The following is a 52,448-nucleotide window of genomic DNA, read 5'->3' as shown; positions in this document are numbered from 1 at the left end:
TAAAGCGCCCTCAGAAGATCTCAATCTATCTTGAAACCAGCCTTTTGCTAGATCAAGAATCTTATAGAGGTTATCTCTTCGTGAAAGTTTTTGTCGTAGACGTTCTTGCTGAGGTCCTTCTAAAGTCTCAATCGGTAATTGATATTTTCTAGCAAGACCTAAAACAACATCTATAAAACTTTCTCGCTGAAATTCCATTAGGAATTTAATGGAATTGCCTCCTGCCCCACAAGAAAAGCAATAATAAAATTGCTTCGCTGGAGAGACAGTCATAGAAGGCTTACTGTCATCATGAAAAGGGCAAATTCCAACAAACTCCTTCCCCTTTTTCTTTAAGACAACATGCTCTCCAACAACATCAACGATATCAGCCCTTTCTTTAACTGCCTCAATGGTATGTGGATGTATGCGAGGGTTGCCCATTAGATTATTTTGAAGGTCATCAAGAATTTGGTCTACTTAATAGTTCTAATTTCTAAAGAACAGTGATTTTATCGATGCAACCACTAAGCAATTGCAACCTTGGAAATCAAATTCAATGTGAACTAGCAATTAAGAGATGAGTATAAAAGAAAAGGAAATCCTTGGATTTCAGTCATTAATTGCAAGTGCTTTAGCATTTAGCCTGATGACAGTCTGCGTGAAGAAACTTGAAGGGAGAATACCTGTTGCAGAACTAATTTTCATTAGATCTGCAATAAGCCTTTTAATAACAAGGTTCTTAATGAAACAACTCAAGGTAAATCCCTGGGGTACAAACAAAAAATTACTATTGATAAGGGGGGTAATGGGAACAGGCGCCTTGTTTTGTATTTTTAAAGCCCTAATGTTATTACCCCTTTCTACAGCAACAGTTATTCAATACAGCTATCCAACTTTTACAGCAATTTCAGCCAAACTCTTCCTAGGAGAAAAGATAAGAAAAAGAATTCTTGTCGCAATAATGATGGGATGGGTTGGAATAACTCTCGTAGTACATCCTCTTAGGGGAGAAAGCATAGGAGGCGGCCAAAATCTATTCGCAATAGGTATAGCTTTGATGGGTGCAGTCCTGACAGCATTGGCTTATGTAAGTGTTCGCAAGCTCTCTAAAAAAGAGCATCCTTTAGTAATTGTGCATTATTTCCCTTTGGTATCAGCACCAATCTGCCTACCTTTTTTATTCAGCGAAGGGGTTATCCCATTGGGAATGGAATGGTTATGGCTTTTAGGTATTGGTCTATTTACTCAACTAGGCCAAGTATGGATCACCAAAGGATTAAGTCTTCTCCCTGCGGCTCAGGCAAGTTCAATAAATTACACCCAGGTGATTTTTGCAACCATCTGGGGAATGCTGTTTTTCTCAGAGTTTCTCAACATTTACGTTGTCACAGGTGCGATATGTGTATTTGGAGCAACATTAATTAGCCTATCTGCTAGGCCAGATTTAGAATTGGTAATAAAATAAAAATCATCTCTCCAAAAGTTATGAGAATTTTATTTGCCTTAATCTTTTCTTTGAGCTTTTGTTCAACCGCCTTAGGAAACGAATCTCAACGTGGCTATGCAAGGTCAAGAACCTGCACCAAACAAGAATATAGAGAAGAGTATTTCCCTGGAACTTCTCTTGAGAAACCTGGATATATAGAGAGCTGGACAGAAACAGTTGAAGTCCCATGCAACTCGAGAGGAGCCACTTCAGTCAGACAAGCAGTTCCACAAAAAGTCGATAACAATGACTGTAAAGAGGGTTCTCTTATAGGTGGTTTGCTTGGAGCTGGGCTGACAATGTCTGGGACCAGAGGGAAAGATAGATGGTGGGCCGTCCCAGCAGGAGGGGCAGCAGGTGCAATGATTGGCTGCCAAATAGATGGAGGTTGATCTCTACACTAATTAATTCTTGATTGTCCTAATGATTGGCTGGCTTAAAGGGGAAAAAATAGATCACTGGAATAATGGCAATAGAGCAGGTTTTGTATTGTCATGCAATGGAGTTGGATACGAAATTCAGCTATCTAGAAGAAATCTCATTGCTCTTAATAACTACAATGTTTTATCAATATGGATTCATCAAGTTCTAAAAGAAGATGGATCTAACTTATTTGGATTCATAGAAAAAAGTGAAAGAGACCTATTTAGAAAATTAATAACTGTTAGTGGAGTAGGCCCTCAACTTGCGATGTCCCTACTTGATGACAACTCATATGAGCAATTAATTGCAAATGTTCAGAATAAAGAGGTTACTAAATTAACCAGGTCTTCAGGCGTGGGAAAACGTACAGCAGAAAGACTAATCCTGGAATTGCAAAACAAGCTATCTGATTTCGACTTAAATAACGAGTTCTCCCCTCCAACAAAATTGCGCCCAGAGTCTGCTGAAGATCTCAATGAAGAGCTATTAACAGAAATAAAAAGTGCTCTAAGGAATCTTGACTATTCAGATTTTGAAATTTTGGAAGCCGTAAACACTGTCACAAGCAACTATCTCGACGATGCAGCTTCAGCCAATGAGCGGAAGCTGCTTCTAAAAAGTCTAAATTTTGAGAAGCTTTTCAAACAAGCTCTAATAACGCTAAACAAATAAAATAGGTATAAAGCAACATGAGGCGTTAGATTAAGAAGCCACTTCAAAACTCTTTCTATTCGCATTCGACTTCAAAATGACGCTAAATACCCAAGAAAAACAAAAACTTATCAACACCCATCAGAATCATGGCACTGACACGGGCTCAGCCGAGGTGCAAGTGGCAATGTTATCCGAGAGAATCTCAAAACTAAGTAATCACCTACAAAAAAATATTCATGACTTTTCATCTAGGCAAGGTCTTTTAAAAATGATTGGTCAGAGGAAAAGGTTGCTCAATTATCTACGTGACAAAAGTAATAAGCGCTATACTGACATAATTACAAAGCTAAAGCTCAGGGGCTAATCAATAAATAGAACATATAAAGATTTTTAAATGTCAAAAGATTTGGACCCAAAAAAAAATAAAAAAGTAATACCTAAGGGAGTTAATGAGGAGAAATCATTTCAGTATCCAGAGATAAAGAAAAACAAAAAGAAAAGTCGTGAATCTTTTATACCTAAAGCTGTTGCAAATAGGATGGCTAGAAGAGTTATTTTTACAACTGGTTTACCAACATTATCTGGCATGGGAGTTTTCATAATTAGTTATCTTCTAATAATTAAAGGAATTACAGATGTACCTCCGGCCATTACACTTGCCAGTTCAGCTCTATGCTTTCTAATTGGTCTTATAGGGTTAAGCTATGGGATACTTTCTGCTAGCTGGGATGACTCACCTGGAAGTCTTCTAGGGTTTGAAAATATCCAGCCAAACATTGAACGTATGAGAAATGCATTCAAGACTGTAAATACAAAGAAATAAATATATTTAGTTAACCAAACTCTCACTAAAACTGGCTTTAAAAGAACTATTCTGCAAAGACTTAACTGCCGCAGCTGCATCCTTAACACAAAATTGATGACCCAAACGAATATATTTAATATTGCTACCATCTCTAATTACAGCAACTACAGGAACTCTTACGCCCAGCTCATCTCTTGCAGGACGATGATTATTTAAACATTCTCTAAGCCGATATTGATAATCAATATTAGAAATTTGATCAGGCAATAAGTCAACTAAAACAAATCTCATGTCATCTATTGAGCGGCAATCATCAACAATTAATTGAGTATTATCATCCCTTCTATCAACTGATGCCCAAACTAATAAACGTGTCTCAGAAATCAGATGATCTGAAAGTCTGTGATAACTCTTAGGGAAAACAACAGCTTCGCATGAGCCTGTTAAATCCTCAATTTGAAGGATAGCCATTTTATCTCCCTTGCGAGTAGTTACTACTCTCATATCGTTAATCATGGCAATGACACTTACTTTTGACTTATCCCGTTGATCTTCTAATGTCCCTAAGCTTATTGGAGCAATAAGCTTGGCTGGCTCAGAGAGTTGCTTAAGTGGATGATCAGAAAGATAAAAGCCAATGAGTTCCTTCTCAAGGCGAAGCTTTTCTGTAGGAGAATAGTCGCTTACAGGAGCTGCTTTAGGAGCAGTGTGAAGGCTGTTTGATGTTTGATTCTCGGAAGAAGAAGATGCCAGATCAAACAAGTTTCCCTGACCACTAATACGATCTCGCGCTCTAGAAGTCGCCCACTCAATAATCAGATCAAGGTCTGCTAACAACTGAGCCCTATTTGCCTTCTTATCAAAGGAATCAAGCGCACCAGAATGAATTAAAGACTCTAATCCTCTTCTGTTAAGGGTATTTGGTGGAATTCGATCACAAAGATCTGCCAAGGAAATAAAAGAGCCATCTTCTTCACGAGATTTTATTAATTCACGAATAGCACCATCACCAAGGTTTTTCACGGCAGACATTCCAAACAGAATGTGATTTTCATTGGGAGTAAAATCTATTCCCGAAGAGTTAACATCTGGCGGCATAACTTCTATGCCCATGGAATTACAGTTAGATATATAGCGTTGAACTTTGTCACTAGACCCAGCATTTACAGTAAGCAGAGCAGCCATATATGCAACTGGGTAATGAGCTTTTAAGTAAGCTGTTTGGAAAGTAACTGCTCCATAAGCAGTGGAGTGACTCTTGTTAAAGCAGTACTCCGCAAAAAGGAGCATTTGCTCAAATAATTCATTGGCTATATTCGAATTAATTCCATTTTTACTAGCGCCTTCAAGAAAAAAGTTTCTATGTTTTTCCATCTCCGCAACCTTTTTCTTACCCATAGCCCTTCTTAAAAGATCTGCCTGGCCTAACGAATAACCAGCCAGTTCTTGGGCAATTTTCATTATTTGCTCTTGATAAAGCATTATGCCGTATGTCTCTCCAAGTATTGGTGCTAAAGAAGCATGGGGAAAATCAATCTGCTCTTTCCCATGCTTTCGATTAATAAATTTTGGAATTAATCCTGCATCAAGTGGACCTGGTCTATACAACGCAAGAATTGAAGAAATATCTTCCAAAGAAGATGGCCTAAGATCTTTAACTATTTGTCTCATTCCAGTTGACTCAAGTTGAAAAATTCCCTCTAAATCGCCTTTTGATAAGAGCTCATAAGTTTTAGTATCGTCCATATTTAATTGATCTAAATCAAGCTTTTCCCCCAAAGAATCTTCGACTAAAGTTACTGCCTTTTCAATCATAGTAAGATTCTTAAGACCTAAAAAATCCATTTTAAGTAATCCTAATGATTCAATATCTTCCATAAAATATTGAGTAATTATTTGGCCATCATTATTCCTTTGAAGAGGAACTAAATTATCCAAGGGGTCCGAGGCAATAACAACACCTGCTGCATGAACTCCAAAAGTCTTATTAGTACCTTCTATTCTGATTGCCATATCCAACCACTTCTTTACCAAAGGATCATTTTGGTATTTTTCTCTAAAATCTTTACTGGGAGTATTATCCCCAATCATTTGAGAAAGTTTAGCTGGCTTACCTCTGACTACAGGAATTAACTTTGCTAATCTATCTGCGTCACTATATGGAATATCCAAAACTCTTGCAACATCTTTAAGAACAGCTTTAGATGTCATTCGGTTGAAAGTAATAATTTGCGCAACCTTATCTTCTCCATAGCGCTTCGTAACATAATCAATAACTTCACCCCTACGTTCAATACAAAAGTCAGTATCTATATCAGGCATAGATTTCCTTTCAGGGTTTAAAAATCTTTCAAATAAAAGACCATTTGTTACAGGATCAATATTTGTAATACCCAAAGAATATGCAACGAGGGATCCTGCTGCAGAGCCCCTCCCTGGACCAACTGGTATATGATTTTCTCTTGCAAAACGAATATAATCCCATACAACAAGGAAGTAGTCTGGGAAACCCATCTGTTCTATTATTTTTATTTCACTATTAAGGCGATTTATATATTTATTTTCAATCATCTCTAGTGATTCAAGCTTAAGTCTAGTCATCAATCCATCTTGAGATACCTTCCTTAAATAATCAGTTGACTGACCACCATCAGGCACAGGGAACTGAGGCATTTTATAAGTTCCTAAAATATTGTATTCTTCTACTTTTTCGGAGACAGTAACAGTATTATTTATTGCTTCTTGTATAATATTACTCTCGATATGGTCTGAGAAAAGCTTTCCCATCTCTTCTTCAGATTTGAGATATTCTGTTCCTGTATATCTCAAACGTTTTTCTTCACTTATCAATTTCCCTGTAAGTACACATAACAACGCATCATGTGCTTCCACATCATCTTTAGTAAGGTAGTGAGCATCATTTGTTGCAATCAGTTCAATATTTAATTCTTTAGCAATACGACATATCCCTGTATTGACTATTCGATCTTCTACAGATCCATGGTCCTGAATCTCTAAATAAAAATCATCCCCAAAAACTTTTTTATACCAACTAGCAACATCCTTTGCCACATCAATACGGTCTCGCAAAATAGCCTGAGGAATCTCGCCACCAAGACATGCAGTCGAAATTATCAAGCCTTCTTTATAAGTTTCAAGTAATTGTTTATCAATACATGCTCTTGAAAAAATTCCTCGTCCTCTCATCCCATTTAAATGGCTAATAGTAGTTAGCTTGACTAAATTCCTATATCCAACGTCATTCTTAGCAAGTACAACAAGGTGATATCTTCGTTCTTTTTTCGGCTGAGGGTCTTCTATTGATCCATTAACAACATACATTTCATTCCCAATGATTGGTTTTATACCTTCTGACTTACAAAGCTTTAAAAGTTCAATAGCGCCATACATCACTCCATGATCAGTTAGCGCAATAGCTGGAAATCCAAGCGCCTTGGCTCTGGAAACCATTGCTGGCAGCTGACTAGCTCCATCAAGAAGACTGTAATCGCTGTGATTATGAAGAGGTACAAAGCCCATTTCTGCATTCTATGGGGAATACTCAATATCAAGCGTACTCAATCAAACAAAACGCTACATAAGGTGTATCGAGTTGTATTTAGGCTGGTATCAAATCCCCCTTAGGGCAATTTCCCATTACATTGGCTGCTTGTTCATAGTGATGTGCCACTTGAAGCAATCGCTGTTCTCCCAAAACATCCCCAATTAGTTGGAGTCCTATTGGGAGGCCTTCTTTATCAAAACCACATGGAACGGAAATAGCAGGGAGGCCCGCCAGATTTACTGGAATTGTCAATAAATCCGATAGGTACATTGCCAATGGATCGTTGTCATGTGAACCAGCTTTAAAAGCAGTTGATGGAGATGTTGGTGTCAAAAGTAAATCCACTTTTTCAAACGAATTAGCAAAATCTCTACTTATAAGTGTCCTTACTTTTTGAGCTTTCTTGTAATAAGCATCGAAATAACCAGCTGAAAGAGCATAGGTCCCAATCAAAATTCTCCTTTGGACCTCACTCCCAAACCCCTTAGCCCGGCTTAATGAGGTCATTGCCGACAAATTTTCTTCTCCATGTTGGCGATACCCATATTTAACTCCGTCGTAACGAGCAAGGTTTGCTGATGCTTCAGAAGGAGCAATTACGTAATAAGTTGCTATACCATCATTAAATCGCGGGCAAGAGACATCTATTAATTCTGCTCCAAGAGATTGAAGTTGATTTGCTGCTTTAAGGACCGATTCTTTAACCTCTAAGGAAATACCTTCTTGTTCAAAACATTCTTTAATTAACCCAATACGTAAGCCCTTAATAGAGTCAGAGAAATATTCAGAAAAGTTGGGAACTGGCTTATCTAAGCAAGTTGAATCTAATGGATCTTTCCCAGCTATAACCTGCAAAACTTCTGCCGCATCTTCAACACTTGTAGTAAAAGGCCCCACCTGATCCAAAGAACTAGCAAAAGCGACTAGCCCCCAACGGCTTACTCGGCCATATGTAGGTTTTAGTCCCACTACGCCACAAAAAGAGGCTGGTTGTCTAATAGAGCCCCCAGTATCAGAGCCCAAAGCAGCAAGACAAAGTCCTGAGGCGACTGCTGCTGCACTGCCTCCAGAACTCCCACCTGGAACGCGTGACAGATCCCATGGGTTTGAGGTCGCCCCGAATGCTGAAGTCTCTGTTGAGCTTCCCATGGCAAACTCATCAAGATTTGTTTTCCCCAGCAAAATTGCTCCAGCTTCCCACAGCCTTTGGGTAACTGTTGACTCGTAAGGAGGGACAAAACTTTCGAGCATTTTGCTTGAACAAGTTGTCTTTACTCCTTTAGTGCAAAGATTATCTTTAATTGCAAAAGGTATTCCTGCAAGAGGTGGGAGCTCTTTACCAGATAACCGGGCTTCATCAATCCTTTTTGCATTTTCTCTAGCACTATCTTCTTCTAGCTTTAAAAAAGCATGTAGCTTATTGTCTACATCTTTTATCCGTGCAAATTGTTCATTGACTAATTCAAGAGAGGAAATTTCTCGATTGTTCAATCTTTGGCGCCATTCGGCGATAGTCATTATGAAGTCCTGGTTATTTACTTAAGACGCTATCAGTTGCCTGTACCAAAATTCCTAAATGGTTAGAGGCTCAATTCGTCTACAGCGAACAAAACTGTGCGCAATTGACTCAGTTCCCTCTGAAGCCAAGTCTTCTATAAATACCGAGAGTTTTCCCTTTAAACTTCTTCTTGTCACAAATGGTCCAAACCAATATGTCGCATTAGGGTCATTAGTCTCTACTCTGGCCCACCAAGCCAGACCAAAACTGTTAACTAAACTGCGAATCGCCCTGACTGGGCCCATAACAATTTTATCTATCTACAATTACTTTAATAGTTAACTAATAAAAAGAAAGGTTCTTTGGAATCCCGACTAATACATTTTCGAATCATAAAACTCCAGCAAATTTACATAAGTCAATAGCCTCATCAATGGATGTCTTCAAATGATTTATACAAAATTCCCTTTAGTGAGCAATCTTAATGACAACTGTTTTCTTAAGAATGCTTTTAAATATAAGAGTGCACTTCGTGTTTTAGTTCAAAGCATCACTGGCTTATTAGATAGTTTTGGCCGAACTTGCTTGGGAGATGGAGCCTGACCAGAGAGGCCCTTCATCCAACCTTTGCTTGCAATTTCATATAAAGAAATAGATGCAGCAACAGATGCATTCAAGCTTGAAGTAACCCCTCTTAAAGGGACTCGGACTAATTGATCACAATTTCGCCTGGTTAAAACAGATAAACCTTTATCTTCTGAACCAATTACCAAAACCAAAGGTCCTAACAAATCAACTTCATTAAGGACAAAATCACCATCTCCAGCCAAGCCAATTACCGAATAACCAGCATCCTTAAGTTCTATCAAGGATCTATTTAAATTAACAACTCTTGCCACGGGGAAATGCTCTAAAGCGCCAGCTGCGACTTTGGCTACAGAGCCTGTTAAACCAGCGCTTCTTCTTTGTGGTAACACAAGGCCATGCGCTCCTAATGCTTCAGCAGACCTAATTATTGCTCCAACATTATGAGGGTCTGTAAGGCCATCAAGAGCTATTAAGACAGAAGACTCTCCCAATTGACTGCAACCATCAATCAATGTCTGCAAATCAAGTGTCTTAGATGCCGCTGTTTGGAGAGCAATTCCTTGATGAACCCCTCCATGAGTTATATAGCCTAATCTTGCCCAAGAGACCTCCTCAACTAGAACTCCTAAAGACTTTGAGTCTTTAAGAAGTTGAAGGAATTTTGGAGAGCTTCTCAGTTCTGCAGTACACCAGATGCGATGAACAGGTCTTCCTGATTCAAGTATTGCTTGCGTAGCATGCCTTCCCCAAAATATGTCATCCAAATGATTCTCATTATTCCTAATTTCTCCTGAGTTTTGTACTAAAACCTCTTCTTCTCTATTTAAGTCATTGCGACGTATTTCTCTAGGGGAAATTCTTGCATTTAAGCTCCTTCTAGGCTTATCCGTTTTCTGGGAGTACCTAATTGAATTATTTTTCCTTTCGGAACGCCTAAAAGAGTTTTCAGAAGTGGCTAGTGATTTATTAGATTTTCTAGAATTAGCTTTATCTCTAGATGGGCGTGTTTTTTTGTTGCTTTGTAGAGATGTTCTTCTGAAATCACCTTCATCATCCTTTGACTTATAACTTCTTTTTGAACCTGAAATACCATCTTCTCTTATTCTTCGTGAAGTATGTGGACGGCCTCTTCCTCTATTCTGCCCAGAAGATGAGGATGACGAAAAATTGCGGATACGGCGATTAGTAGGGCTCATTTTTATTAGTTGCTATGGGCCTTGTAGGGTGAGTTTCCTCAAGTCGATCTAGAAGCTGCGCAAGACGGGCTGGATCCTTCAAAAATAACCATCCAATTAATGTCTCGAATCCAGTGGCCTTAGCGTATGTAGCTATTTCTACTTTACGGGATCCACGGCCAACCCGATTACGGCCTCGCCTAACAAAATCTTTTTCCAAATCTGTCAAAAAAACATTGATCATCTGCAAAGCATCTGCTTGAGCTTCTGCTTTCACTCTTGAAACAACAGTTTTATGGAGTTCTTTTGACTTGGCAGGTTTCCTGCAAAGCAAAAGCCTTTGGTGCATTTCCCAAACGGCATCACCTAGCCAGGCTAATTGCAAAGGGCCTAACTCCTCAGGAGAACCTGATGGCTTTAGCAGACGGAGCCAGTCAGTCAAGCTGCAAGTTTAGTTAAAGCGGTATCTAAATCAGGAACTAAGTGTAGAAAGTCTTCTAGCCGAACAAGCTTGATTGTTTGGATCACTCTTGCATTCCCAACAACAACAAAAGACCTCTTTAATTTCTTACATTGTTTGACTGTATGCACCATTGCTCCTAAACCAGAGGAATCAATAAAATCAATTTTTGTAAGATCTATAACCATTGGCAATTGATTAGCACTGAAAACATCATTTACAAAATCTGTGAACTGTTTTTCAGAGTAAGCATCTAGCTGACCAGTGAAATAAAACACCAAACAGCCTTTACGCCGTTCAAACCCTCCCCGCAAAGAAACGGTCAATCGCTGTAAATCTTTTATGGGTTTAGCCCTCCTTGTACTTCTGAAAGGAAGTGTAGTTATCTAATAGCAAATCAACCATTCTTCAACGACGTTCTGACATTTGTGCAACAAAACGTTCGAAATGATAATCAGCATCATGGGGGCCTGGACTAGCTTCAGGATGATATTGGATTCCGAAAACAGGCTTGTTAAGCATTGCAAAACCCGCAACAGTTCTGTCATTAAGATTTAAATGGGTTATTTCAACCAAATTAGGATTTAAAGATGAGGCATCGATAGCAAAACCATGATTTTGACTTGTAATTTCTATTTGACCATTTGCACCACATGGGTGATTAAGTCCTCTATGGCCATAAGGGAGCTTGAAGGTTTTCGCACCAAGGGCTAAGCCTAAAATCTGATGCCCTAGACAAATACCAAAAAGAGGAATTTCTGTTTCTTCAATTAATTTTTTGGCCAAAGCAATGCCTTTAGTTACTGCCGCAGGGTCACCTGGCCCATTACTAAGAAAAACACCTTCAGGACACAGCTTTATTACTTCAGAAAAATTTATACTCGCTGGCAAGACATTCACCTCACATCCAAAAGCAACCAACCTGTTAAGTATTGATCTCTTAATTCCAAAATCTATTGCAGCCACCTTAAAAGATGCCGATGTCTGATTAATTTCTCTTTTATCAAAGCCAGCAGCTGTATTTTCTTTCCATTTATAAGCTTTTTGCGTTGTAACCTTTTCTGCCAAATTCAGTCCTTCCATAGAAGGAACATCTTGAAGTTTTTTCAATAACTGCAAAGGGGTGAATTTGCCATCTGTAGAGATAGCAGCATTCATGGTTCCATACTCTCTTAAGTGTCTAACTAATGATCTTGTATCTACACCATGTATACCTATAACCTTCTGTTTTTCGAGCCAATCCGCGAGATTGCTCTTAGCACGCCAGCTACTAGGTTTATTAATTATTTGCCTTGCTATTACTCCTTTGACAAAAGGAGAATCAGCTTCTTGATCCTCAGGATTAACGCCAGTATTTCCAAGCTCTGGATAAGTAAAGGTAACCAGCTGTCCATGATAACTAGGATCAGTCAAGACCTCTTGGTAACCAGTTAAACCAGTATTGAATACTATCTCTCCAAGAACAGTTCCCTTGAATCCAAAGGGCTTTCCTTCAAGCAAAGTGCCATCAGATAAAACCAAAATCGCATCATCTTTAGAAGAATAATTCATCGAAAAGTAATTGTCGTTTCTAATTCTTTGGTCCTAAAAACTCTTTTAATTCCAGTAATTTTTTCAAGCCATTTCCACTTTTTAGAGAGTTTAATGCCATCTCGACTCCTTGACTCAAATCTTCTTCTAGGCCAGAAGCCCATAAGACCAAAGCAGTGTTAAGAGCAACCACCTCCATCTGAGGCTTAGTGGCATTTCCTTTTAGAACTGACATAAAGATAGCCTCATTTTTAGAAAGATCTCCACCTTTTAATTGATTATTGGAGGCCGGGGTAAGACCTAAATCAGTTATATCAATTTCAGATGAGGAAATCTCGCCATCTTTTAGAAATCGTACTTGGTTACTGCCTTCAAGTGAGGCTTCATCTAAGCCTCCAGCACCATGAACTACAACTGCTCTTTTTAAGCCTAAATATTTTAAAGCTTGAGCGATTGGATCTAGTAATTCTGATGTTGCAACACCTAGGACTTGAGCACTCGGCCTAAAAGGGTTTACCAATGGTCCTAAAAGATTAAATACTGTTCTTACTCCCAAAGTCTTTCTTAAAGGGGCAAGGTTCACTAATGAAGAGTGCCAGATAGGTGCAAATAAAAAAGAAATGCCTGTTTTATCTAGGGCTGTCACTACATTTTCGATGGGAGTGTCTAATCTGATTCCTACTCCTTCAAGAACATCAGCCGATCCAACTTTTCCGCTAGCACTTCGATTGCCATGCTTGGCTATTTTCACACCCAAAGATGCAGACAGAAATGCTACTGCAGTTGAAATATTAAATGTATCCGCTCCATCCCCCCCAGTACCACATGTATCCACTAAATAAAGATCAGGAACAGGAAAAGGGAAAACACAGGCATCTCTTAAGACCTTAGCCATAGCTGCCAACTCCAATCCACTAACATTCTTAGATCTAAAAGCGGCTAGAAAAGCTCCGGTTTGAACAGGAGCAAGTTCTTGATTGAGCCAAGCATTCATCAAAGCATTTGTCTCTTCAGAGGTAAGTTCATTACCATTCAAAAGCTTGTCAAGAATTTTTGGCCAAGAGAAGTCAGACATAGGTATTAATTCAGAAAAAAGCCCGGGTGCTGTGCACTCCGGGCCAGAGGATGGGGACTTTTCTAATATCTACAAAAAACATAGGATAGAGAAAGTCCTGTAAGACTCTTTTGTCATTAAATTAAGTCCCATCATTCTCAGAAGTGTCGAAACCAGAACCAACAGCTTCATTAATATTTTTACCAGGCCGATAACCCTTTGACCACAGTTTTCGAGCACTTATATTCAGCTGATCTCTTGTCATACCCCAGAGTGTTAGAGCTTTTGCCATATCTATTTGTAAGTTTTCTGCCCCAGGAAACCCTTCATAGCGATTAAATAATCTTGCCAAATCAATAAGATCTTCTTCGTTGGGAGAATCTTTGGCCAAGAGACGATCTACTAGTTCACGATCAATAGGGTAAAGAGGGTGATTTTGATTTTGCATCTGCTGTTAAGCCAATATCAAATAAATGAAAATGATCACAACTGTACCCAATAGCTACTAAGTTTGATCACATGGTAAGCATGTTATGGCTTCATTTCGTCTTGATCTAATAAATAGGTATTTAAGGCCTCATCGCAAAGCCATTATTCTTGGCGCGATAACTCTAGTCATAGTCAATCTGTTAAGTGTCGCAATTCCAATGGAGGTTAAAGGAATTGTTGACGCCCTAAAAGAAGGCTTCAAATTTACCGATGTTCTAAAAAAATCTGGCTGGATCGTTATCTTGGCGACCTCGATGGGGGTCGCTCGTCTTATATCAAGGCAGCTTGTTTTTGGGGTAGGTCGTCAAGTGGAGGTCGAAATTAGGCAACGGTTATTTGACCACATGCTAATACAAGATCCAGGATGGGTGCAGCAGATTGGAAGTGGAGAAGTTATCAGCAGAGCTACTAGTGATGTTGAAAACATTAGAAGGTTACTTGGATTTACTATTTTAAGTCTTACGAACACATTGCTGGCATATTGCTTCACTATCCCAGCAATGCTTGCTATAGACCCTTGGTTAACAATAGTAGCTATTTCTTTATACCCTTTAATGCTTGGGACTGTGGGTCTCTTTGGCGGGAGGATGGTAAGACAAAGAAGACGCCAGCAAGAGGCACTCGCCACATTGAGTGAATTAATCCAAGAAGATTTATCTGGAATAAGTGCCATCAAAATATATGGCCAAGAAAACGCTGAGAGAAATGCCTTTTCAAAATTGAACGATAATTATAAAAACTCTGCCATTAATCTTGCTAGAACAGCAAGTACTTTATTCCCTCTTCTTCAAGGAATTTCTTCAATATCTCTATTGTTATTAATAGCTCTAGGCAGCAATCTTCTTGAGAAAGGTTCTCTTTCTATTGGAGGTCTAATAGCTCTAATACTTTATGTAGAGAGATTAGTTTTCCCTACAGCATTACTTGGCTTTACTTTAAATACATTTCAAGTGGGTCAAGTAAGTCTTGAGCGTGTAGAGGAGTTATTAAATAAAAAACCAAATATAAGAAACAAATCCAAAAGTAAAAAGATCAATCAACCTATACTAGGGAGATTAGAAGCCAAAGAATTATCTATTAAATATGAAAAGAGTGATAGGGAAATTCTTCGCAAACTTAGCTTTGTTATCAATCCAGGCGAATTAGTAGCGATAGTAGGACCAGTTGGATGCGGTAAAACTACTTTAGCAAGAGCAATTGGGCGAATGGTTGACGTACCGAAAGGGCAACTTTTTATAGATGAACATGATGTAGTAGATCTAAGGCTCGAAGATTTACGTAAAAACATTGCCTTAGTTCCTCAGGAAGGGTATCTATTTACAAGTACTCTTGCTGAAAATCTTAAATATGGAGATCCTTTTGCAAATAAAGAAGAAATGGAAAATTCGGCTATACAGGCTCGTTTAATTGATGATATTAAGGGCTTCCCCGAAGGTTTTAATACGCTAGTGGGTGAACGAGGTATCACTTTAAGTGGCGGTCAACGTCAAAGAACTGCCCTTGGTAGAGCACTATTAATAAGCTCGCCAATAATAGTTCTTGATGACGCACTCGCTAGTGTGGACAATAAAACTGCTTCTGCAATACTTTCTTCAATTAGAAGCAAAACGAACAGAACAATATTAATGATCAGTCACCAACTTTCTGCAGCTGCTGCATGTGATCGAATCCTTGTTTTAAATGAAGGGAAGTTAGAACAAGAAGGAACTCATATTGACCTAATCAAATTAGATGGTCTATATAAAAATCTTTGGGAAAGAGAAAAAGCTGCAGAAAGTCTCCAGGAAGAAGCGTGAAAGGAACCCATTAACGTTCATCACTAAAAATGTCTACTAATTACTTCTGTGGACCAACTCTTTTAGTTTGCTAAAGGTAATTAGAAATTATCTAAACCATGACACCTACTAAGTACTCCATCAGATGTAACCTCACGTTTGGTGATATATACATTCAGGTCCTGGCTTGGATGGCAGTTATTTTTGTCAGCTTAGCTGGTGGCCTAAGCCTCATGGGTGCTTCAAAGCCTTTGTTCGCGCTTGTGGGAGTTGGCTTAATTCTTGTAATAAGCTTGCCCTTCCTCCTGTTTGCTTTTGTCACAACACTACTGAATCATATTGAACTTGAGCCAGATATTCTTAACCAGGGGTTATGATCTAATGCTTAAAAACTTATTAAATCTAATATTTTTTAAAAAAAGTGAAATGGCTAGTAGCGATTTGACCCACTACGTTTTAGGAAGTTCCTTAAATGAACCTATAGGTAACGATGAAGAAGAAATATTTTTTGGATGCGGATGCTTCTGGGGGGCAGAGAAAGGTTTCTGGAAATTACCAGGTGTAAAAACTACTGCAGTGGGGTATGCAGGAGGTGAAATTGCAAATCCAACCTATAGAGAAGTTTGCTCAGGAAGGACAGGACATTCAGAGGTAGTCAAAGTAGTTTGGAAGAAAAGCCTAATAGATCTAAGCGATCTTCTGAAACTATTTTGGGAGTGTCATGATCCCACCCAGAAGAATAGACAAGGAAATGACCAAGGGTCTCAATATCGCTCTGCAATCTTTACTACTAACGAAAAGCAAACCAAAATGGCTCTTTCCAGTCGTAATTCATACCAAAAGCTTTTAACAAAAGAAGGTTATGGAGTTATTACTACTGAAATAAGAGAAGAGCACTTGTTCTACTATGCCGAAGAATATCATCAACAATACTTAGCTAAACCAGGCTCAAGGCCTTACTGTTCTGCAATGCCAACAAATATTAATCTGTCAGACTTTGATGGAGCAAACTATAAGCTGAGTAAAAAAATATGGTTAAATTATGATTGGTCTGTTAGTCATTGTATCCTTAGGAGTAATGTTAATCCTATCCCCAAAGATCTGTAGTCACAATAATGAATGATCCTTTACCTGATAGAACAGTAATTCTAATTATTTTAAGCACAATTCTTCTTATCTTCTGCTTTGTCTTTGCCTTTAGGCCTCCACAAACCCAACTAGACCCGGCAATACAATGGAAAAGCTCTACTCTTGATAATATTGAAAATCTAAGCACTTAGTTTATTTGAAAGATAGAAGTATTTATTTAATAGCCCTTATTATTTATCATCAAGAAAGTGAATCAGATCAGGAAAAAATCTAATAAAAATAATCCGATGGATCTTGATCCTGTCCCTATAGGTTTAGTGAGAATATATGCAATAATAGCAGTATTACTTATAGTAATACCTGAGTGGCTAGCCGAACTAATCATAGCTTTAAGGAATAGTACTAACACCAATAAATTAACTACTAGCAGTCATAGGTGGGAAACAATACCTGAGTTAAAAGTATCAACAATGCATTTAAGCGAACTTCGTTTATTAGCAATGAAGCTAAACATCCAAGGGTATTCCTCTGACGCTAAGAATGATTTAAGCAAAAGAGTTCTCCGGCGATTAAATCGAAAAATATCTAAAAACCGAAGAAGAGGATTATTTTTTGAATAGCTTGTGATACCTTCAAATTACGGGGCGTAGCGCAGTTTGGTAGCGCACCACTTTGGGGTAGTGGGGGTCGTGGGTTCAAATCCCGCCGTTCCGATTTAAATGATTAAATTCTCACCTGCTTTGTTTAGAGGTTTTTATTTGGAAGAAATGTGACCTAAAAATTAATTACTATTAATAAATTCTTTCTTCAATCTACACTCTTTTCCAAATAAATCTTCAAGTGTCATAGGTTATCTTATCAATCAATCTTAAATTAGTAAGACATATCTGAATAAAATAATTTCAATTTAAAGACTAACATTACAAGGGCTTGTATATAAATAAATGCTGATAAAAAACATTACAGGGTTTACTCTTAGTCAACTAATCCTTTGCTTTTTCTACTGTTATCTACCTATGCGTTTAACAGCAGCACGGGCTTTAATAAGAATTTCTCCCCTTAAAGGAATAAAACCTAAAGAAGTTGCTTTCTTTTGATAAGAGTCACTCAGCAATGTATTTAACGTCTCCTTAATGGCCTTGGTGTTTTTATCATTACCTTTTTCATAAGCCAAAACCCATGTAAGAGTTGTTATTGGATAAGCACCTTTTACAGATGGGTTTGGATTCGTACCCGCAAGATTAGAATCCAAAGCAATTCCATTAAGTGCTTCAGCACCTGCCTCTATGGATGGTTTTAAATACTGACCAGAAAGGTTCTGCAAAGCAGCTGCTTTGATGCTTCCTTTGATATATGACTGATTTAAATAGCCGATTGTTCCAGGGGTATTCCTAATAACACCTGCTATACCAGCATTGCCTTTACCGCCAATGCCAGCAGGCCATTTAACAGCTTTACCTGTTCCAATAGTCCATGTTTTTGAGAAAGCCTTCATGGAGTTAGTGAATGCTTTAGTAGTTCCGGAACCATCCGAGCGATGAATCCAAGTCAACTTGCCAGTAGGGCAACCAAGCTCTTCCCAATTTGTGATAATTCCCATGGCAACACGGACTGCTTGTTCTTGAGAGAGTTTGAGGTCACAGTCATAGTTATATCCAAAAGCGATAGTCCCTCCTACCATTGGCACTTGAATCAACCCACGGGTAATTTTCGCAATATCGTCAACCTTCATTGGGTCATCAGATGCACCAAAGTCAACTGTCTGATCTATGAAAGCTTTACGCCCAGAGCCTGAACCAACAGCCTGGTAATTAACGCGTGGTCCACCAGCCTTTGCTAAATCAGAGAACCATCTTGTATAAATTTTTGCAGGGAATGTCGCCCCTGCTGCGCTAAGTCGAACGGCTCCTTCAACTTTAACAGCTGCAAAAATTAAAAGTACAGGGAGTAGAAGAAGACTCTTCTTTCGAAAGCCCATAGAACCCAATAAAATTAGCCTTATATTCTTATAGCATTTCAATTAGTCTTCAAGTCAATTTTTTCCCTTCAACAATAATCCCTCTATTTTTCATAATATTCATTGATATTACCTTTTCTTCCAAGATACTTGTTTATAAGCAATCTATTGAGGAGCAATTTACTTTTTAAATTAATTTAAAAAGTAAATTTACTGCCCTCCCTATTTATCTTAGCGAAATCTCTTTAAGAAGAGGTTAATATTTGCATAGCTATTTAAAATAGTTTTATTAAAGCATTCAACTATTTATTTGTAAATCTGATTTTATTTTCGATTCATTAACACTTAAGTTAATTCAGAAATTTTCTATAAATTCTATTAGATGCTAAATTGAATTTAAGTAAAAGTTACTATAGCGTTCTACCAAGAAGCAAGCTTTAGTTGATATGCATGAGTTATAAACTTTCCAGTTGTCTGCGCTGGGAAGTTTTTTTATTTGAATAGAATAGCCAGAAAAACGATTTAACTTAAATAAGTCTTGATAAAAATGAAGCGTTACATCTAATCTTCTTTTTCAAGAAAAGCAGACTGAATCAGTCTAAAAGAGCTAAGTCCAACAGCTACAAAAACAAATATGGAAATACCCAATAAAACAAACACAGTTGAATTGGGGAGATCTAATTCCCCAAATTTAACTGTAATAAGATTCAAGTTAAAATTCTCTATCATGCAGAGTTGTTTGTATAGATCCAAGTTAACAAGAATATCCCAAAAAAGAAGCGATAATAAACAAAAATCATTATGCTTTTTTTCTGAAGAAATTTTAAAAGAAAGTCAATACTTAGCCAAGAAGTAATGGCCGCAGAGAAAATACCTATTGTCAAAGGTAGAAGGCTCGCTGAGTCTTGAGTGTTGATAGCATCTTTAATCCCTATCAAACCTGAAAAAATTATCGCTGGGATGCCAAGCAGAAAAGAGAATCGGGCAGAGGAAATGCCATCCATACCTCGAAACAAACTTGCTGAGATTGTGACTCCGGATCTAGATGCACCTGGAAGAAATGCCAAGGTTTGGGCTGCTCCAACAATTAAACCGTCAAAGCCATTTATATGGGTTATTGTCCTTTTTCTAGTACTGAATCTTTCTGCTAAATAAAGCATAAAAGACATTAAGATAGAAACCAGTGCTATTGATGTCAGAGTTCGTAGTTGAGAGAATTGGTAACCAGGCCAAAAAAGTTTTATATAGCCTCCTACCAATAAGATAGGGAGAGTGCCAATGATTAATGAAGTACCAAGCATTGCATTTCGATGAGACCAATAACCACTGCGAAATGCTTCTGAGATCCCCTTAAGAACTACCCTAATATCTTTCCAAAAATAACAAACCACTGCGAGAATGCTTCCAAATTGAATAGCCGCAGTCAAAGAAACTCCAGGGTCACCCCATCCCAAGAATTCAGGTATAACCTTTAAGTGAGCAGTACTACTTATTGGAAAGAACTCTGTAATTCCTTGAATAATGCCTAATACAAAGTACTTAAAACATTCCTCCAAAAACCAAGATGATGAATGTGGAATCCCAAGGGAAGATATGCTCATATATCTCTTTGTCTCATAAGAAGCAAAAACAAATTAACTTTAGTATTAAAGCTAACTAACCTAAAAGAAAAGATTGCACTAAATGGGCGACACCACTCAAAAGATCTCTTTCTCATTAATATTGTCATTAATTGGGTTAATAGGTTCTCCCCTGATTGTTCAGGCGGAATATTGGCTTGTAATCGGTAGCTACCGGCAGGGTCCTGGTCCCAGGCCACAGGTAAGCGGAATTACAAGTCCCTCACTATTTGCAATACCTATGGAATCATTAGAAGCATGCAAAAAAGCTGGCAAAAAAATATCTAGTGATATTTATAAGCCTGTTTGGCAGTTTGACAACAGATGGTCATGCGTATACGACGGGAAAGACTGATCTAAAATTTTGGACTCTCTTAAAAAGATTCTTTAGGCTTTATTTATAAAAACTAGATATATAGATATAGAACAGAGTCTTATCTTTTTACATCATGGGCACAACCATCACCTTGATATTTATCAGTGTCATAATAACCATTCCTTGTACCAAAGTATGCAGTTATAACAACAAAAGGTATTGAAATAAATATTAAAAGATCCGAAAGATCCATGGGATTATTTAGAAGGTGTATGTACTAGTAATTTAGTTGATTTTTCCTAATGAAGTTGAATATTAAGGAATTAAGACAATAATTATTGTTTTCATGTAAACCTATCAAAGATAGGATCGACCCCAAACTTAATTATTATTCCTGCGAATACAAGCCAAGCCAAAAGAAAAGTAAGCACTAAAGTCCCTCCTCTGAAAATTGGAAGAAAGAAATCCCGACCTCCAGCCTCCTTCATCATTTGCTTGCAATCCGTCACTTGAGATGCATTTAATCGAAAGTATTCTGACTTAGGTATTCTTTCTTGTGAATATCTTGCATAAAGTTTTTTGCAAATAGTCTTAGTATCATTGCTTTTCATAAAAGCAACTAACTTACCTGGCTTCAATTGACTCTGAGCATTGTCAAGGTTATTCGAGATGCCAATAGTATAAAGATCTTTGTTCCTTATTAAATAAATATAGGATTCCATTAGAAGTTCTATAATTAATCAAAGAGGGAGTAAAAGCTCCTGAATTCATCTCTTTGAAATTAATTTTGTAAAGTACTACTAGATTATAAAAGGTTTATGCCACCAATCTGATGTCTTCATTAGAACTATTAATCCTTATTCTCTCTTCAATAATAGGACCGTAAAAATCATTACCCCAAATTTCCACCCTAGATTCAGTAGGGGCCTTAATAGAGAGTGTCTCCAAAGGGAATACAACTCTTTCAAGAAAAAAATTATTAGGGCCTATACAACGAAAAACTACCATCTTTGTGTTTTTATTTTGATAAGAAAAATCAATCATAAAAGTCCCTCTTCAATTATATTTAAACCTATTAAAAAAAGAATTACTGTATAAAAAGCAACTATTCCCTCAAATCATTTAATCAGATGGCTCCTGGTCTACAGTCCTTCCTGCCCAAAGAACCTCTCGCGACTCATTGATCTTAATTACCACATCACTATCAAGATTATTTAAACTATATTGAGGGATTGATGCTTGTATCATCCTAACGAATGAGTTCAATAGATCGCCTTTTAATGAACTCCCTCGAAGCTCAAACATTTTAGTTTCCTGATCAATTTTCCACTTACAAGTAGAAGAGAAGTCCAAAGCTTTTATATGCCAGGTACGTTGTAAATGTTTCCAAATAGTCTCATATTTTATAAGCTCATCTTGAATTTTCTCTCTATAGTAAACTTCTCTACTTGTTAATGAAGGTTCTAAGCAATCAACTGGGATTTGACTTTTGTATATAGGTTTACACCCCAAAAACCAACCTTCTAAAATTAAGACTTGAGGCTTGGATTTTATCCATCCTGACCTATCTCCCAATCCAGCTCTTAAGGCTTTATCAAACTGAGGTGCCAGCAAATCGCCTGTTTCTTTCCAATTTATAATAGTATCTTCTAAGAGTTTAATTTCATGGCTTCCAGGAAGAGCTCTAGGAACATTCCATGGATTGCCATCCATTGCCTTTGCAAGTTCCTCTCCTGGTAAATAAAAGTCATCTAGAGAAATCACATTTATAGGAAGATTTAATAAATTAGAAGAGGTTTCTAACCAGCTGCCAAGACTAGATTTACCACAACCGGGCAATGCAGATATACCTAAAATACTAGATTTAGATTGATCTTTAGAGATTCTCTTAATTTCAGAAAGGAGTGGTAAAGCCAAACCCCAAATCCAATCTTGCTTTACCCCTTTAGGCCAAGAGGTATTAGCAAGAGTCTCACCATCATTAGCTATCCAGTAGTTAAACCAATCTAGAAAGTTCCAATCTAAATCTTCTAGAAGTCTTTCAAAACTTTGCTGAGGAAATTTAATCCCTTTTATTCCAACTTCTGACCAACAACAATGATTGCTCATGCTTGTATATGCTTAACATTTAAAGTCATTCATGTCTTATTTTAATCAAAATTAGAGATTAGATTTCTAATCGCTCCAGCCCATCCTTCTGCATGAGGGGCTGGAGCTAAAATAAAATGACCTTTCTGAATACCGTCTATCAAAAATTGATTTGGCCCATCATGACCTGGAATAACAATCGAATGATCTGCTACTTCAAGCAAAGGAAGGTCATTATGCGAATCTCCCAAACCTATTATATTTACATCAGGTAGACCTAAAAACTTTTTCAATTCGATAACTGCTTTCCCTTTATGACTGCCTTTACCTAGTAGATGACTCATTCGATTGCCCTTATAGATTGTTGTATCTAAATTACTTGCAATTTCTAGTAATCTTTCTCTATCAGAAGATGGGGGGTTTAAGAATGGAACGCTCCACTCTCTTTCTAAAGCACGAGAGATTGACACTCCTGTTAGCCCAGTAAGCGACTCTATTTCTTCCACTGATAAATCATTAAGTGCCTTGAGTTGATAGCCAATCTCTTGTGATATTTGATCTAAAATGGGGCGTAAATCTTCAAATCTCTTCCCCAGAACAATTTGCCATTCTTCTTTAGAAGAGCTATCTGTTCCATATATTGCGCCTCCATTCTCAACAATATATGGATCATTAAGCCCTATTTGATCCCTAAGAGATCTAACTTCAGTAGCAGTTTTACTCGTACAAGGTATAACAGGTATACCCATATTTTGAAGACACTGAATTGTTGGCAATGCCGGGCTCAAGTCATAATTATGGTCCATTAATGTCCCATCTATATCAGTAACCACCCACCATTTTTTTTTTGTACTCATAATTTTTAGTTTGATTTCATTAACCAATGAACAGAGTAGGGATGCAAGTCTATTCTATTTTGATGTCGCTTATAATCATTTAAGCAATCATCCCAAGAGACAGTAGATTCTCCATTAACATTTAAACCTTCTGAAAGAGAAAAGCATAGTTTTGAATTGGTCATATTATGTAATGCCCAAATAGTTTCATTACCTTCACCACGAGAAATTATCACAAGATCACTGCGACTCTTACTAAGGCATTTCATTGGTTGGTTGGGATGAAAAGCATTTAATTTTCTTCTTACCTGCATTGCTTTCTTAAGAGAAGTTAAATTTCTACTTGGATGTGACTTTTCGTCCTCCAGTTTGATGCGTAAAGTATTTGCTTCAAACTTTTCACGATTCAAATCTCTCCTTTGGCCAGATTTGGCAAAGGTTGTTAAATCATTTTCCGATGCCATTAACGCCTGCAAATAAAAAGCTGGAACACCTTTTAAAGCCATTACAAAAAGTTGACTCAATAAAAAGCGCTCAAACTGAAATAAGGAAGTATCTCTTCCTTTATCTGCCATTGCACTCCACCAACTAATATTTAATTCATAAGGTTGATCCTCACCATTAGACATTCTTCTATGGCTGATTAAACCTCCTCTTTTCTCACAAGCTATTAATAATTCACGAATTCTTTTCTGATCCATTAAACCCTCCAAGGCTCTTAGCCCAACACCGTCATGGGAAGCCGTAAAGTTTAAAAACCCTGTGTTTTTAGGCAACTCAGGCCATGAGGATAACCAATTGTTAAGTAAATCTGCTTTATTGGTAATTAAACTTTCCAGTAAAAGGGGAGGGAGAGGAAAGTTATATGCAAGATGCGCTTCATCGCCTGAACTAAGGTATGAAACATTCTCTTTTTCTGGAACATTAGTTTCAGTAATTAAAACACTAGAGTTTATAAGTTCATTAATCTGAATTCTTAATGCCTTAACTATCTTATGAACTTCATTTCTGTGCAAACATGTTGTACCTGGCTCTTTCCATATAAAGCCGACGGCATCAAGTCGAATCCATTTTATTCCAGAATCTATATATCTAATAATTAATCTTAAAAATTCTATCAAAACATATGGCTCTTTCCAATTAATATCAATTTGATCTGGACCAAATGTTGTCCAAACATCTTTCTTACCTTTAGTAGTAGAAAGGTTAGTAAAAAGAGAAGTATTCCTTGGCCTAGTAACATCTTCCCAGTTTTCAGATGATGAAGGGGAAAGAATATATTTACTCCCAGGCTCCTTAGATTGAATAAATTGTTGGACCCATGGATGAGAAGATGAAACATGATTTAGAACCAAGTCTGCCATCAATATGTGATTCTTCGAGAGAGCTTTTAAATGATCCCATTCGCCAAAACGTGTTTCTAATTTCTCAAAATCTGATACAGCAAACCCACCATCACTTGTGGAACACAAAAAAGGCAAGACATGTATAACCGATGCAAAGTCATTTAAATGCAAATCGATTAAATCTTTAAGGGTCTTTAAAGTTGGCTCTCCTGACTTGTATACACCATCAGCATAAGTAATCAAAACGGCGCTAGAAGAGTTCCAAAGTTCGGAGAGTTCAGCATAATTATCTCGTTTATCACTATGCTGATTCAAAATCTGCAGCAATTGTGACCACATATAATCAATTTCTTCTGCAGAGTGTTCTCTGTAAACTTCATTGAGTAATTCACTCAATCTCACTAGTTGCTGTTCCATCCCTGTCACTGTATATCTGCCAATACTTTGCACAGGATCATCACAGTACTACCTACATTCTGTTGCGCTTAACACCGAATGGACTTTCAACAGGGTTTGATCACAACAATTCATGGATATGGGGTTGCTGAGGATTCTCTAAGTGACTTGAGAAAAGGTCTCTCAAAGAGGCCAACATCACTTTTAATTCCTTGTCTATTTGAAGAATTTAAAAGGCCTGCATTGAGCCTGATAAGAAGTGTTCTAGAAAATTTAGAAGGATTGAATGAACTTGTCATTGCATTATCTGCCAAGTCAGCACATGAAGTCTTGGAAGCAAAAGCATTCTTTGCTGACATGCCCTTTCCTGTACATGTTCAATGGACAAATAGTCCTTCGGTGATTGAACTACTAGGGAATCAAGAAAGTAATGGTCTAGATCTTTTAGGTACCCCTGGGAAAGGATGGGCAGTTTGGCAAGGTATTGGTATTGCAACTAGACATTCAGAGGTGGTAGCGCTTTTTGATGCAGATATTCGCACATTTAACCCCGCCTACCCCGTGCGAATGCTGCAACCATTACTCGATCCTTCGCATGGAATATCCTACGTAAAGGCTTTTTATAGCAGACTTTCTCTAGAAACAAATGCACTACAAGGAAGGGCAACGCGACTTTTTGTAGGTCCTTTATTAGCATCACTAGAACAATTGGTAGGGCATGGACCATTTCTTAAGTATTTACAAGCGTTTAGATATCCTTTAGCAGGGGAATTTGCTTTTACTAGGGATTTAGGAATGAACCTTAGAATCCCTTGTGACTGGGGACTAGAAATAGGATTACTTTCTGAGGTATATAGAAACGTAAGAATTTCTAGAATTGCTCAGGTTGATTTAGGAGTTTTTGATCATAAACATAAAACTATTGGATCTAAGCCAAATGAAGGCCTTCAAAAAATGTGTACTGAAATTCTTTCTAGTGTATTAAGGGGATTAATGGAACACCAAGCAGAATCACTCACAAGCTCTCAACTCTCAAACCTGGAAGTTCTCTTTAGACGGGTTGGGCAAGATAGGGTTAAACAATTCGCACTTGATTCAGCTGTAAATCATTTGCCTTATGACAGGCATGAAGAGGAACTTTCCATACAAAAATTTGCAAAGATAATAAGGCCGGCAATATTGAATTTTCTTGATTCGCCAGTATCGCCGCAACTACCTTGCTGGGCAAGAGTTCTCGCATGCGAAAGCAAGCTTCAAGATGATTTAGCAGAAGCAGGCAATAAAGACATTTCTAATCAAAATGGATAAAGGCAAAAGATTCCTCTAGAGCCTTTATAAATCTAATAAATATCATTTTTTCCCAAACTTGATCTTCCTAAAACCAAAAGTACTTGTTAACTTAGGTGGAAATCTTATCAATGTCCATGTTTTCAAAAGGATCAAACAAGTCAGACATTATTTTAATGGAATATACTTCATCATAAAGATATAATCAATTAAACTGGAACTACTCATTCATCGCAAGCATTTCTACCACCAAGTACATCAATGAACAATCAATTAACCACCAAGAATCTAGATGTCAAGATTGACGATTATCTTTTAAACCTTATTGACTTTTTTGAAAAATTTGACTCTGGCAACCCTTATATGAGAGCAGCAGTCTCAGAGCTCCAGAATTCAATGCCAAAAGAATTATTAAATAGTCAATCAGATTGGTTTATTACTTGGTCACAAGCTGGTAAAAGGTAAGTAATACGACTATTCAAACCAATTAATCTACTTAATTGATTACTATTAGCTGCATGAGCTAAAAAATTAAAAATAGATTTCAGCAATATAATCGAGGTATAACCAAGGCCTACTTTAAAGAACTGTAGTCATTGATTCAGTTGTCAGAGAAAAAACTATCTTCTTTCCTGTTTTGTGATGGATAGGAAAGGGCAATAAGGCTTTTTTCGTAACTAGTTCAAAACAATTTTTATGGTTATGCTCTCAGTTATTACACATTGCTAACCGCTCTAATTCAAGGCTAAAAGGCCAGTTCCAAATTATTTCAGGCTTTTTACTAATTTTTTTCGATTTGACGATCTAACCAAATGTAAATAAGAGGACACTACAAAAGAGGATTTTGATGTATTAATAGCACTGTTTACTAACAGCCATGATTCCTTTTACATTCGCTTCTCTCCTTGGTACCCCAGCTCCTACTGCCGCATACATAGGTATAGCTTCCATAGCTCTATTTGCAGTTATGGCTGTACTAGTTGGCCCAGACTACGATCAAATGAATTATCCTTCAAAGAAAGACTGATCTTTAAGGAATCATTAATCCAATAAAAAAAAGCCCCTTTTATTCCGAGGGGCTTTTTTTTATTGGATTATGCGGCGTTATGCCTCTTAAGATCTCTTTGACGATCCTCTAAAGCTTCTAAAAGAGCCTTGGTCAAACGGTCATTACCTTTAGAATGGGAAACTTCTAATGCTTTTTTTATTGAAGAAGAGGATTCTCTATCCATAAAACTCCAACTATCTAGCTGATGTTTTGTTGCATGACAAAGAAGATATAAAGACATTGAAAAAACTTTTCAAGTTCGGTTCCCACTCCCCTATCGGTTTTACGAAGATAAGTACTTAGTTTTTAGAAAATATCATTAGGTGAATTTACTTCCCTAAAACAAGGAAAACCTTCAAATTAAAAAGGATTTCTTCATTCTCTAGTGACCACCACCACTACAGCTCCAAACCTTATCCGAAATTCTGCTAAAAGCTGTTGTTTTCTCAACACAGTCATTCTGGGTTCTTGCCCATTTTGAGATAGGTATTAGAGACATTGAGATAGAAACCAGGCCAGCGGTACTTAAGACAGCTAGGGTTGGGTAGCCATAGGTCTTAAAAGCTTCTTTAAAATTCATTTTGAGCAAGCTTGAAAATAAAGTCATATTCAAGTTTTATCATAATCGAGCTTTTTTATAAAGATATTGATCTCTATAGCATCAGATTCCAAAGGTAAGGGGCAAGAACCATTGGGTAATTGAATAAAAAAGTGCTTTTTAGGTTCATTTTTGATTGCATACAGAAAAGGTATTGCCTATATAAGAAAATCTAGCTATCAAATTAAGTAATCATTCTTTTTTCCATGGCTGTAATTAATTGGAAAAATAATAGACCTCTCGTGAAAATAAACTTAGGTGAGGTTTTCAACATGAAGCCTGCTAAAGAGAAAAAACAAGCGTTAAAAAATAATGGAATTGCGAAAGAAAAGCATCAAGAGTTGGATAACTATTTGCGAGTATTGTTTAAAGGTGGTTTTTGGCTTTCATAATATGTGAATCATTTTTTTTGTTCTACTAACAATCAACCTGGGAATTGCCAATATTTAACCTGGAACCATTAGAAAAGAAATTAGTTTTAAAAACTCAGATGCAGTTCTATGTAGTGACTTGTGTAGTACCTTCAGAAACACAGGACGAAGGCTATACAGCTTTTATAAAATATATGGAAGATGGAGCAGAGATGGATAAGTTTGATGGCTTTGAACTAGTGGCTAGGCTTCACATGCCCGAATCAGGTGAATTATGTATTATCTGTAAAGCTTCTGATACGAAAGCCCTCTTTAAACATTTTATGTTTTGGAGATCAGCCTTTGGTTGCGAGTTTCTCTACAGACCAGCATTAACATGTGCTGAAATGGTAGAAATGCAAAAACAACACAATGCTAATTTAGAGGAAAAAGGTTTTTAAAATCCTTTCATGTATGATGAGAGAAAATGCTTAATAAGTCTTTAAGCATGCATTATTTATATATAGAAGCCCAAAAACAAGTAAAAAAATATTTTAAGTATCATCCTAAACTTCACCAATCTAATTCTAGGAATTATTCCTCATTAATGTTAATACGGAATTCAAACTTAACCAGCAAACCAACTGCTATAAGCAATAACCCAAAACAGACACTCAAAGAAGGCAAGGTCAACGGAATCTAAAGTGATTTGACCAGATTACAATAAGCAGTGATCTAGAACAAATAAAATAAAGTTAACTATAAAATAAATACCTAGATCAAGCTTAGAAGTTTTTCCGAAAAAGCCTTAAAAGAGTGTTTTGATAAAGATTTTAAAGGTGGATGCTAAAGAATTTTCTATAATAATTTGTTACTAACTAAGTCAATAAAAATTTGCATCAGAGAGAATAGAGAAAAAGATTTGGGTATATTATCCAGCCTTTTCTATAGTTAGCATTGCCAAAACCTAATGAAAGACATCGGCCAAATAGATTTAGGAGCAACGATTCTATCAATTGCAGTTGCTGCAGGGTTCGTTGCATTTGCCATTCTCCTATTTCGCCTTGTAGTTACTGGTATATCTAAAGGCATTAACCTTTTAAAGTCCCAAGGCAATGCTGTAAATATAAGCTCTAAAAAGGATTTACAAGGGTTCAAGCCCAAAGGGGATGATGGACAAATGGACAAATAGCAATTCAGCAAGCCATAAAAGAGTAATAACTCAAGTTTTTCTTTAGCAAATAAATAATTATCTGTTAATGGAACGTCTTAAGTTCAATTATTAGTTAAGGTATTCTTCGTGAATATAGCTTTGTAGTTTTGGCAGCAATAGATCGAACCAATGAAATCTATGAAATTGGAGCTATGGTGTCCATTGACACCACTCAAATAGCAGATCGAGGCACTGAGAACCTAAGAAGAGAGTTAGGTGACAACCCATCAGGAACAGTTATTGACTACAAGATTACTGATGGAACAGATATTGGTTTCTTTATTAGGTTTAATGATAATTCAACTCGATGGTTTTTCAAAAATGAAATTTACTCCACTGCAGAAGGACGTCCTAGGTTAAACATAGACTCAAAGCTATCAAAGCAATTACCAATTGATAAAAATTACATGAATCCGGAGGGCATGGATAAAATCTCATATGTTATGAATCCTATAAATTTTCTAAAGTGGTTTATAACTTCCTCTAAAGATATATTCTAACTTACTTTAGATTTAGTTCTTCTAGTGAATGTAGTTTTTCTGAGCCACCAAGATTTTTTCTGCTGGAAATTCTATACATCTTCTCGTGTAGATTTTCCTGAGATTCTTTAAAAGGCAAATCAAACCAAGGCTCATCAGGGGATAGGATGATTATTTCTCTTTCACCTAATTTTAATTCATAGTTAGAGAATTTTTCCCAATTAGAACGTAATGCTCTATAGCCAATTTCAATTAACATTGTTCCATTAGATATAGGTGGTTGTATAAAGCATTTAGAGAGTTTTCTATTAACCTCTATTTCCTTCATGATGCAAGTGGAGTTCTCTTTAGAGGTGCCAGCAGTTATATCAAATATTCTTATTGCCAAGGAAAAAACTCCTTTTTTAAACAATTTAGCTTTATCTACTTTATTTAATGTCCAAGAACATTGGACAAGGCCATTGCTTAGATACCTAGCAGAGAGACTTGTTTTAACGCTGAAGGCCTTTTGAAAGAAAAAACTTACCTTATTCTTAAGATTTTTTTTGAAAAAGGCAAATAACTGCATTTCCATCGCAAATTTAGTTTATTCATAAATGATCAGAATAAACTTTGCTACCAAAAAGTCCTAAAAAGAAAATTCCGAAACAATCGCATTATCATTTCCTAACAGGCTGGTTAATTAGGTCGAATAAATACAAAGTTTTTCTTTCAAGAAAGCTCTGTCAGTAATGTTATTATTTCACAAGCTTATTTACTCTTTCCATCATATAAGAAAAATTGGAAAGCCAAATTTATCCTAGGTATCTAAGTATACCAATTGTAGGGATTATTTTTTCTCCATATGCTTTGATGTCTTTTTTAGAGTTTTCTAAGAAACAACTCAATACCAATAGGTCTTTAGAATAAAAAAGAAACTAATTTATATAACAACAGATTTAACGTGGCTGAAAATTTCTGGGCCTAACTTGGAGAGCACTAAAAACATCAAGCCAAGCATTGCCATTCTTCCATTAATGACTTCGGCCGTTCTCAAGAACTGTAGTGTCATTAGGATTTTTATTGTTACTGCTGTTTTAACAAGGTTTTGGCTCATGGGGTAGTCTAAAATTGACTAATGAGCATAAATGCATAGCTTGAATGACTTTTTAATTAGTGATAGGGTCTTATGTAAGATAAATTCCTATGAACTAAAGTCTTTATTCAAAAGAAATTCTCTCCACTCAGTCAAGTCTTTAGAATTAGAAAGCTTATTTTAAAACGTCATTGAAAATACCCAATAAGTTTAACAATAGCAAAAGGAATCTATTTATTAACGCAAACACACCATTAACTGAACCTTATTTACTTATCTATCAACAACTAGAAATGCATACTGAACCATTAATCCTACAAACTATTTTATTTTTGATAGCAACCTGTGCGAACTTGCTTTCTGCTTTTTCGGGCGGAGGGGCTGGATTAGTACAATTGCCAGCATTAATATTATTAGGCTTACCTTTTGCAAAAGCATTGGCCACTCACAAAGTAGCTAGTGTTGCACTTGGAATTGGAGCGAGTATTCGATATTACAATCATAGAAATCTCAGGCCATCAATTATTGCGATAATTCTTGGATTTGGGTTACCAGGTGTTTTAATTGGTGCTGGAGTAATCTTATCTATTCCAGATAAAAGTGCGACTATTTTATTAGGCCTATTAACTCTTTGGCTAGGTATATATTCATCTAAAAGTCCACGTCTAGGGAAAGGTAATCAAAAGCCTAGCTTTAGTCAGTCCGAAAAAATAATTGGTGGAATTGTTATATTTATAATAGGTGTTTTAAATGGTTCTCTAACTTCAGGGACTGGTTTATTTTTAACCATGTGGCTTGTTGCATGGTTTGGTCTTACTTATACAAATGCAATCGCATATACACTTGTCCTTGTTGGAGTGGTTTGGAATGGTACAGGCGCGTTGGTGCTAGGTATAAATGCAGATATTCAATGGAATTGGATTGCCAGCTTATTCTTAGGTTCACTTTTAGGTGGATATCTTGGGGCTCACTTATCAATACTCAAGGGTGACCATCTAGTCAAAAAAGCCTTTGAAGTCATTTCAATTTTGTTTGGGCTATCTCTATTTTTAAAAGGCTTGTATATATAGCTTTCTTCAAGGAAATTTTCTCCAAACCTCCAATATCATTCAATAAGCAAAAAAAAGCAATGGGCATTAAAACCGATTGCCTTTTACTTTGGATGCGACAAAAATATGTTTATCGATCTCGGAGGCACCATCAAATGGTAGACACACCACCTGAGTATCTAACAGAAGCAATCTGAAACTGGCCCCTGCTCCAACAGTCTCAATTAAAAAGTGGGCTTATTCACTGAAGCGACAAGGATCAATGATTTAGGTGCGTCAATTCAGTCGAAACTTCTCTGCATCGTTTAGGTGCCCTTAAAGATTTCAAGCCCAACACCTGGAAACTAGGCCCCAGGTGCCATAGATGAAAAGCTTCTTTTAAAAAGAAATACTTTAAGGGGGTCCACTAGCGGCCCCCTTTATATTTCATATGAAGTTTAAAAAAAACTATCTCAAGAATTAAAGCCCTCTAAACATATACAAACTTTGAGGTCAGGTTACTTAAGAAACATTTATCTTCATTTAATTTTATTTCGACTTAATTAACTATTCTAAGATTTTTTTTGCTATTTATAAGTTGATTAACCCCAAAGATTCTTTTCATATAAAAGGTGTTTTCCAGGAAAAACAAAATCAAGTCTTCGATTCAAAGGGTTGAAAAATCTCACAGCTCTAATGATATAAATTTTTTATTAGAGAAAATACAACAGTTAGATAGTCAAATTTCTGAAACTAGTAAAGCAATCCTTCAAGCTCAAGCTGTAAGGATACGCTCTGCATTTTCTAGAAATAATGGTTTTTTGGGAGGTATTCAAAAAAAATTAGTCGATTCTAGTGCTGAAAATTCTCTCATTTGGCATCAACAGAAACTAATTGATCTAAATAGAGAACGGCGAAATGCACAGACTCGCCTAGATCAACTAACAGGTCAAGTTTGGCCTAAAAGATTCCGGAAATGGCTTATTTTTATAGTCATCTGGGTGACATTTTTATTTATAAGCTTTATTGTTTTGATGGGTTTTTTTGCAGCGTTATATTTCTTGCCTTTCGTCGCCTTAATGCTTTTCGTGTTTTTTATCATTAAACAACTAAAGTAATAATGAGGGATACACCTCTAATTTCATCTATTATTGTTGGTTAATAAGTATATGAAGGGAAACAATTATCTTATGCTTAAAGGTTTACCATTAGCACTTGGTTTAAGCATTGGATGGCTAGGATTACAACTAATAAGGAATGAGAAGCGACTTCGCCTAAGATATGTTGATCTTCGAGAAACTTTAGAAAGTTATCAATCCAATTCGCATGATGCTTCAAAGAAGATCAAGCAGAGTTAACCAAATCAAAAGCAAACTAGTGCTTTTAATTTGAATGAGAAGTTTGATCAAGATGAATTTGATCTGTAAGAGGAGAACCTGTGTGGTGTTCAGCCATTTTCTTCAAAGAGTTAGAACCACATAAAGCACTTAAAGCAATTAGCACCAATGAGGCGGTACTAAGCAACTGAAGAAGCACAGGTAGATGAGCATTCACTCGTTCTCTAAAATTTGTCATGATTAAATTTTGATTTGAGTTGTATTTAAATGTAGTCGGCCTTAAAGAGGCTTGCCTGAAATAATTTGATGAACAGAAGGAACTGTTCTGTATAGGAGATAAAGAATTAAGACCAAAAGGTTTCCGCCTACAACCATAGCCCCAGTAATAAAATTCTGCCTACTAGAGGTGTAATCCCATTTAGGTTGGCTATTGTCAGGTTCAGGGTTGGTCATTTTTTGAGGGTTCGTAATAAAATTAGGACTATTTAAAGTAAGTACAGTTGAAAGAGTCCTGAGAATTTCTTAATATGACAAGCTTAGTAAGATTCCCATAATTCTGTCTAGGGCTTAAGGAAGTAATTATGAATTTAATAAAAAAAGAGCCAAAAATTGCTAAGGAGCAAATTCAATCACCCCTTCGATCCAAATCAATGGTTATTGGAGGGATAGCCTTATCCTTGATTTCCTTAGGCCTTCTAATATTTGTTATCTCCCAAAAGGCTGTATTCAATCTTTAAAGGTTGAATAAATGCTTCATGCCATTGCAAAAATACTCTTGTTACAAAAGGTGGCTAGAAATATACAATTGATACAAACCCAAAATATGGATTCACCATCTCAAGCATTAAAGAAAATAAATTAAATAAGATATCTTTCAAAGGTTATTGCCAAACACTTGATAAATAAGGAATGCAAGTGATCTTTAAGATGATGATACTTACCAATTAAATGCTTGGGTTTATTTTTTTTATACTCCTAGTTTCAGGAATCATTACTTTGGTCCTTATCACAAATAAAGGTCAGAAAGCAACTGAAATAAAATCGATATTGAAAGAAATCGGATTGAACTTGAAGGATCTATTTAATAACCTTAAAGACTTAGCAGGTTCTTTAAAGGGACTAGTTCAGGATGAACAACAAGAGAACTTGGGGGAAACGTCTGATTCTTCTCAAGAAGAGAAAGAAGCTACTTCTTCTGAGCAAGCAGTTAATACTGTTGAGGATCTAAATCAATCTGAGATGCTTGCTGACCCTCCCCAAGAAGAGAACGAAGTTCCTTCTTCTGAGCAAGCAGTTAATACTGTTGAGGATCTAAATCAATCTGAGATGCTTGCTGACCCTCCCCAAGAAGAGAACGAAGTTCCTTCTTCTGAGCAAGCAGTTAATACTGTTGAGGATCTAAATCAATCTGAGATGCTTGCTGACCCTCCCCAAGAAGAGAACGAAGTTCCTTCTTCTGAGCAAGCAGTTAATACTGTTGAGGATCTAAATCAATCTGAGATGCTTGCTGACCCTCCCCAAGAAGAGAACGAAGTTCCTTCTTCTGAGCAAGCAGTTAATACTGTTGAGGATCTAAATCAATCTGAGATGCTTGCTGACCCTCCCCAAGAAGAGAAAGACATTGCTTCTTAAAAAGGAAATAATTCAAACCTTCTTTAAAATGCAATGATTCCATTGGAGTATCAAAGAAAATCAAGTGGATGAATCTCTTCAAAAGAAAATCCTCGGTAATTCAGCAGGCTGGGTAGCTGCTTTATTAAATTTCTTCCCAGGGTTAGGCACCGGTTATATATACCAACGTCGCTGGAAAGCATATTGGGCTACAACGGCAATATCAGCCTTATGGGTTTTTCTAGGCTCTTATCGTGATTTAAGCGTAGACCAATCTGATCCAATACAAAGCAGTAGTGATACTAGTGTTTTCATAGGTTTATTTACCATTGCTGCCATTACTGCGTTTGAAGCCTGGTATACCGTCAAGAATATCAACTCGCAGAGTAAAAGCCTTTAAAGAAAGCATAAATACTTAAGTTATTCGTCTCATAGACAATTTTCTATTCCTCAATTAGAAATAAACTACAGCCTAAAGGCAACCGCAAGTTTCCATCTAAGGCTTAGGGGCAAGTGCATTAACTAACTCCGTCCCATTTTAATCTTTTTAAAGGAGGCACCAATGTCTCAAATTGAGCAAATTATTCCTTTATTAATTGGAGGATTCTTGGCCTGGTTTGTATTCCTAGGTATTAGAGAGTTATTAAGCGAGGCCTCAACTGCATTTAATAAACAACAACACGTATAAATTAAAGGTTCATTAGAGATATAAGTTTCGATCATGCATCAAGAATAATTCTTGATAGTAAGTTTCCATTTAATTAAAAGGAATAATCTTAAATGGATTGTTAAGTTATCAAGCAAATTTTACGAATCTAGAACTTCTCGCATTAAATCCTGCAAAGCAAGTTCTAGATCTTCTTCGCTATCAAAGCCTAAGACTTCCTTAGGTTCAGTTCCAAGAGATTCAATTGCTACATCCATTTGTAAAACCATGGATTTAGATTTTTACTGAACTTAAATAGATTTCTTAAAACATAAATGCCTAATGTTGGAATTAAGACATTTAGCATTTAACTATGCTTGAGATTTCTTTCGTAGTGAGCTTAAGATTCGTAGTTTAAACAGGCTATTCTATTGGGATTTAAAGCACATTCTCTAGCCCAAAAATTGTCCTTACAAGGGTCAATTTTTTTCATGGATTGCCTACCCAAAGCAATTGGAGCAAGTCCAATTGAATCACCGTAATAAGCACTTGATGCACCAAGCATTCCCCAAAAAAGTGCTTTTAGCATCTTTTTGACTAAAGTAAATTTCCTACTAAAGAAAGCCCATTACAGAGTACTTAGCAATGAGAGTGATTACTCATTCTAGATTGCTTAAAACAAAGACTTGAAAACAAATTCATAATTTATCCAGCCGCTGTAATATGAAATCATTAGAAGTGATGTTGAGACTATGGAACCCAACATCCCACCTAAGAATCCAAAGAACATTGGATAAAAAAAGCTTCTTTTAGAAGAAGTTTTTGCTTCTACCTCTTTTATAGGCTCAACTATTTTTAAGCGATCAGCGGAAGAACTTCTATAGCTTTGCTGGTGCTTAATGAGGGCTTCGAAATCAGGCATTTAATTTGGTTAGCGGTAGAGCAATAGGCCGACCAACCTGACATTCGTCTAGGGTCGGATCGGCCTTTATCATCCACAGCATCTAGTACTGCAGAGCCTTGATGCTCTGCTTTGTCAAATGCAGACAGCAAAGGTATTTCTCCTTCTAGGACTGTTAAATCAAATTTATTCAATGCAAGCCTTGCTTCATCAGCTGCTCTTTTCTGGCGAAGATCCACTTTTACTAGCAAGACTGCATGAATAATATTTAAAGCTTTAAGCAAAGAGGCCAACTCGACAGTTAATTCAACTGATCTAGCTTTAGGAGCAGTGGGCAAAAGAACCAAATCGGAGCCTGCTGCCATATGCTTCAACTCCTCCTCATCACTGCTAGCTTGACCGTCAGTAATAACAATATCGGCAAATCTTGAGGCTTTAGCTGCTGCTTCAACTGGAACAATTGCAAAAGGAAGCTTTCCTCGTGATCCATAAGCAAGTGCAGACCTATTCCTATCAGCATCTACAAGGCATACATTTTGTCCCTGAGCTGCCCAAACACTCGCTAAATGAATCGACGTACAAGTCTTAGCAACTCCTCCTTTTTGACCACAAACAGTAATAAACAAAAGTGTAACTAAAGCTATAAGACAATTTGCGGTCTTTATTTGCTATGTCAAGTGTTTTAAGATGGATCTCACACTGATTATCTTCAAAAAAGGCTTTATTTAGCCCTTGATTGATAAAGACTTTTATTTAATCGTTAGTTAACCAAGTAGCCTCTATTAATTACGTTAATTGCATACTATTCAGTTGTAGACTCAAATTCTCTCAAAAGCCTGAAAGTCTTACCTAAAAAAGGAACTATCCATATTAATAAGCCTATGATGGTAATAACAGCAATTGTAAATCCCAAGATCGCAAGAAACCCCCCCGTAATATCTCCTTCGTAAAATCGGTCTAAGCCAAGAGGGGCGCCAATACCTAAAAGGAAAAGGCGAGTCAATGCAGCTTTTTCACCTTTGAGAAGCATAATAAGAGTTTTTTATTCCTACGTACTTTCTAGCAAACAGATTGATTTTAAGTATTGCCCTGATATATTAATTTTTTAATAGCTTATTAAGTTAATGTTTTAAACTAGATCTCAAGTCAATCATTTTTGGAGCATTTTATTTTTTTTATAACTAGATTTTTAAGATTAATCTCAAATAGAGCTCCGTCTAAATCCAATAATTCATGGTCTCGCTATATATTAGCGACATAGATTAAATAGGCAAGCATTCCAAAGAATCCACTATGAGTTTTCTATTTTTAATCTTGCTGTTACTAGTAATTGTTTGCATGCTTATCTTTAGCAGAAAAAGTAGGCTTCTAAAAAGAAGAAGCAATCCACCAGAAAGAGTCGACAAACAAATAATATTTGATAAAGATTCCAATAATCTAAAATTAAGTGATTTTCAGAAATGGCTTCTTAATTATGATCAAGTAAATGATCCTAAAATACTAAGCAAGCGACTCAAGCCAGCCTTTGAAGCAGACAACTGGAATCTATTAGATCCTTTGGTATATTCCCAATGGTCTAAAGACCATTGGGGGATTTAATTTTATATAGGTATTCAGAGGTATTAACACTTAGTCTCTTATCTCAAGGAGAACGATTTAGCATATAAAGACCTTAAGCATTATTAAAACATTAGTTAGGAAAGTTTTAATAACTATTGATTTGCTTAGAATACGTCAAAGTTTTCTTGAATCATGAGTCTAATCGCTTCTGCATCTGTAGGACCATTTGGAATTTCCCCCACAACTGATCAGCTAATTGTTGTCAACTTAGCCGCAATATTAGTTGGCATAACATTTAATGCACCTCAAAAGGTTATCAAATGGGGAGGTGTCGTAGTAGCTGTAGTAACAACTACATGTGCTATTTGGTGTGGACATTAGGGAAATGCTTGAGATCTCTAAATTTATATAGATATAAAATCTTGATCATTTATCAATGAAATTATTATCTATCACTTTCTCTGAAATGGGTCTAGATCCATTTGCAAGGGTATTGCTAGGCATAATATCCTTGACCTTTTTATTAACATTTTTTCTGACCACTAGAAATATGGATACTAAAGGATTACTTAGAGTCCTTTATGCAAAGCCATTAAGAAAAAGAGATGGCACTGTAGAGTATAGAAAAGGAAACTAAGCAATTATTGTATAATGATCTTAAAAATGCTCTTAATATCTAAACTCATATTAGTGAGTTATCTATAAATGATAAAAGACTCATCAAAGCTTAAAGAAGGTCAGGTCTTAAAAGTTGAGATTGAAAGTCTGAACGACAGGCTTCCACGTAAAATCCTGAAACAACTTGCAAATAACCCTACAGGCAAGTTAGTAGGGTACAAAATGGTAGACGGGAACCAATTTGGATTAGTACTTGAATTATCTATTGGTAAGAAACAATGGTTTTTTGAAGAAGAGCTTTCTGAAATATAAATCTAAATTTAACAAGGGAAGAGCTAAGTTTTTCTAGCGTATATAAATTATTAAAAGCTCTATCACACTTAAATAAAATAACTATTTAACTCTTTAATAATCCACATGGGTCTATCCTTTTTTTGTTTTTTCCAAAGCAAGCAATAAAGTACCTCAATAGCTTTCTGTTTTCTTGGGAGACTACAACTTAAAGGCTTCTGTGCAGGTGTGAAGTTCATAACAAGTACTCTGCTATAACATTTCTACACCAGATAGAACAATTATGTAATTAGTAAAAACACTTGAGTAATTCTTCCTGAGCCTTTCTACTGTAAAAGTAAGCGGGCCTACTCAAAAAAATTATAAAGCTTGGATATTAATATCCAAGCTAATCGGTTGATTCACTTTGAGATATATAAAATTCAGAAACATTATTCAGCATTTTAACAACCACATCATTGGAACAACCTGTTTTTTCTTGGAGCCTCATGCAAGCTTCCTTAACTTTCACGAAAGCATCTTCACAAATATCTGTTAGTTTTTCTTCTGAGTAGTGATTCATCGGCAGAATAGGTCGTTAACTGTCAGAAACAAGAAATTATTTGCTTCCTCTTTATTTCAAGAGGCTGAAGCAATCAGAGCTTAAGAGTTTATCTTATTCAATAATAGTATAAAAGTTCTTTGAACTGCCTCAGTTAGTAATGCTTAAAAAATGGATCCTATGACCTAGTACTCTCAAAAGATCATGGTACAAAGTCAGGGGCAGCAGCCTGTCGACTTTAAATTATAGCTTTGACGAACAACAGATTCACAAGAAATATCCAATTCTCTGGCTTAAGAGGGCAAGCAATTGCTCTAGAAATGAAAGACATTCCCACTAATTCTCAAGCTAGGGCTGTAATCCCAAAGAAATGCTTCTCATGTAAAACAAGCAGATCCATTTATTACCTTATTCAATCATTAGCTATTCAAGCAGTAATTATTTTGGTTGGTCTAACTATTCCGCTTACAGGAAAGTTGGCACCTGCATGGTTCATCTACGACCTTATTTCAGGTACATGCGCAATGGGCTTTTGGGTACTTGCGCATGAATGTGGACATGGAGCCTTCTCTGCAGATAGGAAGCTTCAAACAATGATTGGGTACATATTGCATTCTTTTTTACTTGTTCCCTACTTCTCTTGGCAAAGGTCCCATGCCATTCATCATCGATTCACCAACCATATAAGTAAGGGTGAAACCCATGTACCTTTAGTTGTTGGAGGAAATAGTATTAGTGAGAATGAAGGTGGCGATAACGAACTAGCCATTGCTAAAACAATTGGGAAAAACACCTTTGGAGTGCTTCAGTTAATACTTCACCTTATTTTCGGTTGGCCTGCTTACTTGCTAGCTGGCAAGTAATAGCATTGTATGTGGCCCCTTTGTTAGTGGTGAATATTTGGCTCGTAATTTATACCTGGCTTCATCACACTGATACTGACGTGCCCCATCTAGCCGACTCAGATTTTTCATTTATGCGCGGTGCATTTCTATCAGTTGACAGGCCCTATGGATTGATTCTTGATTTTCTTCATCACAAAATAGGGTCTACCCACGTGATCCACCATATTGCTCCAGGTGTACCTCATTACCACGCGAAAGAAGCAACTTTGGCAATCAAAAAATCTTTTCCAAAGGCTTATCTATATAACCCAACACCTATCCTGAACGCTCTCTGGCATGTTGCAAGTAATTGCATAGCTGTTAAGCGAGAAGAAGAAAGTGGCCGATACATCTGGGTTAATGAAAAGCATTAAAGCTGATTGCATCCAAAAGAATAATTGAGAGCCTTAAACTCCTTTGTTTATATGCTCATATCTATAAGCGTTTAAAGCCTCAAAAATAAGCAGGATTTATCAAATAATTTGCTTGTAACTGATCGGCTGTTAGGTTTAACAATCATAAACATAAGAATTGCTTTGGCTACTGATAAAGAGCTGCTCAAAGAAGTCACAAAAGAGCTTTGGCAAACAGTCAAGAAACTGCGCCCGGAGCTTGGCAAAGACCCTCGCCTGCAACTTGTCTTAAAAGCGCTCATAACAATTGGGGATCTGCCTAATCAAGTCGAAGCAGCAATTGTGGTGGGGGTTTGCGCAGAAATGGAAGAAGACGATCCTCCTAACGAGCACAAAGAAGATTTGTCAAAGGGCAAGCAAGAACCATCTTCTGAAGTCACTAATGGAAGAAGGGTCGTAAGAAGGAGCTCAGCCAATGGCTAAAGAGGAAACACATCTATAAATAAAAACTTTGGTCCGAATAATCCAACTAAATAAGAAGATTTCGAGGTAATCGCAATCCATTGATCGGTAAGTTTGTAAGCTCCCAGGATTATCAATGCCAAGCTTTGGCTAATTTTATGAATCTTTTAGCTACTATCACAGCAGGTGGATTCAATCCAACTGCAGCTGCAGTTGGAGTTGCTTCCATTGCTCTCTTTGCTATTGTAGGCTTCATTGCAGGGCCTAACCTAGAAAAATTTGATGTAGACGGTAAAAGCTAAATAGCTTTTAAACGAAAAAAATCCCATAGAAGAACCTCTAGGATAATTTCTAGAAGTTCTTTTATGGGAAGAACAAATATTAACCTCCTGTTCTATATGCTGATTATTATTAACAGCACAGGGGAAGATTATTTATATATATCCGATAGAACTTTGTAATCCCAGAAAGATTACATCACAAAAAAGTTTTGATATAGGACAGGCCAGTAAAGGATGCTCATGTATCGAGCCAAAACTTATATCAAGCCAAGCGATCCAGCTGTAAAGCCAACAATACAAAAAAAGGCAAACTCTACCAATTCTCTAAAGGGTGAATTCAAAGCACCAGAAATTTTTTGAGCCATTTGAACCTTGTACTCGCAGGAATTTCAGAGAAGCTAGTGAAAATTTTCTACAGGTGTCGTTGTTGATCAAAAATTTATACCTTTTCTTTATTTTTGATTAGAAACAGACATCTTAAAAGGAAGTATTAGCCCTAGGTCCACTTATTCTCATCGAAAGCATGCATCGCCTACAACTCTTAACTGATCCATTGGCCCCTGGCTCCCTTGCTTTAAAAGGTACTTAGGTGAAACAGCTAAAATGGCACGTATATCTGTACGTTCTTCTTTTGATTTCATAACAATTTCCTTGGCACAGCTCCAATTCTCTTCATCACTTATCCCTGGCCAAGCAATCCAAAGCCCTCCAAAAAGACCCACAAGAACAAATAAAAAGTTTCTAATCATAAAAGAGTCACTTTAGTCCCAAATTTAAGCCTCTCATATGGATAAAAAAATCTGTTGCTTTCTTTTGGTTGCAAAGAGGCATTAATTTTTTAATACCAATCATGCAAACTATTGATTTAGGAGACAAACTCAATAAGTACAGGTTGAACCATCTAAAACTATGCACCTATCAACCCTTTTTGCAATGTATGGACAAACAGGAGTCCCAATGGATTTCCTTCTGCTTACATTTTTTCATGCATTAGTAGCAATCCCAGTTCATATAATCATTATCCGGGCAAGAGCTACAGACGGTTATACAAGCTTTTATTCAAAAGAGGGTTATGCCCTTAAAGACTAATTCCATCTATTAAGCAATCTCCAAGAGCTATCAGGCCTAAATACTTGATAGCTCTGAGCTTTATCTCTTGAAATTAAGTTTTGTTTTAAAGCCATTTGATTTTTATTCCCACCTGACTTCTGACCAATTTCAAAGGAATCATTTTTTTTATTTGATCGTCAATTTGCTTTTTTATCAGTATTTTTAGTATTTGAAATATCCCAAAAAGCAATGAAACCCCAATAAGTAACAGAATTAGTATCAAAGGTTTCATATATAGAACTATTGAGATTAAGGAATCAAAAGCACAATTTTTTAAAAATTTATTCTCTGAAGGAATTTTCCGAAAAAGCCAGGGAATGATCCAATCACCAAAAGAATAATGCCAGCTATCACGACAATAATTGCTGCATCAACAAGTAAATCTTTCCAGCCGTAGGTGTTCATGTATTCACGGTCTGATTAAAAAGTATAGTCAGTCTCTTCCATGAACAGTTCGCAAATTTCCGTCGAACTTATATTGCTCTTGATTCGATCCCAAATTTTGAATCAGCTTAGATGTGGCAAACTTACCAAGCCTTGGCAAGCTCTTTTTGATAGTTTTTGTTGCTACAGCCATTAGGAATCAAGCATAATAAAAACAGCATACGCCTGCATTTTTATTTTCGAAAGTATTGAATAAATCCTTAGTGATGAAGGCGAGCTTTAAACCTCACTAAATAGATGACTTCTTACCTTCTTTCAAAACCTTTCTATAAGACTCATCACCCCAATAGCAGTCTTCGTAGAAAGTAAGAATCGAAAGAGCAACTCCCGCCGTCAAGAAAGCCCCTATCACTAGCAAAAAGTAGATAAGGCCTTCAGAAGGCTTCCAAACCTGCGTAACTGCAAGTACGTAAATAAAATTTGTCATGTACTAAGCCTCGCTACTTATTGCAAGAAAGACCAACTGAAATAAATACTCAAAAATCATTCAATATAATCTTTATGGCCTAGAAGATTTTTCTGCTATTAAGGTGTTTTTTAAGACTATGTCCTTTTCGATAAGGTCCTCTGAGAGAACCTTATTGCCATCTACCAACAAGGAATCTAAGTAAATCGTCTATATCCTCATCAGGACAACCTGTCCCTTCCTGCAAGGCCTGACAAGCTTCTTGGATTTTGACATAAGAATCTTTAACGATTCCTTTTTGTGCAATGGCAGCCAACATTTGATCATCTGTAAATTTAGTCATTATTTTTTACCCATTGCTCTTCTTAATCTTTGAGCTTCATCCATACCTTCGATAATTGTGAAAGTTCCATTCCCTGTAGCAGCTTTACGGATCTTCCCTATCTCTTTGTATTCAGCAGATTCATAAGCATCAATAGCTGCCCTCATAGAAGGAAACTCGCAAATCACGGCAAAGTTTGCACCTTCGGTCCCTTCTTTGCCGTGAGGATCGGTATCTTTAGCAAAAATAGTCCCTTCAACAGAAGCAAGCCAAGGGACTACCTGCTCTACATAATCAGCAAATAATTCAGGATTAACAACTGTTGCAGTGTTAATCCAATAGCCTTTTGCCCCTTTTTTGTCCATAAAAAACCTTTGTAGACTAAAAAAGCATTGCATATCTTCTACAAAGTTACATTCCAAGGAACAATTCTTTCAGGCTCTACTAACAAAAGCGGTATTCTTAGCTTTCTACTAAATTTTACAAGTTTATTGCGCTAGAAAAGATCTCAGAAGAAATCATGAATCAATCAAACTCTATCAACCAGAGAAATGGTTGACATAGTAAATACTCCTAATTTCTTTGGATTTATAGCTGCTGCATTAACAACAGTAGCCTTCTTACCTCAGGTTATAAAAACAATCAAGACAAAGAGCGCTGAGGATGTTTCCATAGTGATGCTAATAATGTTCATCACAGGAGTTTTATTCTGGATCCTCTATGCAATTCAAACAAATTCCCTACCAGTTCTAATCGCCAACATAATTACATGCATTCTAAATACAACTATTCTTTTTCTGAAATTGATCTATAAAAAAAATGAGCACTTCGTATAAATCGACACACGTTTTTTAATTTCATCAATTATGTTATGGCCACTTATAACAAGTAAATGGGAGAACTTCAGCTAGGCGTAGAAATATTCCCTTTTTGGAAAGCATTCCTCTGGTGTTTCTATCCCATCTCTGTTTTGGTCATCATCGAACTTTTAGCTCGGGGCTTTGACGACGATGACGACCAAGACGGTGGAATGATGATCCCTGCCTATCAGGGGGCTAAATAGTTAAAATTTTCCCTAGGGATATATGAGAGAAGTAGTTATTGCAGCAGCCTAAGTGATGTGAAGCTAGAATTTTTCATTAACTGACTAAGATCTGGTTGGATATATAAAGTGATTTTTCTTACTAAGTACAACTTGAACAACCCAAAAGCATGAATTCTTGTCAGATTAGAGTTCACAGCCTTAGAAGATATGCTTGAAAATCCGAAGAAGTTGAAAGGGCAAGAACTAGCTTCTTATATAGAGCAGAATAGAGAGAAGTTCAAAGGCAACGGAGATGAGCTCTGCTTGGCTGCTGGCTATGGAATTACTAGAGAAGATGGTTCGACAAAATGCAATCTCTCTTCTTTTATAAATGAATTAGACAAATCAGCAAAAATCAAAAAACGTTTTATAACGCCTGAGACTTAACGTAACCAAGTATCCATATCACGGCTGCAAGAAATACAGATCCCATATAAAAGTAAGCCAATATATTTTTCCAGCCTGGTTCGTGTGTCATGATTCAATATCCTTTTTTTGAAAAAATCTCTGGATAGGTCAAATCAAATAAAAACTTGACGTCAAGAACAAGATAATGCCAAATGTTCCCACTGTTCTATTTGCTGCTTCAACTGTTGGCATCTCTTATTGGCATTCTTCAAAAAGAATAGCAATAAGGATTAATCACTTAACTGGCGAATATCATATTGGGCAAACCTGTTGAAGCAGTTGCAATCAAAGTGAAATTCCTTACTTAATTTGTGAGACAAGGCCTACATGACGTAGTCATATCAACAGTTTTAACAACATGCTTATCTCTAAGGGGTTTCCTGTGAATTTTGCAAGCTCTTTAAAAAATTTTTCAATCTGTCAAGCGACATTCTTATTTTTAAGATCACTAAATTTTGCTTTCATCGTAGGGTTATTTCTAATCAATTTTTTTACTGTAACTTCTTGGGCCTTATCATTGGCAAGTCGAAGATTTCTATCTGCTCCAAGGAGAGCATCCTTAGTTTTTTGCAAATGATCAATTGACTTATCAATTTCTTGAATTGCAGTTTCAAATCTTCTTGAAGCAAGGCTATAGTTTTTACCAAATGTATCTTTAAATATTTCCAAGCTACTTTCAAAATTCGTTATATCAATATTCTGTGCCTTAACAAGAGCCAATTCTGACTTGTATTGCAATGACTTTATAGCTGCATTACGTAAGAGAGTAATTATAGAAATAAAGCATTGAGGGCGAACCACATACATCTTTGGATAGCGGTGAGAGACATCAACTATTCCAGAATTATAAAAGTCACTCTCAGGCTCAAGTAAAGATACCAAAACAGCGTACTCACAGCCTTTCTCATTTCTATCTTTATTAAGCTCTTTCAAAAAATCTTCATTCTTTTTTCTTGTCGAAGTTAATTCGCTCTTATTCTTCATTTCAAACATAATTGAAACTATCTCAGTTCCACTATCATCAAAGTCTCGAAAAATATAATCCCCCTTACTCCCTGTTCTTACATCATTGTCTTTTTCAAAATAAGCCTTTGGGAAAGCCAAAGCTCGAAGTCGATTCAATTCAATCTCACAGTGCTGCTCAAGCGACTCTCCTACCATTTTTGTAGAAAGACGCAATTTCATATCCCGAAGTCTTTCAATCGCATTATCTCTGTCTTTAATCTGAATTTCATATTTTTCCTTCAAAGACTTTTCTTCTAGTTCCTTTTCTAGCCTGGCTTTCTCAAGGCTAGCTTTCAACTGTTCCCTTTCCTTTTGTAAACCACTTACGGCCTGATTAATTGCAAGCTGTTGGGCAAATTCACTATTTTCTTTAATCTTCTCAAGTTGGTAGACAAGGCTATCTCGTTCCTTTTCTACAGAACTTTTAGCTTGAGTCACAGCCAATGTTCTTTCAACAACTGCCGCATTGAGCTTTGCTTCTAATCCCTGGATTTTTGTATCTTTATCCGCACAAATCTCCTGCATCTCTATTGTAATTTTCTTTTTAGCCAGTTCAATTGATTGGATCTTATCTTTTTCTGCCAATTCAAGTCTGTCAAGCAATTCTTGATCAAACTCTGCATCTCTTACCTGCTTGATAATATTCGCGTAACCAGTCTCCTCAAATTTGAAAACTTTGCCACACTCTGGACAGTTGATTTCATTCATTCCAATAAGGCTCGCAAATGGTAAGCAATAGTCAAGTCATTTTTATCTTTTTTACTTCTAAGCAGCAAGCACTTTTTTTAACTCTCAAACAACTTGTAAGCGCCTAGGGGGAAAGCTCTTATCTATTGTTCCTAAACAATTGAGCATAAATAATCAAACTCAAGACAACCATTACTTCAAATCCAACATCCCAATGCACTAAAAAATTTTCGCTCATTAGCAGTCAGAATAAAGGGAATCATCCTAAAGATATTCTTTATAACCTACCCTTGCACTCTTAGCTTGTTGGTAAGAGCTGAAGAATAGAGCGATTAAGCTAACCATATTAGCCTTTAATAATAGTCATCGACTGCAAAATCTTTTCTCGCAATTGGCCAACTCGAGACTAAGTCCTAGTCATAGAAAGCCCATATGAAATAAATCCTATCAACGTTTTCAAAAAATGGTTACTAAAACACCTTGCTTAACTACATTGAGTAAGAGAAACGAAAAGGTCCTAAGATGAATCAACTCATTAGATGGCGCAAAGCAATTACCAATGAAATGCACAGACAAGTTTTCAAGGTGATTTCTCTTTTCACTTTATCAATAGCATTAATCTATTCAATCTTTTTTGTAGAAGTAGCTAGCACCAATGCTTTAGAGAAATCACTCTCTCAAGAAGCTAACGGGGACAATCCATTAGGAATAGTTATTGAACAAGCTGAAGACAACGAAGATATGAATACCAACCCTGATATAGCCAATTATCCAGATTTAGGGTCTGATCAAGTTTTCCCTTTTGTAGCAGGTTTGGACTCTTATGAATAAATCGCTAAGTTTTAAAGCTCAAAAATTGCCTAAAACGCTATAAGCCAAAACAAATATGAAAACCTTTTGTTTAGCTTCACTAGTATTAGCAACTCAACCAGCCATAGAGACTTCCGAAGTCTTAAAGGTCTTGGGGTTAATGGGATTAGCAGCAACAGCAGGTCCTTTAGTTATTGGTGGATTATTTTTCCTTTTAAAAAAAGGTAATCTCCCATGACCGAAATCATTAGGACTGGAGCGTGAAATAAACCCAACTCTCCTACTTGTAATAAATTTCCATCATTGTTTATGAGCCTTTAGGTTCCTTAGGGTTCAAATCCATACAAAGTTTCCTGAAAAAATTTTAAGGGACTATTTTTCAAAGGACCTTGTCAAAACGATCATAAAGAATAGGTGTAATGACTGGCTGGAATGATTTTGTCAGGGCGCTAGGTTGGGTGCCCGAAAGCTTTTTTTTCATGGCTCAAGATCAATTCGACGTGATCATTGATGATCTATTTTTAGATGGAGCAGCGAGAGTAAGGGCTCAAAAGTATCACAACAAATTCAACCCAACTGCTATCAAGATAATTTCAGAGATCAACGATGAGGGCAAAAAAAAGCTTCGGACTGCCTAAGGTGGTAAATCTCAACACATCCTTGATGTCTAAAAGGGTCTGATCTCTTATAGTTACTTGTTAAATATTTACCCTTATGGTTTTCACTAAGTCTAAGTGGTACTAACCGAAGTGGGTGCCATATACCGAATAAATTTATTCGGTTTGCATCATTATTTTATTCATAGAATTGGTGCAAGCTAATAATGTTTACCGAACAAAACACTATGTACAAACATTCTTTCATCTATGACTCATTCTTCTCTCCAATGAGAACTATTTATGTTGTCTCTGATAGCCAATTGGAAGAGCTTAAGCGAAAAGAGCGAATCAACGAATTAGAAACCTTGGAAGGGTCCCGTAAGAGACTAGAAGAGAGCTATCAATCGCGAATTAAAATCCTGAATGAGCGAAAGAATGAACTTCAAGAAGAACTGAAGGATCTTGCTCCAGCAAAAAAATAATAGGTTGAAAAAGTAGGATTGAACTCAATTCAATTAGGTTAGCAAAGTCAGGAAAGAAGGGTTATTATGTCCATTCTTTCCTAACTTTTAAATCAATTATTAAAAGTAAATCTTAATACTTTACCTGGCCTTAAATGCTCTGGGCTGTATTAAATTCTTACTAGGAAGAAATTTGAAATGCACGAATAGTCGGGTTAAAGCTGAGGCTTCATATCTAACAACTATCATCTAAAAATATAGTATTAAAGCGAAATGTTTGATTAAGCTGTTGACTCCCTTCAATGTTCTCAAAATTCACTGAATGATGTGCAGGGTACATGATTTCTCATACACAATCCCCCAGGAAACTCATGTTGAGTTTTGCTCGAAGGGATCTCATCAGCATCCAAGTTGATCTGCTTGCAAGACTTACGAAAATTAAAAGGAGGTCTGTTTTAGAAGAATATTAAGCACGCAATTCAAACAAACCCATACTTAGAAAATCAATACTCAACCCTCTTAAAGAAGAGTTTAAGCAAAAAGTCTTAAAAAAAAGGCTGCAAGAATTCCTTGCAGCCTTTTTTTCTTCAAAAATTGGGTACTTGACTAAAAGCCAAATAAATCAGTCCCTGAGATTCGATTCTTTAGCCACCAAATAAAGATGAGGCAACTGCACCAGCAGCAATTACTATGCCACCCCACTTAATGACAGGCTGACTCTTGTCATAAGTTGATGAGACAAGAATTGCAGCCAAAAGAATTTCTACAAGGTTTACGTTGTTCATGTGAGTTAACCCAAAAGTATTAGATAATACTTATTAGACTTAGCAGTGGTTCCTTTATTGGTCCATTCAATATTAAGAATGCAACTAAATCAAAAGGGCTAACCACAGCTTTAAAAACGATTTTTACTTAATACCTCTAGCCAATCAAAACACCTTCCAATCCTAGTCCTAGTAATTGAATAATGATCAAGTCTTCCAAAGCAAATTAAAGCTTTAAGGCTTCTGAAGGAATCAAACTTTTCACCCTTTAATCCAAAGAGCAAGGCCGCCACCTCGACCTCTAGCAGAAAGCCATTTGCAACTTTCTCCCATAGAAATCAATGCAAAAAAAGGTCTGTTCTTCTCTTCTGGTATTTGAAGAGATCTATTGAAAACAACTCTTGAACCAGCTTTAAGTTCTATACAATCAAAAAAGAAAGGCAATAAAGGCTGCCTTCCTTTTAAGTTTCCCAAACCTCTAAACAGTATAGATAGTGGTCCAAAATGAATAGAGTTGGTAATAGAAAATTCATTAGGCTCTTTTTGCCTGATATCTAAACTTGCCGAAAAGAGACGCAACAAAGAACTTGAGACCATGTCATCCTTGTCAGAGTCTTTTTTCCATACATAAACAAAACTCCAAAGACCAATCAAAGAAGCAAAATCAATTCCACTGCCATGTTTTCTCGCTATTCGCTCAAGTTCTAATAATTTTTGTTTGCTAGGCAACTTTAGTGCATTTTGACTTGGTAATTTATTTTCAATGAAGTTATCTAAGATCATACCCTTCTCTTTAAGGGCTTGAGATACAAAGAACAAGGGGAGTCCTACTAGCACCACAGCCCCCTCTATAATTAATAATTTTGTTAAATCCATAATTTAGCAAGATCCTTAAATCCATTAGGAAGCATAAGGGACTTGCGCTAACGACTATCTAAAGGATTATTAATGAAAAGGAACTGGCAGGAGCATGAACGACGAAAACTGGAAGGAAGAATTCAAACAATTGAAAACTAATCTCAAGCCTTTGCAAATTAGATTGCTGGAAGAAGGTGCAAAAAGTCAAAGCCAAGCACTAATGCTCAATGACATGTGGTGCGAATGGAAAGATCTCGCTTCCAAGAAAAAATTGAATGAGCCCTCAAAAGATCCTTTAGCAGCCAAAGATCCTTGGGATGATGTGAAGACAGAAATAATTTCACCCTATGGATAACTAAAGATGAGCCATCAAAAAAGAACATTATGCACGAATTCTAATCCTCCTTAAAAGAAAAGAGGGCCTAATCAGAAAGTCACAACGACAAGAATAATGTGTCTTAGATAGATAAAAGGGAACTAACTCAAGAAAAACAAGAAAGAATTACTTAGAAAGCTTTTTGAAGAGCGCTGTATATCCTTAGAGATCTCATAAAACTAGGCCAAGAAACAGGTTGCGAGACTGCACATACAGTTCTCTTAAACAATTCACTCAAGCACTAATCAAATCAAACAATTTCTCTAACAACATCAACCTAGACTGTAGTGTACTGTCTCCAAATTCTTTCTGTTGTTCTTCTAAGACAAATCGAGCATCTACTCCTAAACCTGACCTTATGAAATCACTATCTTCTTCAATCCATTTGAACACCATTTCGTCTTCTATTTCAATATGAAATTGCATTCCATAAGCCAATGATCCAATCTTAAAAAATTGCTCTTTACATCGACTACTACTGGCAATTAGCTCAGCATCACTAGGCAACAATATCCGGTCGCCATGCCAATGCAAAACTGGCAAAGGAACGGCCAAGAGAGAGCTCAATGAATCTGTCTTGGCACCTGGACTTTTGGAAACGGTATCCCAACCAACTTCTGGTAAAGGCTTAGGAGGTGTTCCTCCTAATAGAGCCTCCACATAACCACCTGAAGCATAAGCAAGAAGTTGAGCCCCCAAGCAAATACCAATAATGCCAACTTGTTTATTCAGCGCTTCCTTTATAAATTCAATCTCATCAAGGAGCCATGGAAAACTTGGATGATTAATGTCTCTTATTCCCATTGGTCCTCCCAAAATTAATACCAAATCACCTTTCGCTAATTCGGGGAGAGAGTCGCCGAGGTCTAATCGAAAAATACTGACGATTAAACCCCTCTCTTGGGCAATTCTGGAGAGCAAGCCAAGTCCTTCTCTCTCCAGATGTTGTAAAACTAATAAGCGTTTCATCATTACTTTCTAGTGGATCACCCAATTCAATGAAGTCAATAACTAACGAGAAGAGGTAAAAAACATTTTTGCAATACTTAAAAGCAGCAGGCTTTGAGCGAAGGATCAGACTTAGTTTTCTTTTTAGTAACTTATGAGGCCATAATGTACTAGCAAGATTTATAAATCTGACAAAGCAAATAATCACTTCCTATAAGTCAACATAAGCATGAGCGACCTTATAACTGTAAAGCGTGACACAATAAGCAAAATATTACTAGTCTGAGCAACAGCTCTTTAGCCGTTATGAACTAGAGGGTATTCGATTTCATCTAATTGCATTTCTTTTCTGATTGAGCGGGCCTTCTTAAGAAGAGTGATGGTTTCCCTTCTGCCCTCTGCTTTTTGGGCTTCGAGTATGATTTTCTCATACTCCATATTCAATTTTGTTTTCGTCATTAAGACTCCTATG

At 36.6% G+C, this 52,448-nt stretch carries 76 protein-coding genes, 1 tRNA gene and 1 pseudogene (1 of these 78 running past the window's edge); 39 read left to right on the top strand and 39 right to left on the bottom strand.

The window, feature by feature from the left end; translation table 11 throughout:
• Positions 1-423, bottom strand: partial view of a DNA primase gene (gene dnaG / locus P9211_RS03425; protein ID WP_012195258.1) — the start only. The gene continues 1,617 nt to the left of window position 1, outside the view; 423 of the gene's 2,040 nt are visible here — the first part of the coding sequence; the start codon lies at positions 421-423; its stop codon lies beyond the left edge, outside the window.
• A 136-nt stretch (positions 424-559) separates the two neighbouring features.
• On the opposite strand from dnaG, the gene P9211_RS03420 reads away from it, so the two are divergent.
• From P9211_RS03420 to P9211_RS03400, 5 genes are all read left to right on the top strand, one after another.
• A complete protein-coding gene (locus P9211_RS03420; RefSeq protein WP_012195257.1) occupies positions 560-1,447 on the top strand; it encodes a DMT family transporter in 888 nt (295 codons plus the stop codon).
• Between the two features lie 20 nt (positions 1,448-1,467).
• A complete protein-coding gene (locus P9211_RS03415) occupies positions 1,468-1,860 on the top strand; it encodes a hypothetical protein (protein WP_012195256.1) in 393 nt (130 codons plus the stop codon).
• Positions 1,861-1,891: 31 nt separating this feature from the next.
• Positions 1,892-2,563 carry a Holliday junction branch migration protein RuvA gene (ruvA, locus tag P9211_RS03410; protein ID WP_012195255.1) on the top strand — a complete coding sequence of 224 codons (672 nt, stop codon included), beginning with the start codon at positions 1,892-1,894 and terminating at the stop codon, positions 2,561-2,563.
• Positions 2,564-2,639: 76 nt separating this feature from the next.
• Positions 2,640-2,909: a 30S ribosomal protein S15 gene (rpsO, locus tag P9211_RS03405; protein ID WP_012195254.1), complete on the top strand. Its 270-nt coding sequence runs from the start codon at positions 2,640-2,642 to the stop codon at positions 2,907-2,909.
• Between the two features lie 30 nt (positions 2,910-2,939).
• Positions 2,940-3,368 carry a PAM68 family protein gene (locus P9211_RS03400; RefSeq protein WP_012195253.1) on the top strand — a complete coding sequence of 143 codons (429 nt, stop codon included), beginning with the start codon at positions 2,940-2,942 and terminating at the stop codon, positions 3,366-3,368.
• A gap of 6 nt (positions 3,369-3,374) precedes the next feature.
• Here P9211_RS03400 and P9211_RS03395 read toward each other — a convergent pair whose 3' ends face one another.
• The 9 genes from P9211_RS03395 to P9211_RS03355 all read right to left on the bottom strand — a co-directional run bounded on the left by P9211_RS03395 (position 3,375) and on the right by P9211_RS03355 (position 13,668).
• Positions 3,375-6,890 carry a DNA polymerase III subunit alpha gene (locus P9211_RS03395; protein WP_012195252.1) on the bottom strand — a complete coding sequence of 1,172 codons (3,516 nt, stop codon included), beginning with the start codon at positions 6,888-6,890 and terminating at the stop codon, positions 3,375-3,377.
• A gap of 79 nt (positions 6,891-6,969) precedes the next feature.
• On the bottom strand, positions 6,970-8,433 hold the full coding sequence (gene gatA / locus P9211_RS03390; RefSeq protein ID WP_012195251.1) for an Asp-tRNA(Asn)/Glu-tRNA(Gln) amidotransferase subunit GatA: 1,464 nt from the start codon (positions 8,431-8,433) through the stop codon (positions 6,970-6,972).
• A gap of 54 nt (positions 8,434-8,487) precedes the next feature.
• On the bottom strand, positions 8,488-8,718 hold the full coding sequence (locus tag P9211_RS03385; protein WP_012195250.1) for a DUF1816 domain-containing protein: 231 nt from the start codon (positions 8,716-8,718) through the stop codon (positions 8,488-8,490).
• Between the two features lie 237 nt (positions 8,719-8,955).
• The gene (gene rlmB, locus P9211_RS03380; protein ID WP_012195249.1) at positions 8,956-10,197 is read right to left on the bottom strand and encodes a 23S rRNA (guanosine(2251)-2'-O)-methyltransferase RlmB; all 1,242 of its coding nucleotides are present in this window, start codon (positions 10,195-10,197) and stop codon (positions 8,956-8,958) included.
• Positions 10,184-10,618 carry a ribonuclease III domain-containing protein gene (locus tag P9211_RS03375; protein WP_012195248.1) on the bottom strand — a complete coding sequence of 145 codons (435 nt, stop codon included), beginning with the start codon at positions 10,616-10,618 and terminating at the stop codon, positions 10,184-10,186. The genes rlmB and P9211_RS03375 overlap by 14 nt, the downstream gene beginning before the upstream one ends.
• Positions 10,615-10,962 (bottom strand): STAS domain-containing protein, encoded by a 348-nt coding sequence (locus tag P9211_RS03370; protein ID WP_012195247.1) that lies wholly within the window; start codon positions 10,960-10,962, stop codon positions 10,615-10,617. Before P9211_RS03370 ends, P9211_RS03375 begins: the two co-directional genes overlap by 4 nt.
• Positions 10,963-11,044: 82 nt before the next feature.
• Positions 11,045-12,187 carry a glutamine-hydrolyzing carbamoyl-phosphate synthase small subunit gene (gene carA / locus P9211_RS03365; RefSeq protein WP_012195246.1) on the bottom strand — a complete coding sequence of 381 codons (1,143 nt, stop codon included), beginning with the start codon at positions 12,185-12,187 and terminating at the stop codon, positions 11,045-11,047.
• 19 nt (positions 12,188-12,206) lie between these two features.
• Positions 12,207-13,241, bottom strand: coding sequence for an anthranilate phosphoribosyltransferase (gene trpD, locus P9211_RS03360; protein ID WP_012195245.1), 1,035 nt, complete (start codon positions 13,239-13,241; stop codon positions 12,207-12,209).
• A 121-nt stretch (positions 13,242-13,362) separates the two neighbouring features.
• The gene (locus P9211_RS03355) at positions 13,363-13,668 is read right to left on the bottom strand and encodes a DUF3288 family protein (protein WP_012195244.1); all 306 of its coding nucleotides are present in this window, start codon (positions 13,666-13,668) and stop codon (positions 13,363-13,365) included.
• Positions 13,669-13,753: 85 nt separating this feature from the next.
• On the opposite strand from P9211_RS03355, the gene P9211_RS03350 reads away from it, so the two are divergent.
• The 5 genes from P9211_RS03350 to P9211_RS03330 all read left to right on the top strand — a co-directional run bounded on the left by P9211_RS03350 (position 13,754) and on the right by P9211_RS03330 (position 17,287).
• The gene (locus P9211_RS03350) at positions 13,754-15,505 is read left to right on the top strand and encodes an ABC transporter ATP-binding protein (RefSeq protein ID WP_012195243.1); all 1,752 of its coding nucleotides are present in this window, start codon (positions 13,754-13,756) and stop codon (positions 15,503-15,505) included.
• Positions 15,506-15,603: 98 nt separating this feature from the next.
• Positions 15,604-15,861, top strand: a complete 258-nt coding sequence (locus P9211_RS09845) for a hypothetical protein (RefSeq protein WP_012195242.1) — start codon at positions 15,604-15,606, stop codon at positions 15,859-15,861.
• Between the two features lie 4 nt (positions 15,862-15,865).
• Positions 15,866-16,591 (top strand): peptide-methionine (S)-S-oxide reductase MsrA, encoded by a 726-nt coding sequence (msrA, locus tag P9211_RS03340; protein ID WP_012195241.1) that lies wholly within the window; start codon positions 15,866-15,868, stop codon positions 16,589-16,591.
• Positions 16,592-16,821: 230 nt separating this feature from the next.
• Positions 16,822-17,193, top strand: a complete 372-nt coding sequence (locus tag P9211_RS03335; RefSeq protein WP_143703334.1) for a hypothetical protein — start codon at positions 16,822-16,824, stop codon at positions 17,191-17,193.
• 20 nt (positions 17,194-17,213) lie between these two features.
• A tRNA-Pro gene (locus tag P9211_RS03330) sits at positions 17,214-17,287 on the top strand.
• A 292-nt stretch (positions 17,288-17,579) separates the two neighbouring features.
• On the opposite strand, the gene pstS is transcribed toward P9211_RS03330, so the two are convergent.
• Together pstS and P9211_RS03315 are read right to left on the bottom strand one after the other, a co-directional pair.
• On the bottom strand, positions 17,580-18,551 hold the full coding sequence (gene pstS, locus P9211_RS03325) for a phosphate ABC transporter substrate-binding protein PstS (RefSeq protein ID WP_012195238.1): 972 nt from the start codon (positions 18,549-18,551) through the stop codon (positions 17,580-17,582).
• Between the two features lie 704 nt (positions 18,552-19,255).
• Positions 19,256-20,131 (bottom strand): undecaprenyl-diphosphate phosphatase, encoded by an 876-nt coding sequence (locus tag P9211_RS03315; protein ID WP_012195236.1) that lies wholly within the window; start codon positions 20,129-20,131, stop codon positions 19,256-19,258.
• Positions 20,132-20,213: 82 nt separating this feature from the next.
• Here P9211_RS03315 and P9211_RS03310 point away from each other — a divergent pair, with 82 nt between their 5' ends.
• Positions 20,214-20,504: a hypothetical protein gene (locus P9211_RS03310; protein ID WP_012195234.1), complete on the top strand. Its 291-nt coding sequence runs from the start codon at positions 20,214-20,216 to the stop codon at positions 20,502-20,504.
• A gap of 79 nt (positions 20,505-20,583) precedes the next feature.
• On the opposite strand, the gene P9211_RS09965 is transcribed toward P9211_RS03310, so the two are convergent.
• The 6 genes from P9211_RS09965 to P9211_RS03285 all read right to left on the bottom strand — a co-directional run bounded on the left by P9211_RS09965 (position 20,584) and on the right by P9211_RS03285 (position 25,152).
• Positions 20,584-20,718, bottom strand: coding sequence for a hypothetical protein (locus tag P9211_RS09965; RefSeq protein WP_012195233.1), 135 nt, complete (start codon positions 20,716-20,718; stop codon positions 20,584-20,586).
• A 91-nt stretch (positions 20,719-20,809) separates the two neighbouring features.
• The gene (locus tag P9211_RS03305; protein WP_012195232.1) at positions 20,810-21,187 is read right to left on the bottom strand and encodes a GIY-YIG nuclease family protein; all 378 of its coding nucleotides are present in this window, start codon (positions 21,185-21,187) and stop codon (positions 20,810-20,812) included.
• Between the two features lie 94 nt (positions 21,188-21,281).
• On the bottom strand, positions 21,282-21,509 hold the full coding sequence (locus P9211_RS03300; protein WP_012195231.1) for a DUF1830 domain-containing protein: 228 nt from the start codon (positions 21,507-21,509) through the stop codon (positions 21,282-21,284).
• A 78-nt stretch (positions 21,510-21,587) separates the two neighbouring features.
• Positions 21,588-22,574 carry a uridine kinase gene (locus P9211_RS03295; protein ID WP_012195230.1) on the bottom strand — a complete coding sequence of 329 codons (987 nt, stop codon included), beginning with the start codon at positions 22,572-22,574 and terminating at the stop codon, positions 21,588-21,590.
• A gap of 41 nt (positions 22,575-22,615) precedes the next feature.
• Positions 22,616-23,410 (bottom strand): mannosyl-3-phosphoglycerate phosphatase-related protein YedP, encoded by a 795-nt coding sequence (gene yedP, locus P9211_RS03290; protein ID WP_012195229.1) that lies wholly within the window; start codon positions 23,408-23,410, stop codon positions 22,616-22,618.
• Between the two features lie 5 nt (positions 23,411-23,415).
• The gene (locus P9211_RS03285) at positions 23,416-25,152 is read right to left on the bottom strand and encodes an alpha-amylase family glycosyl hydrolase (RefSeq protein ID WP_012195228.1); all 1,737 of its coding nucleotides are present in this window, start codon (positions 25,150-25,152) and stop codon (positions 23,416-23,418) included.
• Between the two features lie 78 nt (positions 25,153-25,230).
• On the opposite strand from P9211_RS03285, the gene P9211_RS03280 reads away from it, so the two are divergent.
• From P9211_RS03280 to P9211_RS09740, 3 genes are all read left to right on the top strand, one after another.
• Positions 25,231-26,439: a glycosyl transferase gene (locus P9211_RS03280; RefSeq protein WP_012195227.1), complete on the top strand. Its 1,209-nt coding sequence runs from the start codon at positions 25,231-25,233 to the stop codon at positions 26,437-26,439.
• Between the two features lie 240 nt (positions 26,440-26,679).
• The gene (locus P9211_RS03275; RefSeq protein WP_012195226.1) at positions 26,680-26,883 is read left to right on the top strand and encodes a hypothetical protein; all 204 of its coding nucleotides are present in this window, start codon (positions 26,680-26,682) and stop codon (positions 26,881-26,883) included.
• A 412-nt stretch (positions 26,884-27,295) separates the two neighbouring features.
• The gene (locus P9211_RS09740) at positions 27,296-27,445 is read left to right on the top strand and encodes a hypothetical protein (RefSeq protein WP_012195225.1); all 150 of its coding nucleotides are present in this window, start codon (positions 27,296-27,298) and stop codon (positions 27,443-27,445) included.
• A 67-nt stretch (positions 27,446-27,512) separates the two neighbouring features.
• Here P9211_RS09740 and P9211_RS03270 read toward each other — a convergent pair whose 3' ends face one another.
• Entirely contained in the window at positions 27,513-27,707 is a 195-nt protein-coding gene (locus P9211_RS03270; protein WP_012195224.1) for a hypothetical protein, read from the bottom strand.
• A gap of 141 nt (positions 27,708-27,848) precedes the next feature.
• Positions 27,849-28,046: a hypothetical protein gene (locus tag P9211_RS03265; protein ID WP_143703332.1), complete on the bottom strand. Its 198-nt coding sequence runs from the start codon at positions 28,044-28,046 to the stop codon at positions 27,849-27,851.
• Between the two features lie 224 nt (positions 28,047-28,270).
• Between P9211_RS03265 and P9211_RS03260 the strand changes: the two genes are divergently transcribed.
• From P9211_RS03260 to petP, 4 genes are all read left to right on the top strand, one after another.
• A complete protein-coding gene (locus P9211_RS03260) occupies positions 28,271-28,456 on the top strand; it encodes a hypothetical protein (protein ID WP_012195222.1) in 186 nt (61 codons plus the stop codon).
• A gap of 44 nt (positions 28,457-28,500) precedes the next feature.
• The gene (locus tag P9211_RS03255; protein WP_012195221.1) at positions 28,501-28,875 is read left to right on the top strand and encodes a DUF3303 domain-containing protein; all 375 of its coding nucleotides are present in this window, start codon (positions 28,501-28,503) and stop codon (positions 28,873-28,875) included.
• Positions 28,876-29,384: 509 nt separating this feature from the next.
• A complete protein-coding gene (locus P9211_RS03250) occupies positions 29,385-29,606 on the top strand; it encodes a hypothetical protein (protein ID WP_041391078.1) in 222 nt (73 codons plus the stop codon).
• A gap of 128 nt (positions 29,607-29,734) precedes the next feature.
• Positions 29,735-30,127, top strand: coding sequence for a cytochrome b6-f complex subunit PetP (gene petP, locus P9211_RS09085; RefSeq protein WP_049750850.1), 393 nt, complete (start codon positions 29,735-29,737; stop codon positions 30,125-30,127).
• Between the two features lies 1 nt (position 30,128).
• Here petP and P9211_RS03240 read toward each other — a convergent pair whose 3' ends face one another.
• Both P9211_RS03240 and P9211_RS09290 read right to left on the bottom strand, forming a co-directional pair.
• The gene (locus tag P9211_RS03240; protein WP_012195218.1) at positions 30,129-30,680 is read right to left on the bottom strand and encodes a DUF4912 domain-containing protein; all 552 of its coding nucleotides are present in this window, start codon (positions 30,678-30,680) and stop codon (positions 30,129-30,131) included.
• Between the two features lie 348 nt (positions 30,681-31,028).
• On the bottom strand, positions 31,029-31,202 hold the full coding sequence (locus P9211_RS09290; protein WP_012195217.1) for a chlorophyll a/b-binding protein: 174 nt from the start codon (positions 31,200-31,202) through the stop codon (positions 31,029-31,031).
• Positions 31,203-31,474: 272 nt separating this feature from the next.
• On the opposite strand from P9211_RS09290, the gene P9211_RS03235 reads away from it, so the two are divergent.
• The 3 genes from P9211_RS03235 to P9211_RS09550 all read left to right on the top strand — a co-directional run bounded on the left by P9211_RS03235 (position 31,475) and on the right by P9211_RS09550 (position 33,567).
• Positions 31,475-32,251 carry a sulfite exporter TauE/SafE family protein gene (locus P9211_RS03235; RefSeq protein WP_012195216.1) on the top strand — a complete coding sequence of 259 codons (777 nt, stop codon included), beginning with the start codon at positions 31,475-31,477 and terminating at the stop codon, positions 32,249-32,251.
• A 590-nt stretch (positions 32,252-32,841) separates the two neighbouring features.
• Positions 32,842-33,327, top strand: a complete 486-nt coding sequence (locus P9211_RS03230; RefSeq protein WP_012195215.1) for a hypothetical protein — start codon at positions 32,842-32,844, stop codon at positions 33,325-33,327.
• A 72-nt stretch (positions 33,328-33,399) separates the two neighbouring features.
• A complete protein-coding gene (locus tag P9211_RS09550; protein WP_159088368.1) occupies positions 33,400-33,567 on the top strand; it encodes a hypothetical protein in 168 nt (55 codons plus the stop codon).
• Between the two features lie 25 nt (positions 33,568-33,592).
• Here P9211_RS09550 and P9211_RS03220 read toward each other — a convergent pair whose 3' ends face one another.
• Both P9211_RS03220 and P9211_RS09735 read right to left on the bottom strand, forming a co-directional pair.
• Entirely contained in the window at positions 33,593-33,784 is a 192-nt protein-coding gene (locus P9211_RS03220) for a hypothetical protein (protein WP_012195213.1), read from the bottom strand.
• A gap of 41 nt (positions 33,785-33,825) precedes the next feature.
• On the bottom strand, positions 33,826-33,999 hold the full coding sequence (locus tag P9211_RS09735; protein ID WP_012195212.1) for a hypothetical protein: 174 nt from the start codon (positions 33,997-33,999) through the stop codon (positions 33,826-33,828).
• A gap of 495 nt (positions 34,000-34,494) precedes the next feature.
• Here P9211_RS09735 and P9211_RS09080 point away from each other — a divergent pair, with 495 nt between their 5' ends.
• The 3 genes from P9211_RS09080 (at position 34,495) to P9211_RS09960 (ending at position 35,845) form a co-directional block, all read left to right on the top strand.
• Positions 34,495-35,178 carry a hypothetical protein gene (locus P9211_RS09080; RefSeq protein WP_012195210.1) on the top strand — a complete coding sequence of 228 codons (684 nt, stop codon included), beginning with the start codon at positions 34,495-34,497 and terminating at the stop codon, positions 35,176-35,178.
• A gap of 64 nt (positions 35,179-35,242) precedes the next feature.
• Positions 35,243-35,557, top strand: a complete 315-nt coding sequence (locus P9211_RS03210) for a hypothetical protein (protein ID WP_012195209.1) — start codon at positions 35,243-35,245, stop codon at positions 35,555-35,557.
• Between the two features lie 162 nt (positions 35,558-35,719).
• Positions 35,720-35,845, top strand: coding sequence for a hypothetical protein (locus P9211_RS09960; protein ID WP_263969737.1), 126 nt, complete (start codon positions 35,720-35,722; stop codon positions 35,843-35,845).
• A gap of 119 nt (positions 35,846-35,964) precedes the next feature.
• Here P9211_RS09960 and P9211_RS09955 read toward each other — a convergent pair whose 3' ends face one another.
• The 4 genes from P9211_RS09955 to P9211_RS03195 all read right to left on the bottom strand — a co-directional run bounded on the left by P9211_RS09955 (position 35,965) and on the right by P9211_RS03195 (position 37,734).
• Positions 35,965-36,093, bottom strand: a complete 129-nt coding sequence (locus tag P9211_RS09955) for a hypothetical protein (protein WP_263969736.1) — start codon at positions 36,091-36,093, stop codon at positions 35,965-35,967.
• 110 nt (positions 36,094-36,203) lie between these two features.
• A complete protein-coding gene (locus P9211_RS03205) occupies positions 36,204-36,392 on the bottom strand; it encodes a hypothetical protein (protein WP_012195208.1) in 189 nt (62 codons plus the stop codon).
• A 266-nt stretch (positions 36,393-36,658) separates the two neighbouring features.
• Positions 36,659-37,330, bottom strand: coding sequence for a ParA family protein (locus P9211_RS03200; RefSeq protein WP_012195207.1), 672 nt, complete (start codon positions 37,328-37,330; stop codon positions 36,659-36,661).
• Between the two features lie 176 nt (positions 37,331-37,506).
• Positions 37,507-37,734, bottom strand: a complete 228-nt coding sequence (locus tag P9211_RS03195; RefSeq protein ID WP_012195206.1) for a hypothetical protein — start codon at positions 37,732-37,734, stop codon at positions 37,507-37,509.
• 308 nt (positions 37,735-38,042) lie between these two features.
• Here P9211_RS03195 and P9211_RS03190 point away from each other — a divergent pair, with 308 nt between their 5' ends.
• The 3 genes from P9211_RS03190 (at position 38,043) to P9211_RS03175 (ending at position 39,194) form a co-directional block, all read left to right on the top strand.
• Positions 38,043-38,303 (top strand): hypothetical protein, encoded by a 261-nt coding sequence (locus P9211_RS03190; protein WP_012195205.1) that lies wholly within the window; start codon positions 38,043-38,045, stop codon positions 38,301-38,303.
• 153 nt (positions 38,304-38,456) lie between these two features.
• On the top strand, positions 38,457-38,645 hold the full coding sequence (locus P9211_RS03185; RefSeq protein WP_012195204.1) for a hypothetical protein: 189 nt from the start codon (positions 38,457-38,459) through the stop codon (positions 38,643-38,645).
• A gap of 324 nt (positions 38,646-38,969) precedes the next feature.
• A complete protein-coding gene (locus tag P9211_RS03175; RefSeq protein ID WP_012195202.1) occupies positions 38,970-39,194 on the top strand; it encodes a DUF2862 domain-containing protein in 225 nt (74 codons plus the stop codon).
• A 367-nt stretch (positions 39,195-39,561) separates the two neighbouring features.
• Here the strand turns inward: P9211_RS03175 and P9211_RS09730 are convergent, their stop codons facing one another.
• The gene (locus tag P9211_RS09730) at positions 39,562-39,735 is read right to left on the bottom strand and encodes a hypothetical protein (RefSeq protein WP_012195201.1); all 174 of its coding nucleotides are present in this window, start codon (positions 39,733-39,735) and stop codon (positions 39,562-39,564) included.
• A 299-nt stretch (positions 39,736-40,034) separates the two neighbouring features.
• Here P9211_RS09730 and P9211_RS10045 point away from each other — a divergent pair.
• The 3 genes and pseudogenes from P9211_RS10045 (at position 40,035) to P9211_RS09725 (ending at position 41,715) form a co-directional block, all read left to right on the top strand.
• Positions 40,035-40,972, top strand: a pseudogene (locus P9211_RS10045) (fatty acid desaturase).
• Between the two features lie 162 nt (positions 40,973-41,134).
• Complete coding sequence (locus tag P9211_RS03165) at positions 41,135-41,434, top strand: TIGR03894 family protein (protein ID WP_041391451.1); 300 nt, start codon at positions 41,135-41,137, stop codon at positions 41,432-41,434.
• Positions 41,435-41,571: 137 nt separating this feature from the next.
• A complete protein-coding gene (locus P9211_RS09725) occupies positions 41,572-41,715 on the top strand; it encodes a hypothetical protein (protein WP_193328934.1) in 144 nt (47 codons plus the stop codon).
• A gap of 491 nt (positions 41,716-42,206) precedes the next feature.
• Here the strand turns inward: P9211_RS09725 and P9211_RS03160 are convergent, their stop codons facing one another.
• Positions 42,207-42,443, bottom strand: coding sequence for a hypothetical protein (locus tag P9211_RS03160; protein ID WP_012195196.1), 237 nt, complete (start codon positions 42,441-42,443; stop codon positions 42,207-42,209).
• A gap of 160 nt (positions 42,444-42,603) precedes the next feature.
• Here P9211_RS03160 and P9211_RS03155 point away from each other — a divergent pair, with 160 nt between their 5' ends.
• Positions 42,604-42,783, top strand: a complete 180-nt coding sequence (locus P9211_RS03155) for a hypothetical protein (RefSeq protein ID WP_012195195.1) — start codon at positions 42,604-42,606, stop codon at positions 42,781-42,783.
• Between the two features lie 294 nt (positions 42,784-43,077).
• Here the strand turns inward: P9211_RS03155 and P9211_RS09950 are convergent, their stop codons facing one another.
• The 4 genes from P9211_RS09950 to P9211_RS03145 form a co-directional block, all read right to left on the bottom strand.
• Positions 43,078-43,209, bottom strand: a complete 132-nt coding sequence (locus tag P9211_RS09950; RefSeq protein WP_012195193.1) for a hypothetical protein — start codon at positions 43,207-43,209, stop codon at positions 43,078-43,080.
• Positions 43,210-43,477: 268 nt separating this feature from the next.
• Positions 43,478-43,675 (bottom strand): hypothetical protein, encoded by a 198-nt coding sequence (locus P9211_RS03150; protein ID WP_012195191.1) that lies wholly within the window; start codon positions 43,673-43,675, stop codon positions 43,478-43,480.
• A 151-nt stretch (positions 43,676-43,826) separates the two neighbouring features.
• Positions 43,827-43,997, bottom strand: a complete 171-nt coding sequence (locus tag P9211_RS09545; RefSeq protein WP_012195190.1) for a hypothetical protein — start codon at positions 43,995-43,997, stop codon at positions 43,827-43,829.
• A complete protein-coding gene (locus P9211_RS03145; RefSeq protein ID WP_012195189.1) occupies positions 43,997-44,341 on the bottom strand; it encodes a DUF1330 domain-containing protein in 345 nt (114 codons plus the stop codon). The genes P9211_RS09545 and P9211_RS03145 overlap by 1 nt, the downstream gene beginning before the upstream one ends.
• Positions 44,342-44,527: 186 nt before the next feature.
• Between P9211_RS03145 and P9211_RS03140 the strand changes: the two genes are divergently transcribed.
• The 3 genes from P9211_RS03140 (at position 44,528) to P9211_RS03135 (ending at position 45,447) form a co-directional block, all read left to right on the top strand.
• On the top strand, positions 44,528-44,812 hold the full coding sequence (locus P9211_RS03140) for a SemiSWEET transporter (protein ID WP_012195188.1): 285 nt from the start codon (positions 44,528-44,530) through the stop codon (positions 44,810-44,812).
• A 56-nt stretch (positions 44,813-44,868) separates the two neighbouring features.
• Positions 44,869-45,039, top strand: coding sequence for a hypothetical protein (locus P9211_RS09720; protein ID WP_086934871.1), 171 nt, complete (start codon positions 44,869-44,871; stop codon positions 45,037-45,039).
• Between the two features lie 189 nt (positions 45,040-45,228).
• Positions 45,229-45,447 (top strand): hypothetical protein, encoded by a 219-nt coding sequence (locus P9211_RS03135; RefSeq protein WP_012195187.1) that lies wholly within the window; start codon positions 45,229-45,231, stop codon positions 45,445-45,447.
• Positions 45,448-45,888: 441 nt separating this feature from the next.
• Here the strand turns inward: P9211_RS03135 and P9211_RS03130 are convergent, their stop codons facing one another.
• Positions 45,889-47,181, bottom strand: coding sequence for a DUF2130 domain-containing protein (locus P9211_RS03130; RefSeq protein WP_012195186.1), 1,293 nt, complete (start codon positions 47,179-47,181; stop codon positions 45,889-45,891).
• 501 nt (positions 47,182-47,682) lie between these two features.
• Between P9211_RS03130 and P9211_RS03125 the strand changes: the two genes are divergently transcribed.
• The 4 genes from P9211_RS03125 (at position 47,683) to P9211_RS03115 (ending at position 49,051) form a co-directional block, all read left to right on the top strand.
• Positions 47,683-47,991, top strand: coding sequence for a hypothetical protein (locus P9211_RS03125; protein ID WP_012195185.1), 309 nt, complete (start codon positions 47,683-47,685; stop codon positions 47,989-47,991).
• A gap of 55 nt (positions 47,992-48,046) precedes the next feature.
• Positions 48,047-48,208: a hypothetical protein gene (locus tag P9211_RS09715; RefSeq protein WP_012195184.1), complete on the top strand. Its 162-nt coding sequence runs from the start codon at positions 48,047-48,049 to the stop codon at positions 48,206-48,208.
• Positions 48,209-48,389: 181 nt separating this feature from the next.
• The gene (locus P9211_RS03120) at positions 48,390-48,608 is read left to right on the top strand and encodes a hypothetical protein (RefSeq protein WP_012195183.1); all 219 of its coding nucleotides are present in this window, start codon (positions 48,390-48,392) and stop codon (positions 48,606-48,608) included.
• A gap of 248 nt (positions 48,609-48,856) precedes the next feature.
• A complete protein-coding gene (locus tag P9211_RS03115; protein ID WP_225866215.1) occupies positions 48,857-49,051 on the top strand; it encodes a hypothetical protein in 195 nt (64 codons plus the stop codon).
• A gap of 623 nt (positions 49,052-49,674) precedes the next feature.
• Here P9211_RS03115 and P9211_RS09710 read toward each other — a convergent pair.
• Positions 49,675-49,815 carry a hypothetical protein gene (locus tag P9211_RS09710; RefSeq protein WP_012195181.1) on the bottom strand — a complete coding sequence of 47 codons (141 nt, stop codon included), beginning with the start codon at positions 49,813-49,815 and terminating at the stop codon, positions 49,675-49,677.
• Between the two features lie 240 nt (positions 49,816-50,055).
• Positions 50,056-50,670, bottom strand: coding sequence for a hypothetical protein (locus P9211_RS03110; RefSeq protein ID WP_012195179.1), 615 nt, complete (start codon positions 50,668-50,670; stop codon positions 50,056-50,058).
• A 94-nt stretch (positions 50,671-50,764) separates the two neighbouring features.
• On the opposite strand from P9211_RS03110, the gene P9211_RS03105 reads away from it, so the two are divergent.
• Positions 50,765-51,007 (top strand): hypothetical protein, encoded by a 243-nt coding sequence (locus tag P9211_RS03105; protein WP_012195178.1) that lies wholly within the window; start codon positions 50,765-50,767, stop codon positions 51,005-51,007.
• Between the two features lie 255 nt (positions 51,008-51,262).
• On the opposite strand, the gene P9211_RS03100 is transcribed toward P9211_RS03105, so the two are convergent.
• The gene (locus tag P9211_RS03100) at positions 51,263-51,997 is read right to left on the bottom strand and encodes a type 1 glutamine amidotransferase (protein WP_041391068.1); all 735 of its coding nucleotides are present in this window, start codon (positions 51,995-51,997) and stop codon (positions 51,263-51,265) included.
• Between the two features lie 276 nt (positions 51,998-52,273).
• The gene (locus tag P9211_RS09705; RefSeq protein ID WP_012195176.1) at positions 52,274-52,435 is read right to left on the bottom strand and encodes a hypothetical protein; all 162 of its coding nucleotides are present in this window, start codon (positions 52,433-52,435) and stop codon (positions 52,274-52,276) included.
• Positions 52,436-52,448: the final 13 nt, after the last annotated feature.

This window comes from Prochlorococcus marinus str. MIT 9211, from assembly GCF_000018585.1.
In the GTDB taxonomy this organism is placed as follows: domain Bacteria; phylum Cyanobacteriota; class Cyanobacteriia; order PCC-6307; family Cyanobiaceae; genus Prochlorococcus_D; species Prochlorococcus_D marinus_B.
The sequence above is the reverse complement of the archived record's forward strand: the minus strand, read 5'-3'. Positions and strand labels throughout refer to the sequence as shown.

Bases quoted from the DNA above. Each gene is read 5' to 3' on its own strand.
- P9211_RS03420 (WP_012195257.1), top strand. From the start codon at position 560: ATGAGTATAAAAGAAAAGGAAATCCTTGGATTTCAGTCATTAATTGCA.
- P9211_RS03415 (WP_012195256.1), top strand. From the start codon at position 1,468: ATGAGAATTTTATTTGCCTTAATCTTTTCTTTGAGCTTTTGTTCAACC.
- ruvA (WP_012195255.1), top strand. From the start codon at position 1,892: ATGATTGGCTGGCTTAAAGGGGAAAAAATAGATCACTGGAATAATGGC.
- rpsO (WP_012195254.1), top strand. From the start codon at position 2,640: ATGACGCTAAATACCCAAGAAAAACAAAAACTTATCAACACCCATCAG.
- P9211_RS03400 (WP_012195253.1), top strand. From the start codon at position 2,940: ATGTCAAAAGATTTGGACCCAAAAAAAAATAAAAAAGTAATACCTAAG.
- P9211_RS03395 (WP_012195252.1), bottom strand. From the start codon at position 6,890: ATGGGCTTTGTACCTCTTCATAATCACAGCGATTACAGTCTTCTTGAT.
- gatA (WP_012195251.1), bottom strand. From the start codon at position 8,433: ATGACTATCGCCGAATGGCGCCAAAGATTGAACAATCGAGAAATTTCC.
- P9211_RS03385 (WP_012195250.1), bottom strand. From the start codon at position 8,718: ATGGGCCCAGTCAGGGCGATTCGCAGTTTAGTTAACAGTTTTGGTCTG.
- rlmB (WP_012195249.1), bottom strand. From the start codon at position 10,197: ATGAGCCCTACTAATCGCCGTATCCGCAATTTTTCGTCATCCTCATCT.
- carA (WP_012195246.1), bottom strand. From the start codon at position 12,187: ATGAATTATTCTTCTAAAGATGATGCGATTTTGGTTTTATCTGATGGC.
- trpD (WP_012195245.1), bottom strand. From the start codon at position 13,241: ATGTCTGACTTCTCTTGGCCAAAAATTCTTGACAAGCTTTTGAATGGT.
- P9211_RS03355 (WP_012195244.1), bottom strand. From the start codon at position 13,668: ATGCAAAATCAAAATCACCCTCTTTACCCTATTGATCGTGAACTAGTA.
- P9211_RS03350 (WP_012195243.1), top strand. From the start codon at position 13,754: ATGGCTTCATTTCGTCTTGATCTAATAAATAGGTATTTAAGGCCTCAT.
- P9211_RS09845 (WP_012195242.1), top strand. From the start codon at position 15,604: ATGACACCTACTAAGTACTCCATCAGATGTAACCTCACGTTTGGTGAT.
- msrA (WP_012195241.1), top strand. From the start codon at position 15,866: ATGCTTAAAAACTTATTAAATCTAATATTTTTTAAAAAAAGTGAAATG.
- pstS (WP_012195238.1), bottom strand. From the start codon at position 18,551: ATGGGCTTTCGAAAGAAGAGTCTTCTTCTACTCCCTGTACTTTTAATT.
- P9211_RS03315 (WP_012195236.1), bottom strand. From the start codon at position 20,131: ATGAGCATATCTTCCCTTGGGATTCCACATTCATCATCTTGGTTTTTG.
- P9211_RS03310 (WP_012195234.1), top strand. From the start codon at position 20,214: ATGGGCGACACCACTCAAAAGATCTCTTTCTCATTAATATTGTCATTA.
- P9211_RS09965 (WP_012195233.1), bottom strand. From the start codon at position 20,718: ATGGATCTTTCGGATCTTTTAATATTTATTTCAATACCTTTTGTTGTT.
- P9211_RS03305 (WP_012195232.1), bottom strand. From the start codon at position 21,187: ATGGAATCCTATATTTATTTAATAAGGAACAAAGATCTTTATACTATT.
- P9211_RS03300 (WP_012195231.1), bottom strand. From the start codon at position 21,509: ATGATTGATTTTTCTTATCAAAATAAAAACACAAAGATGGTAGTTTTT.
- P9211_RS03295 (WP_012195230.1), bottom strand. From the start codon at position 22,574: ATGAGCAATCATTGTTGTTGGTCAGAAGTTGGAATAAAAGGGATTAAA.
- yedP (WP_012195229.1), bottom strand. From the start codon at position 23,410: ATGAGTACAAAAAAAAAATGGTGGGTGGTTACTGATATAGATGGGACA.
- P9211_RS03285 (WP_012195228.1), bottom strand. From the start codon at position 25,152: ATGGAACAGCAACTAGTGAGATTGAGTGAATTACTCAATGAAGTTTAC.
- P9211_RS03280 (WP_012195227.1), top strand. From the start codon at position 25,231: ATGGACTTTCAACAGGGTTTGATCACAACAATTCATGGATATGGGGTT.
- P9211_RS03275 (WP_012195226.1), top strand. From the start codon at position 26,680: ATGAACAATCAATTAACCACCAAGAATCTAGATGTCAAGATTGACGAT.
- P9211_RS09740 (WP_012195225.1), top strand. From the start codon at position 27,296: ATGATTCCTTTTACATTCGCTTCTCTCCTTGGTACCCCAGCTCCTACT.
- P9211_RS03270 (WP_012195224.1), bottom strand. From the start codon at position 27,707: ATGTCTTTATATCTTCTTTGTCATGCAACAAAACATCAGCTAGATAGT.
- P9211_RS03265 (WP_143703332.1), bottom strand. From the start codon at position 28,046: ATGAATTTTAAAGAAGCTTTTAAGACCTATGGCTACCCAACCCTAGCT.
- P9211_RS03260 (WP_012195222.1), top strand. From the start codon at position 28,271: ATGGCTGTAATTAATTGGAAAAATAATAGACCTCTCGTGAAAATAAAC.
- P9211_RS03250 (WP_041391078.1), top strand. From the start codon at position 29,385: ATGAAAGACATCGGCCAAATAGATTTAGGAGCAACGATTCTATCAATT.
- P9211_RS03240 (WP_012195218.1), bottom strand. From the start codon at position 30,680: ATGGAAATGCAGTTATTTGCCTTTTTCAAAAAAAATCTTAAGAATAAG.
- P9211_RS09290 (WP_012195217.1), bottom strand. From the start codon at position 31,202: ATGAGCCAAAACCTTGTTAAAACAGCAGTAACAATAAAAATCCTAATG.
- P9211_RS03235 (WP_012195216.1), top strand. From the start codon at position 31,475: ATGCATACTGAACCATTAATCCTACAAACTATTTTATTTTTGATAGCA.
- P9211_RS09550 (WP_159088368.1), top strand. From the start codon at position 33,400: ATGCTTAAAGGTTTACCATTAGCACTTGGTTTAAGCATTGGATGGCTA.
- P9211_RS03220 (WP_012195213.1), bottom strand. From the start codon at position 33,784: ATGACAAATTTTAGAGAACGAGTGAATGCTCATCTACCTGTGCTTCTT.
- P9211_RS09735 (WP_012195212.1), bottom strand. From the start codon at position 33,999: ATGACCAACCCTGAACCTGACAATAGCCAACCTAAATGGGATTACACC.
- P9211_RS09080 (WP_012195210.1), top strand. From the start codon at position 34,495: ATGCTTGGGTTTATTTTTTTTATACTCCTAGTTTCAGGAATCATTACT.
- P9211_RS09960 (WP_263969737.1), top strand. From the start codon at position 35,720: ATGTCTCAAATTGAGCAAATTATTCCTTTATTAATTGGAGGATTCTTG.
- P9211_RS09955 (WP_263969736.1), bottom strand. From the start codon at position 36,093: ATGGTTTTACAAATGGATGTAGCAATTGAATCTCTTGGAACTGAACCT.
- P9211_RS03205 (WP_012195208.1), bottom strand. From the start codon at position 36,392: ATGCTAAAAGCACTTTTTTGGGGAATGCTTGGTGCATCAAGTGCTTAT.
- P9211_RS03195 (WP_012195206.1), bottom strand. From the start codon at position 37,734: ATGCTTCTCAAAGGTGAAAAAGCTGCATTGACTCGCCTTTTCCTTTTA.
- P9211_RS03190 (WP_012195205.1), top strand. From the start codon at position 38,043: ATGCTTATCTTTAGCAGAAAAAGTAGGCTTCTAAAAAGAAGAAGCAAT.
- P9211_RS03185 (WP_012195204.1), top strand. From the start codon at position 38,457: ATGAGTCTAATCGCTTCTGCATCTGTAGGACCATTTGGAATTTCCCCC.
- P9211_RS03175 (WP_012195202.1), top strand. From the start codon at position 38,970: ATGATAAAAGACTCATCAAAGCTTAAAGAAGGTCAGGTCTTAAAAGTT.
- P9211_RS09730 (WP_012195201.1), bottom strand. From the start codon at position 39,735: ATGAATCACTACTCAGAAGAAAAACTAACAGATATTTGTGAAGATGCT.
- P9211_RS09725 (WP_193328934.1), top strand. From the start codon at position 41,572: ATGAATCTTTTAGCTACTATCACAGCAGGTGGATTCAATCCAACTGCA.
- P9211_RS03160 (WP_012195196.1), bottom strand. From the start codon at position 42,443: ATGATTAGAAACTTTTTATTTGTTCTTGTGGGTCTTTTTGGAGGGCTT.
- P9211_RS03155 (WP_012195195.1), top strand. From the start codon at position 42,604: ATGCACCTATCAACCCTTTTTGCAATGTATGGACAAACAGGAGTCCCA.
- P9211_RS09950 (WP_012195193.1), bottom strand. From the start codon at position 43,209: ATGAACACCTACGGCTGGAAAGATTTACTTGTTGATGCAGCAATTATT.
- P9211_RS03150 (WP_012195191.1), bottom strand. From the start codon at position 43,675: ATGACAAATTTTATTTACGTACTTGCAGTTACGCAGGTTTGGAAGCCT.
- P9211_RS09545 (WP_012195190.1), bottom strand. From the start codon at position 43,997: ATGACTAAATTTACAGATGATCAAATGTTGGCTGCCATTGCACAAAAA.
- P9211_RS03145 (WP_012195189.1), bottom strand. From the start codon at position 44,341: ATGGACAAAAAAGGGGCAAAAGGCTATTGGATTAACACTGCAACAGTT.
- P9211_RS03140 (WP_012195188.1), top strand. From the start codon at position 44,528: ATGGTTGACATAGTAAATACTCCTAATTTCTTTGGATTTATAGCTGCT.
- P9211_RS09720 (WP_086934871.1), top strand. From the start codon at position 44,869: ATGGGAGAACTTCAGCTAGGCGTAGAAATATTCCCTTTTTGGAAAGCA.
- P9211_RS03135 (WP_012195187.1), top strand. From the start codon at position 45,229: ATGCTTGAAAATCCGAAGAAGTTGAAAGGGCAAGAACTAGCTTCTTAT.
- P9211_RS03130 (WP_012195186.1), bottom strand. From the start codon at position 47,181: ATGAATGAAATCAACTGTCCAGAGTGTGGCAAAGTTTTCAAATTTGAG.
- P9211_RS03125 (WP_012195185.1), top strand. From the start codon at position 47,683: ATGAATCAACTCATTAGATGGCGCAAAGCAATTACCAATGAAATGCAC.
- P9211_RS09715 (WP_012195184.1), top strand. From the start codon at position 48,047: ATGAAAACCTTTTGTTTAGCTTCACTAGTATTAGCAACTCAACCAGCC.
- P9211_RS03120 (WP_012195183.1), top strand. From the start codon at position 48,390: ATGACTGGCTGGAATGATTTTGTCAGGGCGCTAGGTTGGGTGCCCGAA.
- P9211_RS03115 (WP_225866215.1), top strand. From the start codon at position 48,857: ATGAGAACTATTTATGTTGTCTCTGATAGCCAATTGGAAGAGCTTAAG.
- P9211_RS09710 (WP_012195181.1), bottom strand. From the start codon at position 49,815: ATGAACAACGTAAACCTTGTAGAAATTCTTTTGGCTGCAATTCTTGTC.
- P9211_RS03110 (WP_012195179.1), bottom strand. From the start codon at position 50,670: ATGGATTTAACAAAATTATTAATTATAGAGGGGGCTGTGGTGCTAGTA.
- P9211_RS03105 (WP_012195178.1), top strand. From the start codon at position 50,765: ATGAACGACGAAAACTGGAAGGAAGAATTCAAACAATTGAAAACTAAT.
- P9211_RS03100 (WP_041391068.1), bottom strand. From the start codon at position 51,997: ATGAAACGCTTATTAGTTTTACAACATCTGGAGAGAGAAGGACTTGGC.
- P9211_RS09705 (WP_012195176.1), bottom strand. From the start codon at position 52,435: ATGACGAAAACAAAATTGAATATGGAGTATGAGAAAATCATACTCGAA.